A 55,351-nucleotide genomic window follows, 5' to 3' on the forward strand; every position below is an offset into this window, starting at 1 on the left:
CCAGCAGGCAGGGAATCATCAGAACGCCGAACCAACCCACATAGAGGCGATTGTCGGTGCTGGTGACCCACTCGCAGAACTGGTTCCACGCAGAAGCGCCTTGGCGCTGCTGGATGGTGGTGGTCATGAGTACGGGATACGGAGTGCTCAGCAGCCAAGCCCAATTGGACTCGTTGATGAGCGGGAAGGAAGGACAGGCCGGAAACCCGCCCTGCCACGCATCAATGTAACGGATGTTTGCGCCGTGTGACGCGCTCTTAAGGGCCAGGTGGGTTGGCTGCGCCAGCAGCGGTGCTTATCTCAAGGATCAGCTGTGCTTCTGACTCCAGTGATGGCAAGCGATCTGGTGACGTGGAGTCCCAGCGTCACCCTGGTGCCCAGCCACGGCTGCTTCAACGCGTGCGACTACTGCAGCTTCAGGATTCCGCTCGATCAGGCCGCCCCTCTGGGGGTGCCGGAGGCCGAGGCCCGCCTGATGGCCCGCCCGGGGGCGGCGGAGGTGTTGCTCCTGAGCGGTGAGGTGGCCCCCGACTCCCCCACGCGCGGGTCTTGGTTTGCCCGCCTGCTGCAGCTCAGTCGTTTGGCCCTCGCCCACGGGCGTTTGCCGCACACCAATGCCGGGCCCCTCTCGCGTCATGAGATGGCTGCCTTGGCGCGTCTCAATCCCTCGATGGGGCTGATGCTGGAAGGGGTCGGCCCCGCCTACGACGCCCTGCACCGCCGTGCCCCCAGCAAAACTCTGGCGATGCGGCTGGGGCAGTTGGAGCAGGCCGGCCGGCTGGGTGTGCCATTCACCACAGGCCTGTTGCTCGGCGTTGGCGAAACCATGGCGGATCGTGCGCGCGCCCTCGAGCTGCTGGCGGCGGTGCAGCGCCGATGGGGCCACATCCAAGAGGTGATCCTTCAGCCTTGGCGGCCCGATGGCGAGGCCGCCCGGCCCCTGAGCTCCCTCGAGCAGCGGGATCTTCTCGATGTGATCGCCATGGCGCGCGAGCTTCTGCCCGCTGAGGTGCATCTGCAAACGCCCCCCAACCTTTGGCCCCTAGCGCAGTTGCCTGTGGTGCTCGAGGCCGGCATCAACGATTTGGGCGGCATCGATTGCGTGGATGTGATCAATCCGGCCTATCCGCAGCCCACCCCTGAGGCGTTGCGCCAGCTGCTGGCTCCCCTGGGTTGGCGTCTGGAGCCCCGCACCTGTGTGCACCGCCACTGGTGGCCTCTGCTGCCGGCTGCCCTGAGGCGGCACGTGGAGCAGCGGGCGCGCTTGTTAGCGTCCAATGCGGCCTAGGCCCCCGCGCCCCACACCTCACTGCCAGTGCAACACGCCTCCCCGGAGGACCAGCGGGTGCTGTTGGTGCGCCTGCCCTGTAATCCCATTTTTCCGATCGGCCCGGTCTACTTGGCTGATCACATCCATAAGCAGTTTCCCCAGGTTGAGCAGCGGCTCCTTGATCTGGCGGCGGTGCCGCTACTGGATGTTGAAGCTGTGCTGCGCGAGCAAATCGAACGGTTTCAGCCCTCGCTGCTGGTGTTCTCCTGGCGCGATATTCAGATTTATGCGCCGGTGGATGGGCGCGGCGGCAATCCGCTGCAGAACTCCTTTGAGGTGTTCTATGCCCGCAATCCGCTGAAGCGCCTGCGCGGCGCCCTGGGTGGCTTGCGCTTGATGGGGTCGTTTTATGGCGAGCTGTGGCGCAATCTGCGCCTGGTGCGCCGCGGCCTGCGGATTGCCCGCCGCTTCCAGCCCAAGGCCCGCGCGGTGCTCGGTGGTGGTGCGGTGAGCGTCTTTTACGAGCAGTTGGGTCGCCAATTGCCCCGCGGCACGGTGGTGTCGGTGGGAGAAGGGGAGCCGCTGCTGGACAAGCTGATTCGGGGCGAGTCGCTGGAGGGTGAGCGCTGCTTCATCGCCGGCGAGGAGCCCAAGCCCGGCCTGATCCACGAGCAGCCGGCGGGCATGGAGAAAACAGCCTGCGATTACAGCTACATCGCTTCGATCTGGCCCCAGCTCGACTGGTACCTCGATGGGGGCGACTTCTACGTGGGCGTGCAGACCAAGCGCGGCTGCCCCCACAACTGCTGCTACTGCGTGTACACGGTGGTGGAAGGCAAGGCGGTGCGCGTGAACCCCGTGGAGGAGGTGATCGCCGAGATGCGCCAGCTCTACGCCAAGGGCGTGCGGGGTTTCTGGTTCACCGATGCCCAGTTCATCCCGGCGCGGCGCTACATCGACGACGCCAAGGACTTGCTGCGGGCGATTCAGGCTGAGGGTTGGAGCGACATCCGCTGGGCCGCCTACATCCGCGCCGACAACCTCGATGCCGAGCTGGCGGAGCTGATGGTGGCCACCGGCATGGACTACTTCGAGATCGGCATTACCTCCGGTTCCCAGGAGCTCGTGCGCAAGATGCGCATGGGCTACAACCTCCGCACCGTTCTGGAAAACTGCCGGCTGCTGGCCCGCGCCGGTTTCCGGGAGCACGTGTCGGTCAACTACTCGTTCAACGTGATCGACGAGCGTCCGGAGACGATTCGCCAAACCGTGGCGTACCACCGCGAGCTCGAGCGCATCTTCGGTGCCGACAAGGTGGAGCCGGCGATCTTCTTCATCGGCCTGCAGCCCCACACGCACCTGGAGCAGTACGGCTTCGACCAGGGCCTGATCAAGCCCGGCTACAACCCGATGAGCATGCTCCCCTGGACGGCTCGCCAGCTGCTCTGGAACCCCGAGCCGATGGGCAGCACCTTCGGCCGCATTTGCCTGGAGGCGTTCGAGCGCAACCCCGCTGATTTCGGCCGCACGGTGATGGATCTGCTCGAGCGCGACTACGGCTTGGCTCCTCTGGAGGAGGCGTTGCATGCCCCGGTGGAGGGGCGGCGTGCCTTGGCGACCGCCACGCGCTGATCAGCTTTGGGGCAGGTGCAGTTCGGCCTGTAATCCCCCCAGGGAGGAGCGATTCAGGGCAAGGCGCCCACCATGCAACTGGCAGCAGCGCTCCACGATGGTGAGCCCCACGCCCGACCGGTTGCGTTGCTGCCGGTCATCGGCGGGGGCGATGCGCGGCATGCCGAGCAGATTGGCGCTGCTCAAGCCGCGACCGCCGTCTTCCACCAGCAGCACCACGCTGTTGCGCTGCTGTTGCGCAGCCAGGCGGATCGGAGGGGCGCCGTAGCGAATCGCGTTGTCGATCAGGTTTTGCAGGGCTCGCTCGATCAGGGCCTGATCCAGGCGCACCAGCAGTCTGGGCACGGCGAGGTCGATCGGCTGCTGGGGATAGCTGGCTGCCACCCGTTCACACAGTTCATCGAGGGCGCTCAACCGCGGCCGGAACGGTTCTGTTTGCTCGCCGGCGGCCTCTTGCAGCAAATGGGTGAGGCTGATCAGCCGATCGATCTCCACCCGCAGCTGCGGCAGGGCGTCGTTCCAGGCGGTGGGTTCGCTCGCTTGGTCCTCCAGCCGTTCCACCCGCATCGACAGCCGGGTCAGTGGGCTGCCCAGGTCATGGGCGAGGCCCTGCAGAAAGCGGCGGCGTGATTCGTGTTGTTGGTTGAGCTGCTCGAGCACGCGGTTGATCCGAATGCTCAGCTCGCGCATCGCGCCCATACCCCCTTCGGGCACCAGCTCCAGTTCGCCGGAGGGGATGGCCGGGAGTTGTCTGAGCAGTTGTTGGATCGGCCGTTGCAGCTGCCATTGCAGAAACAGCGCCATTCCGCTGCTGCCCCCCAGCATCAGACTTCCGATCCGGATCGCCGGCCAGAGCCAGGGCAGCGCCGTGCCGGGGCTGGCGTACACCCACAGCTGCGGGTTTGCTGCCGTGGAGCGCTGTACCGCCAACCAGTAGCCCCCGAGCCAGCTGCGTTGGCTGGGGGGATCCCTGCGCAAAGGACCGGCCAGGCCGGCATCCCTAAGACTGCTGCGCAGAGCTTCGGCCTCTTGTCCTTGGGCCGGAAGGCTCTCCGGTGGGGGTTGTACGGCTGCCCAGATGCGCAGAGGGCGTTGTTGTCCGCTTCCGGCGGGGTGGCCGTGTAATTGGTTGGCCTGGCGAGCCAGGCTCAAACTGATCGCCTGGGTGGTGGTGGTTTGCAGGAGCTTGGGCATCCCCAGGCTGAGCAGGGCAAAGCTGCCTGCCCAGGCACTGGCCACACACAGGAGCAAGCGCAGGCTGTCGCCGCCGGTGAAGCCTCGAAATCGGTTGGCTCCCGCCCTCATCCGTTCAGGCCTGGGGCTCGATCTGCACCTCGGCGTTGAGGCGATAGCCCCGGCCGCGCACCGCTTCGATCATGCGGCCGCTGCCGCGCTTGCAGCTGTTGAGCAATTTGCGCAGCTTGGAGATGCGCACATCGATGCTGCGGCTGTTGGTGGCATCCACCAAGCTGCCGGTGGCCTGGCAGAGCTGTTCGCGTTCAAAGGCAATGCCGGGTGAGAGGCAGAAGAAGCTGAGCAGCGAGGCATCACCGCGGCTGAGGCTGTTCACCACACCCGTGGGGCCCTGCAGTTCCAGTCGTGCGGGATCAAACAGCAGGGTGTTGATCCGGAAGATCTGCTCGGGAGGCCGTTGCGGTGTGAGCTCACGGCGGTAGTCGAGCAGGCGCTCCAGCCGCAGCTGCAGCTCACGCCACAGGAAGGGTTTGGCCATGTAGTCGTCGGCACCGGTTTCCAGGCCCTCGATGCGTTCATCGGCGGCTCCCAGCGCGGAGAGCATCAGCACCGGGAAGCGATGGCCCTGCCCGCGCAAACGCTCCAGGAGGTGGGTGCCGCTCTGGCCAGGCAGCAGCCGATCCAGCACCAGCACATGCGGCATCTCATCGCGCAAGGCCTCATCGAGGCCGTCGCTGTTTTCAAAGCTCCGGGCCTGCCAGCCGCAGCTGTTGAAGCGTTCCTCCAACAGCGAGAGGAGATCGCGATCGTCGTCCACCACCCACACCCGGGCATCGGGATGGCTTGAGGTTGCCGGCGGTTGCGCGGTGGATGCCGTCATGGTGCGCTGGTGCTGCTGGCTGTATTCCACCAAGGTCTGCGCACAACCAGCAAAAGCGCAAGCCCTACGAGCCCTTCGATCCCGCCGATCGGGTTGTCAGGCCCGGTGAGCCAGACCGGCGCGTCGGCATCAATCAGCACCACTCCCTGCACCAACACAAACCAGCCGGCGACCAGTCCGCCGTGCAGACCAATCGCCCCCCAGATCAGGCCATGGTCGGCGCGGCGCTGGAGCCCGAGGGCGAGGCCCAGCAGCAGGAGCCCAAGCAGCAGCCCGAGCAGGAGCAGGGGCGGCAGGTTGAAGCGGGTGTGCACCAAGCTGAAGCAAGCCGCCTGCAGCCAAAGGGCCCGTTGCGCTCCGAGCAGCAGTTGCAGTTCTCCCAGCAGCCAACCGCGGAACAGCACTTCCTCGGCGAATCCCACGCCCAAACCGAGGGCTAAGCCATTCAGCAGCAAGCCGGCCGTGAGCCGGGGCTGCCAGCTGAGATCTCCAGTGAGCTGCAGGCAGACCAGCACCAGCGCCAGCAGCAGCACCGCCTTGATCACCCCCCGCAGCAGGGCCTTCAGCAGAGCCGATGGGCTGCCGCTCACGCCCAGGCAGCGCCAGGCATCCGCCACGCCCCAGGCGCGCTGGAGCCGCCAGGGCAGGCTGGCGAGCAAGGCGGCCACGCTGGGCAGGGCGGCAAGGGTGGCCCGCTGCGCGGCAGGAACACCGAGCAGCCCCAGCAGCATCTGCAGCCCCAGGAACAGAGCCACCAAACCAGCCGGGTAGAGCACGGTGCCCCACCAATGCAGCCTCGGGCGCTCTGGTGCGCTGGTGCTCACTCCTCGGGTTCGATCGTGCTGCTCAGGCCTTTGGCCTTGAGCGTTTCGCAATAGAACTCAGCGGGCTCGATATCGCACACGATCACCAGGCCCACCCCGGTGTTGTGGGCTTCCAGCATCACGGCGATGGCGTCCTGCTCGCTGAGCGAGGGCACCACCTGCCTCAGGGTGCCCACCACGTATTCCATGGTGTTCACCGGGTCGTTGTGGAGCAGCACTTTGTAGCGGGGTGAGGGCTTGCGTACCCGCTCCGGCGCTTTCTCCATCACGGCTGCGCCGCCGCTTTCACGGCCGGGCGTTTGGGTGGCGGTGAAAGCGGCTGTGCAGGGGGTGGATCGAGGCATCCTGTCCAACTCCGGCATCACGACAGCGGACTTTAGGCAGCAGCTCAGGCCGCAGCGGCTGCGGGAGCCAGCGCTGTCTGGATGCGGCGCATGGCTTCCAGCACGTTCTCGCGGCTGTTGAAGGCCGAGAGACGGAAGTAGCCCTCGCCGGCGGCGCCGAAGCCGCTGCCGGGGGTGCCCACCACGTTGGCCTGGTTGAGCAGTCGATCAAAGAAGCCCCAGGAATCCACGCCCTCAGGTGTTTTGATCCACACGTATGGAGCCTGTTCTCCTCCGTACACCTGCAGGCCGGCAGCACTCAGTTCGCGGCGGATGATCGCGGCGTTCTCCATGTAGAAGCTGATCAGCGCCTTCACCTGGGCCTGGCCTTCAGCGGAATACACCGCTTCAGCGCCGCGCTGCACGATGTAGCTCACGCCGTTGAACTTGGTGCACTGGCGGCGGTTCCACAGGGCCCAGAGCTCCACCTGCTCGCCATTGGCGGCGGTGCCCATCAGGCCGCGGGGCACCACGGTGAGGGCGCAGCGGGTGCCGGTGAAGCCGGCGTTCTTGGAGAAGGAGCGGAATTCGATCGCGCAGTCGCGGGCGCCTTCGATCTCATAGATCGAGTGGGGCAGGGAGGGGTCCTGGATGAAGGCCTCGTAGGCGGCATCAAACAGGATCAGCGAGCCGTTGGCGCGGGCGTAATCCACCCAGGCCTTGAGCTGCTCCTTGGTGGCCACCGCGCCGGTGGGGTTGTTGGGGAAGCAGAGGTAGATCAGATCCACCTTTTCGCTCGGGATCTGCGCGGTGAAGCCGTTCTCGGCGCTGATCGGCAGGTAGGTGAGGCCGCCGTATTGGCCGGCGTCATCGGCATCGCCGGTGCGGCCCGCCATCACGTTGCTGTCCACATACACCGGATACACCGGGTCGGTGACGGCGATGCGGTTGCCCTCGCCCAGGATGTCGAGGATGTTGGCGCTGTCGCACTTGGAGCCGTCGGAGACGAAGATCTCCTCGGCGGAAATCTGGCAGCCGCGGGCCTGGAAATCGTGTTGGGCGATCGCTTCGCGCAGCCACAGGTAGCCCTGCTCCGGGCCGTAGCCGTGGAAGCCTTCGCGGGTGCCCATCTCATCGATGGCGGCCTTCATGGCGGTGCGGCAGGCCTCGGGCAGCGGTTCTGTCACATCGCCGATGCCCAGGCGGATGATCGGCGCACTGGGGTTGGCCTCACTGAAGGCCTTCACCCGCCGGGCGATCTCGGGGAACAGATAACCCGCCTTGAGCTTGAGGTAATTGCCGTTGACCTGGGCCATGTCGTCGCATGCGGGCCGCGCGGGCCCCTGGGTACTGGGCGCGATTGTCCTACGCGGGGGTGGCCGGCTGGGGATGCCTTCTGCATACGATCGAGCCAGTGCTGTGCCAGCCGCCGTGACCGTTGCTCCAGCTCAGCCGGCCGGTGCTTCAGCAGATGCGCCTGTGGATTTCGCGGCCCTGGTGGACCGCAGCATCGCCAAGCCCGGCCGCTACCTCGGCAATGAGCTGGGGGTGCAGGCCCGCGACTGGGATCAGGCCTGGCCGGCCGCCGGCGTGCGCTGGGCGCTCACCTACCCCGAGATCTACGAGGTGGGCTCGAGCAACACCGGCCACATCATTCTCTATTCGATCCTCAACAGCGTTCCGGGCCAGCTGTGCGACCGCAGCTATCTGCCCGGGCCAGATCTGGCCGAGCGGCTGCGCGAGCGCGGTGAGGCGCTCTTTGCGGTGGAGAGCCGCCGGCCCCTGCCCGCCTTCGACATCCTCGGCTTCTCCCTCAGCTACGAGCTCGGTGCCACCAACATCCTTTCGATGCTGGAGCTGGCGCAGATCCCGATCCGCGCGGCCGATCGCGGCAATCTGCCTCTGGCGGATCCGGCGGCGCCACCGTTGATCTTTGCTGGGGGCCCCACCGCCACCAGCAACCCCGAGCCCTTTGCGGCCTTTTTCGATTTCGTGGTGCTGGGGGATGGCGAAGAGGTGCTGCCCGAGATCGGGCTTGTGGTGGCTGAAGCCAAGGCGGCTGGGCTGAGCCGCCGCGAGCTGCTGATCGATCTGGCTCAGGTGCCCGGGGTGTATGTGCCCTCGCTCTACGGCCCCGGCCCTGATGGCGTCACCCAGGTGCCGCTCCGACCCGGGGTGCCAGCCCGGGTGCTGCGGCGCACCGCCACGCCGATGCCCCACTACGCCATGGGGCTGGTGCCCCATATCGAAACAGTGCATGACCGGCTCACGGTGGAGATCCGCCGCGGCTGCACCCGCGGTTGCCGCTTCTGCCAGCCGGGCATGCTCACCCGCCCCGCCCGCGATGTGGAACCCGAAGCGGTGATCGAGGCGATCGAAACCGGCATGGAGCGCACCGGCTATTCCGATTTCTCGCTGCTCTCCCTCAGCTGCTCTGACTACCTCGCCCTACCTGCGGTGGGCGTGGAGCTGCGCAACCGCTTGGCCGATAAGAACGTGAGCCTCACCCTGCCCAGCCAGCGGGTGGATCGCTTCGACGAGAACATCGCCCACATCCTTGGCGGCACCCGCAAGGCGGGCCTCACCTTCGCGCCGGAGGCCGGCACCCAGCGCCTGCGCGACATCGTGAACAAGGGCCTCACCGATGCCGAGCTGCTGCGGGGCATCCGCACCGCCATGGAGAGCGGTTACCGCAAGGTGAAGCTGTATTTCATGATCGGCCTGCCGGGGGAAACCGATGCCGATGTGATCGGCATTGCCGACACCTGCCGCTCCCTCCAGCAGCAGTGCCGTGATCTGGGGCGGCTGGAGCTGAACCTCACGATCAGCAATTTCACGCCCAAACCGCATACGCCGTTTCAGTGGCACAGCGTGAGCACGGCGGAATTCCAGCGCCGCCAGCAGCTGCTGCGCGATGAGCTGCGGCGGATGCGCGGCATCAAAACCAATTACACCGATATCCGCCTCTCGGCGATGGAAGACTTCGTGGGCCGCGGCGATCGCCGCCTCGCTCCGGTGATCGAAGCGGCTTGGCGCGCAGGCGCGGGCCTCGATGCTTGGTTTGAAGCGGCGGATCGCACCTATGAGGCTTGGACCTCCGCGATCGAGGCGGCGGGGCTCGGGGGGCGCTACCGCGACCTGGAGATGGGGGAGTGGAGTGCGGCCGAAGGCATGGACCCCGACGATCTCGCCGCCTTTTGCGGCCAGCCCCTGCCCTGGGATCACATCGATTCCGGTGTGGAGAAAACCTGGCTAGCGAACGACCTACGCCAGGCCCTGGCCGCCGCTGTGGTGCCGGATTGCTCCTTTGATGGCTGCAGCAGCTGTGGGGTCTGCGGCCCCGAGCTGGGTCACAACGTGGTGGTGCCGCCGCCGCCGATCCCGGAGCAGCGGCCCCAGCGGGCGCCGGCCAGTGAGCGGGTGGAGCGGTTGCGCTTCCGCTTCAGCAAAACTGGCTCCCTGGCGCTGCTCAGCCATCTGGATCTGGTGCGACTGATGGAGCGGGCCCTGCGCCGCAGCGGTTTGCCAGTGAGCTTCACAGGCGGCTTCCATCCCCTGCCGCGGGTGCAGTTCGCCCTGGCTCTGCCCCTGGGGGCAGAGGCCGAGGGTGAATGGATGGACATTGAATTCACCCGCGGGCTTGATCCCGCCGAGGCGCTGCATCAGCTCCAGCTCCAGCTCCCCGAAGGATTTGCCCTGCTGCAGGTGGAGCCGGTGGCTGTGTCTGGCGCGAGCCTGTCGCAGGAGCTGGTGGGTGCCCACTGGCAGCTGGAGTTGCGCCCTGTAGCCGATCGCCCCGCGGTGGAGGCCTGGCAGGCGGCGGCGGCGGCGTTGCTCGCCAGCGAGAGCTGGATCTGGCACGACACCGATAAAAAAGGTCGACCGCGGCAGCGCGACTGTCGCCCCTTCCTCCAGAGCCTGGAGGTGCGCGCGGCGGCGGCGGATGGCGTCGTGCTGCGCTATGGCGCGGTGGTGGATCCGGCGGGCCGAAGTTTGCGGCCCGAGCAGCTGCAGCACTGGTTTGCCCAACAGCTCGACGCCGAGCTGGAGATGGTGAGCTTGCGCCGCGAATCCCTGCAGCTTCGGCAGAGCTGAAACCCCCTGAAAACACTCGTGCTAGCGTGTGCTTACCGGTTCAACCTGAACCAAGCGCAGCTACACCGCTCTGCTCGGTCCTCGGGTTCCGCATCAGTTTTCACGAACCTCTCTTCCTGAAAGCTGCCCAATGCGGCGCCGGCAGACGGGTTCCATTCAGATCTGGATCTCGCAAGCAACGGGCTTCGGCCCCTACCCACGAAGGCCGCAGGCCTGCCGCCGTTGATGAACCGGCGTTCTCACTGAATTTTTCAAGCACCACTCCGTGTTTCTTCCCCTGCATCGGCGATGCAGGTCCGAGTTTCTGGAGGGTTGCTCGGGCGCTGAGCGCCCCTCCCTGCTTCTGATTCTGGCCTGCTTCATGCAGGTCTTCTCCTGACCTTCCATGCCTCAGCAGATCGTCATCGCCGAGCAGCTGCGTATTGCCGCAGTGCTCACCGATGACCGGGTGGATGAACTGGTGGTGGCCCAGGGCCGCTACCAGATTGGCGATGTGTATCTCGGCACGGTGGAAAACGTGCTGCCGGGGATCGACGCCGCGTTTGTGAACATCGGCGAGGGCGAGAAGAACGGCTTCATCCACGTGACCGATCTGGGGCCGCTGCGCCTCAAGAAAGGCACCCTCGGCATCACCGAACTGCTGGAGCCGCGCCAGAAGGTGCTGGTGCAGGTGATGAAGGAGCCCACCGGCACCAAGGGCCCACGCCTCACGGGCAACCTCACCCTGCCGGGCCGCTTCTTGATCCTTCAGCCCCATGGCCAGGGCGTGAATATCTCGCGGCGGATCAATGCCGAAAGCGAACGCAATCGTCTGCGGGCTTTGGGTGTGCTGATCAAGCCGCCCGGTGCCGGCCTGCTGATCCGCACCGAGGCCGAAGGGGTGAGCGAAGAGCTGCTCATCGACGACCTCGAGGCGCTGCTGCGTCAGTGGGAAGCGATTCAGACCGCGGCGGAGAGTGCAACGCCGCCGGTGTTGCTCAACCGCGACGAAGACTTCATCCACCGCATCCTGCGCGATCACTACAGCCCCGACGTGGCGCGGATCGTGCTCGACAGCGCCGATGGTGTGAGCCGCGTGAATGCGTTCCTGGGTGCCGATCAAAGCCAGGTGCAGGTTGAGCAACATCTCGACTCCGGCGAGATCCTTGAGGCCTTCAAGGTGAACGCCGCCATCCGCGATGCCCTCAAGCCGCGGGTGGATCTCCCCTCCGGCGGCTACGTGATCATCGAGCCCACCGAGGCTCTCACGGTGATCGACGTGAACTCGGGGTCCTTCACCCGGTCGGCCAATGCTCGGGAAACCGTGCTCTGGACCAATTACGAGGCCGCCACGGAGATCGCCCGCCAGCTGAAGCTGCGCAATATCGGCGGTGTGGTGATCATCGACTTCATCGACATGGAGTCGCGGCGCGACCAGCTGCAGGTGCTGGAGCACTTCACCGCCGCCCTGCGGCCGGATTCAGCGCGTCCCCAGATCGCCCAGATCAGCGAGCTGGGTCTGGTGGAGCTCACCCGCAAGCGCCAGGGCCAGAATATTTACGAGCTCTTCGGCCGGGCCTGCCCCAGCTGCGGTGGTTTGGGCCATGTGGCCGTGCTGCCTGGAAAAGACAGCCTTCAGCCCCTGGCTGCTGCACCGGGATTGGTGCGCTCTGCGGCCTCGGCCCGCGCTGAGGTGTCCAGCCCCGCCGGCGGTGAATCCGGCAGTGGCCGCCGCCGCCGTGGTGGCCGCGGTGGCCGCGGCGGTAGCGATGCTCCAGAGCTCAGCAGCTACGACGACTCCGTCCCGGCGGGTGTCTCCAACGACGCCGCCACCGCTGCGGCTGAGCCGTCGTCTCGGCGCCCGGAGCCTGAGCTGGTGGCTGTGCCGATGGATCCCGAGCAGGAGCTCGTGTATGGCTGGTTGGGCCTCAATCCCGCCCTGTTGCTGGATCCCGTTCCCGCGGCCGACAACCTGGTGGTGCGGGTGGTGCGCCCGGGTGAAGACGCGGAGGCGGTGCTTGAGGAAGCCCGTCAGCAGTTGGCCGCTGCAGGTCCCCGCCGCCGCCGCCGTGGTCGCGGTGGCGCCAACGGTCAGGGGACTGGATCCGCTGCAGCCCCCACTGCAGTCCCCATGGAGAGCTTGCCTGTCACGGTGGAAATCACTCCGCTACCCGTGGACACCTTCCCCAGCTATCCCAGCGTTGCTGTGCTGCCGGACAGCGGCCTCGAGCTCGTGGCAGCCGCGGCAGAGCCGGAGGCCGTTAATGGTCGGCGCGTGCGCAGTCGGCGCCGCAGCGAGGCCACTGCAACTGATGCGGCGGCCGTTGCCGTGTTGCCTGTGGAGGAGGCTGCTGCGACCAGCGATGCGGCGCCAGCTGAACCCAACGACGACGCCTCAGAACCCCGCCGCCGCCGCCGCCGCTCCTCTGCGGCCGAATGAACCACCGCAGCGATCCCCTGCCCCAGCGGATCGCCGGTGTGGATGAGGTCGGCCGCGGCTGCTGGTTTGGCCCAGTGTTTGCCGGAGCTGTGATCCTCCCGGATTCGGCGCGATCCGTGCTGGCCTCAGCGGGCCTCACCGATAGCAAGAAGCTCACTGCCCGCCGCCGCGCGCAGTTGGTGCCGCTCATTCAGCAGCAGGCCGAGAGCTGGGCTCTGGGGCAGGCCTCGGCCCGTGAGGTTGATCAGGTGGGCATTCGCGCGGCCACCGAGCGGGCCATGCTGCGGGCCCTGCAGCGCCTCTGCGCACCGCCGCCGGCGCTGGTGCTGGTGGATGGGGTGTTGCCCTTAAGGCTCTGGGCGGGCCCTCAGCAGACCGTGGTGCGCGGCGATAGCGAGCACCTGGAGATCGCTGCCGCCAGCGTGCTCGCCAAGCAAGCTCGCGATGCCTTGATCACCCGACTGGCGGCGCGCTATCCGACTTATGGCCTGGAGCGGCATGCAGGGTATGGCACCGCATTGCACCGTGCTGCCGTGCTGGAGGCCGGACCCACACCCCTGCACCGCCGTTCGTTTCTGGGCAAGGTGCTGGCTGCTTAGCGGCCGGCAGGGGCCAGGCACCAAGCGTTGAAATCATCCAGCAGCTGCTGCTGCACTCTGGTTTTCATCCCGAGCAGGATCCCCGCCAGCAGGGAGCGGCCGGTGGCTTCGAGCACTTTCACCGGGATCAGACGCAACAGGCTGGGCTGGCTCACGCTCACCGCGAGGCAGGCCTCGCCGTTGAGTCCCTCTCCGCTGACCTCCAGCCACGATTCCAGCGTCAGCTGGAAGTCGTCGACGATGCCAAGCCCCTCCAGCTGGCAATCGATGGCTTCTAGCTCGATGCGCTTGGCGCTGCGGCGGGCCACCAGCTCCACCACCGGTTGGATCTGCAGTTGGAACACCTGCAGCCGGGTCACGGTGTAGCGGTAGTGGCCGTTGCCGAGGTTCTCCAGCTGCTCGGGATCCAGCAGGGCACCGATCACCCGCTCCTCGTCATTGAGGTAGTCGGGCAGCAGGTCGGCCTGGTGCGGGACCGACAACTGCAAGGCTTGGCTGGCGCTGAAGGCCAAAGGCATGGCTCGTTGGCCGGCGCGCCATGATCCTATCCAGCACGGCCGGCACAACCCGCATGCGCATTGCATTTCTTGGTCCTGTCGGCACCTACGGCGAGCAGGCCGCGATCCGGCTCTGTGCGCTTGAGGGGATTGAGGCGCCTGCGTTCATGCCGCAGGTGGGCATCCGCGCCGTGGTGAAGGCGGTGGCGGAGGGCCACTGCGATGCAGCGGTGGTGCCGGTGGAAAACTCCGTGGAGGGTGGCGTGACCGCTTGCATGGATGCCCTCTGGGAGCATCCCGAGCTGCGGGTGGCCAGGGCTCTGGTGTTGCCGATCCGCCATGCCCTGCTCGGCAGCGGACCCTTGGAGGGGGTGAGCGAAGTGCTCTCCCATCCCCAGGCCCTGGCCCAGTGCAGTCAGTGGTTGAGCGATCAGTTGCCCGCCGCGTTGCAACTGCCCACCAGCTCCACCGCCGATGCTGCGCGGATGGTGGCCGGCAGCCGCTTCCGTGCCGCCATCGCATCGCTCCAGGCAGCCCAGGAGCACGGCCTGGAGGTGTTGGCCTATCCGATCAACGATGTGGCCGGCAACTGCACACGGTTTCTGTTGCTGCGCCAGGGCGAACGCACCCTGCAGGGCCCCCTGGCCAGCCTCGCCTTTTCCTTGCACGCCAATCGCCCCGGTGCGCTGCTTGAGGCCCTGGCTTGCTTTGCTCACCGCGATCTCAACATGACGCGGATCGAATCACGCCCCTCAAAACGGGAGATGGGTGAATACATCTTCTTTGTGGATCTGGAGCTGCCCCAGGGGGAGGCGCCCCTGCTCCAGGCCCTCGCTGAGCTGAAGCCACTCTGCGAACATCTGGCGGTCTTCGGGGCTTATCCGATGACGCAGATCGACGCTGGCGAGCCGGCTTAAGCCGGCTTGCGGCCCCGGAAGACCCCGAATTGCATCATTCCGGTGTCGAAGCCCCAATGCATCAGCAGCAGCGTGGGGGTTTCGCGCAGGCCCATCAGCACGGCCCGCGGCCCCAGCCCCAGCACCGCAGCCGGACGCCGCGCGCCCTCCAGGATGGAATCAATCCAGGACGGCAGGGTTTCGCGGCTCCAATCGGCTGTCTCCACCTGGAGCTGATCGCCGGCTGCACCTGACGACCAACGGCTCTGCTCGAGGTTGCGGCGGAACCCGGGGATGCTGGCAAATTCCGGATGCGCCCATTGCACCAGCAATTGGTGCATCACCCAGCGCTCAAGCCGGTTGAGGGGCTTCACGGCGGGATCGCGGCGGTTCCAATCGGCCACAGCCAGCAGCCCACCCGGCTTGAGCACCCGCAGCAGTTCATCGGCGTAGCGCTGCTTGTCGGGCATGTGGGGCCCAGCTTCCACGCTCCACACCGCATCAAAGCTCTGATCGGGTAGCTCGAGCGCTAAGGCATCCATCACCGCAAACCGACAGCTCAGGCCCGTGGGCGTGAGGTCTGTGGCGCGCTTGATCTGTCCTGGGCTGATGCTGATGCCCAACACGTTGAGGCCGTAGTCGCGGGCGAGGATGCGGGCGCTGCCGCCGATGCCGCAGCCCACATCCAGCACGGTGCTGCCGGGGGGGAGCTGATCCAGGCCGCTCCAACGCACCAGCTCGTGCACGAAGTCTTCCTTGGCGCGGCGGAAATCGCGGCGCTTCGGTGGGCTGCCGTAGTGGCCCAGGTGCACATGCTCGCCCCAGAGCCGCTCGAGCAATTGATCGTCGGTCCAGCGGTCGTAGGCGTCAGCCACGCTGGCGGTGCTGGTGAAGGCGCGATCACGCCAGCTCCACACCAACAGCCCGATCAGCAAGAGGCCCGCCAGAACGGCGACCATCAACATCAGACCCCCCGCCAGGGGGGTGAGCACAGCAAGGATCTGCATCAGGGTTCAGCGATCGGTGGCGTCGCCGGGTTCCTGCAGGTCCCTGAAGGTGTCTTGCAGCACGGTGCGGGCCGCCAGTTGGCGGCGGGTTTCATCCAGCAGTTCAAACTCCTGCCGCAGGCGCTCTTCGGTGTCGGTGATTTCCAGCAGGGTCTGCTGCTGATCGGCCACCGGCCCCCCCAGGTGGGATCCGATCCAGAAGGAGAGCTCCCGCGGTAGATCCGGCAGATCCGTGGGCAGGCTGGTGGGTTTCCCCATCAGCTTGCCGGTGAGTTCCACCACATCTTTCAGGGCCTGCTCCACGTTGCTGGAGAGATCGCTCAGACGGTCGTGGTTCTCAGGATGTTCATCTTCAATCCAGCTCACCAGCCCCACCTTGAAGGGCGCCTCGCGCACCACCTCGAGCACGCGAAAGCGTTGTTGGCCGAGGGTCACGATGTTGCTGCGGTCGTCGGATTGGGTCTGGCACTGCAGGATTTCAGCGCAGCAGCCCACATCCGCCATGCGACCTTCCTGGGGATCCCAACGCACCACGCCGAAGCGCCGGTCGGTGTGGAGCACCGTGCGCAGCATCATCCGGTAGCGCGGCTCAAAGATGTGCAGCGGCAGCACTTCCTGCGGAAACAGAACCACGTCGGGCAACGGGAACAGTGGCAGCTCGCGCACGGCCAGTTGCGTCACGTGGCAGAGGGATCAGGGTGGAACGAATCCTAGGGAGAGCTGCTGAGCGTCGCGCGGTGGCTGGCGCCGTTGGATTGGCCCACAAAAAAAGCCCGCCATGCGGCGGGCCTGGATCTGATCCTCTCGGAGTCAGCGGGTCAGAGCTTCACCTCGATGTCCACGCCGCTGGGCAGGTCCAGCTTCATCAGAGCATCGATGGTCTTGGCCGAAGGGCTGTAGATGTCGATGATGCGGCGATGGGTGCGGGTCTCGAAGTGCTCGCGGGAATCCTTGTCCACGTGGGGCGAGCGCAGCACGCAATAGATCTTGCGCTTGGTGGGCAGGGGGATCGGACCGATCGCAGTTGCAGCGGTGTGATCGGCCGTTTCGATGATTTTTTCGCAGGAGAGATCCAGCATGCGGCGATCAAACGCCTTCAGGCGGATGCGGATCTTCTGCTGAGCGATAGCTGTGGACATGGATCAGGCGGGAGAGGTCAGCAAGGACCAGCGCTCGATGGGCACGAGGCAGCTGGGGAGGTTGAAGCTGGATTGTCGAGGTGCGGAAGGGGATGGAGAGCTGAAGCCCGGTGGGCTGACTCCCCATCCCGAAACCTAAATCACGGCCGAAGCCGGATCAGGATCACTCGATGATCTTGGAGACCACGCCGGCACCGATGGTGCGGCCGCCTTCGCGGATGGCGAAGCGCATGCCTTGCTCGATGGCCACGGGGCAGATCAGCTCGCCGGTCATCTTGATGCGGTCACCGGGCATCACCATTTCCACGTTGGAACCGTCGTCGGCGGTGAACGCGGTGATCTGACCGGTCACGTCGGTGGTACGGATGTAGAACTGCGGGCGGTAGCCAGCAAAGAAGGGGGTGTGGCGGCCGCCTTCTTCCTTCTTCAGCACGTACACCTCACCTTCGAACTTGGTGTGAGGCTTGATGGAGTTGGGCTTCACGAGCACCATGCCGCGCTCGATGTCTTCCTTCTGGATGCCGCGCAGCAGCAGACCCACGTTGTCGCCGGCCATGCCCTCGTCGAGCAGCTTGCGGAACATTTCCACGCCGGTGACGGTGGTCTCGCGGGTGTCCTTGATACCCACGATCTGCACGGTTTCACCAACCTTCACCACACCGCGCTCAATACGGCCGGTGGCCACGGTGCCACGACCGGTAATGGAGAACACGTCTTCAACAGCCATCAGGAAGGGCTTGTCGACTTCGCGCTCGGGCTCGGGGATGCCGCTGTCGACGGCTTCCATCAGCTCGGTGATCTTGCCTTCCCACTCGGCGTCGCCTTCCAGCGCCTTCAGGCCGGACACCTTCACCACGGGGATGTCGTCGCCGGGGAAGTCGTAGCTGCTGAGCAGCTCGCGCACTTCCAGTTCCACCAGCTCGAGGATCTCCTCGTCGTCCACCATGTCGCACTTGTTCAGTGCCACCACCAGAGCGGGCACGCCCACCTGCTTAGCGAGCAGGATGTGCTCCTTGGTCTGGGCCATGGGGCCGTCGGTGGCGGCCACCACGAGGATGGCGCCGTCCATCTGAGCGGCACCGGTGATCATGTTCTTCACGTAGTCCGCGTGGCCGGGGCAGTCCACGTGGGCGTAGTGACGACCGTCGGTCTCGTACTCAACGTGAGCGGTGTTGATGGTGATACCGCGCTCACGCTCTTCCGGAGCACCGTCGATCTGGTCATAAGCCTGAGCCTTGGCCTGACCCTTCTTGGCCAGCACGTTGGTGATGGCGGCGGTGAGGGTGGTCTTGCCGTGGTCAACGTGGCCGATGGTGCCGATGTTGACGTGGGGCTTATTCCTTTCGAACTTCTCGCGAGCCATGATGAAAAAGAATCGGGGGGTAAATGGGTATGGGAAAGATCAGGAATTAATTGCCCTGATTCTTGGAGATGATGGCTTCTGCCACGTTGCGAGGAACTTCCTCGTAGTGGCTGAATTCCATCGAGAAGATACCCCGACCCTGGGTCATGGATCGGAGCTGGGTGGCGTAGCCGAACATCTCGGCCAGAGGCACCTTGGCCTGGACCTTGGACTGACCATCATCGATGGACTGCCCTTCAACCTGGCCGCGACGGGAGGAGAGATCGCCGATGACGGACCCGAGGAAATCCTCAGGCACCTCTACCTCAACCTTCATCATCGGTTCAAGCAGTACAGGGCTGCACTTCTTGACGCCGTCCTTGAAGGCCATGGAGCCGGCGATCTTGAACGCCATCTCCGACGAGTCCACATCATGGTAAGACCCGTCGATCATGGTGACCTTCACATCGATCATCGGGAAGCCTGCAATCACGCCGGACTGGCAGGTTTCCTTCATGCCGGCTTCTGCCGGTCCGATGTACTCCTTGGGCACGACACCGCCAACGATCTTGTTGACGAATTCGAAGCCTGAACCCGGCTCGCCGGGCTCCATTTCGATCACCACGTGGCCGTACTGGCCCTTGCCACCGGTCTGACGGGCGAACTTGCCCTCACCCTTGGCGCTGGCGCGAATGGTTTCGCGATAAGACACCTGAGGAGCACCGATGTTGGCCTCCACCTTGAATTCGCGCAGCATGCGGTCCACGAGGATTTCCAGGTGGAGTTCGCCCATGCCGGCGATCACGGTCTGGTTGGTTTCCGGATCCGTGCGAACCCGGAAGGTGGGGTCTTCCTCGGAGAGGGATTGCAGGGCTTTGGAGAGCTTCTCCATGTCGCCCTTGGTCTTGGGCTCCACGGCCACCGAGATCACAGGCTCGGGGATGTAGAGCGATTCCAGAACGATCGGATCGGAATCCACGCACAGGGTGTCGCCGGTGGTGGTGTCCTTCAGGCCGAGCACGGCGCCGAGGTCACCCGCACGCAGCTCATCCACTTCCTCACGGTCGTCGGCCTTGAGCACGATCAGTCGGGAGATGCGCTCTTTCTTGTCCTTGGTGGAGTTGAGCACATAGCTGCCCTTCTGCAGCACACCTGAGTAGATGCGCACGAAGGTGAGCTTGCCGAAGGGATCGGCCATCACCTTGAACGCCAGGGCGCTGAAGGGAGCGCTGTCGTCTGCAGGACGCACAGCCTCTTCGCCGTTGGCCAGCACACCCTGAATCGGGGGCACGTCGACCGGTGCGGGCAGGTAATCCACAACGGCATCCAGCAGCAGCTGCACGCCCTTGTTCTTGAAGGCGGAACCACACAGCATCGGCACCAGGCCATGCTTCAGCACGCCTTCGCGGATGCCCTTGCGCAGTTCTTCTTCAGTGAGTTCGCCTTCTTCGAGGAACTTCTCGATCAGCGCCTCATCGGTTTCGGCAACCGCTTCCATCAGGTAGGCGCGCCATTCGGCGGCCTCATCAGCCATCGAAGCGGGGATCTCGGTCTCCTCGATGTCCTTGCCGAGCTCGTCCTTGTAGATGAAGGCGCGGTTCTTCACCAGGTCGACGATGCCGCTCAGTTCGCCTTCGGCGCCGATGGGCAGCTGGATCGGAGCAGCCTTGGCCTTGAGGCGATCCTTGATCTGACCGTGCACCTTGAGGAAGTCGGCGCCGGTGCGGTCCATCTTGTTGACGAACACCATGCGGGGAACGCTGTAGCGATCCGCTTGGCGCCAGACGGTTTCCGACTGGGGTTGCACACCACCCACGGCGCAGAACACCGCGATCACACCGTCGAGCACACGCATGGAGCGCTCCACCTCGATGGTGAAGTCCACGTGGCCCGGCGTATCAATGATGTTGATCCGGTGCTCTTTCCAGCTGGTGGAAATGGCGGCCGCGGTGATGGTGATGCCCCGCTCGCGCTCCTGGGCCATCCAGTCGGTCACGGCGGCGCCATCGTGCACCTCACCGATCTTGTGGACCACGCCTGAATAGAAGAGGATTCGTTCAGTTGTGGTGGTCTTACCGGCATCAATGTGTGCCGCAATACCAATATTTCGTACGCGTTCTAGGGGATAGGCGCGAGCCACGGGTTAGGTCTCCGGAAGGGGAATCGACAAAAAAGCGGGCGCCACTCTACAAGTCGGCCTCCGGCCGACCTGCGCGGGCGGCGATCAGTAGCGGTAGTGGGCGAAGGCCTTGTTGGCTTCGGCCATCTTGTGGGTCTCTTCGCGCTTGCGAACGGCGCTGCCGGCCTCGTTGGCCGCATCCATCAGTTCGCCAGCCAGCTTCTGAGCCATGCTGCGGCCATTGCGGGCACGGGAGAAGTTCACCAGCCAGCGAAGAGCCATGGCGGTGCCGCGCTCCTGACGCACTTCCATGGGCACCTGGTAAGTGGCACCACCCACGCGGCGGGCACGCACTTCCACCAGGGGAGTGGCGTTCTTGACGGCGGTCTCGAACACTTCCAGGGGGTCAGCGCCGGTGCGCTCGCCGATCAGCGTGAAGGCATCGGAAAGAATCCGCTGAGCGGTTGACTTCTTGCCGTGCTTCATCAGACGGGCCACGATCATGGTGGCCAGACGGCTGTTGAACTGCGGATCCGGAAGGATCGGACGCTTCTCGGCGGCGTTGCGGCGTGACATAGACCTGGGGAAAGGGAATCAGGAAACGACTACGGCTGACTGAAATCAGTCCTTGGGCGTCTTGGCGCCGTACTTGGAGCGCGACTGGCGGCGATCCTTCACACCAGCGGTATCCAGGGTGCCGCGAATGATGTGGTAGCGAACACCGGGCAGATCCTTCACACGACCGCCGCGGATCATCACCACGGAGTGCTCCTGAAGGTTGTGGCCGATGCCGGGGATGTAGGCCGTGACCTCGAAACCAGAGGTGAGACGCACACGAGCCACTTTGCGCAGTGCCGAGTTCGGCTTCTTCGGGGTGGAGGTGTACACGCGGGTGCACACACCACGGCGCTCGGGGCAGGCGCGCAGGGCAGGCGACTTGGTCTTGCGGGTAAGGCGCTGCCGCTCGCTGCGGATCAGCTGCTGAATCGTGGGCATCGAGGGCCGGTTACGGGAGGCCGGAAAATCCGACCATGGCGACAATCCGCCACCTTACTTTGTCGCCTGCACCCCCACCCCTGCCGGCTCCTCTGCGGGGCTGAAGGCGGCGCCACAGGCGCAAATGCGCAGCTCTCGGCCCGCCCGCACCAGAAAACCGCCGCCGCTGAGATCGCCGCGGTAGTCGAGTTCGAGGCTGCCCAGGCGCTCGCACTGATCGCCAGGGGCAAAGAGGGTGATGCCATCGGCACGGGCCACGGCAACCCCTGCCAGATGGCCAGGCCGGATCCGGATCACCCAGCGCTCACAGCTGCCGTCCACCAGATCGAGATGCATCATCCCGGGGGTGCCTGCCACGGCCGCCTGGCGCCCCAGTTCGGCGGCTGCCGCAGCAGTGAGGCGCAGGCTGTGGCCCTTGGGCATGGGTTGAAGGTTGGGGCAGTCGCCCCAGTGTGTCAGGGTTGCCGGGTTAGGGGCGCTCGGGGGTGCGGGCCTGCTCCAGCTTGGGCACCAGGCCTAGGCCGTTGTGCACAGCCGCTGCCACACCCCGGCCCTTCACGGTGTGCACATCCGCCAGCACCAGCCCTGTGGAACTGCCGCCATCGAGGTTGAGGGCATCCTTCAATCCCTCCTGCCGCATCAGCAGTGCTGTTTCCATCAGCGTTGGGCCGGGATTGTTCACCCCTTGCAGGGTGATCAGCCAGAGCTGGCGACCATCGCTGCCCACCACGGTGCGCGGGGCACCCTGGGCCATGAAGCCGGAGCTGAATCCTTCCGCGCTGCCGTTGAGCACCACCCGGCCGTTTTGCAGCAGCAATGGCCCGCCTCCCAGCACATTCGGCTGATCGCCCACCGCACTGCTGGCTCGGCTCTTCAGCGTGAGGGGCTCGCCTGTCTGCCATGGCACGTTCACACCGCCGCGCGCCACCAGCAACAGATCGCCATTGCGCAGCGGCACCCCGGGGCGCAGTTCCCCCAGTTCAAAGCGCTGCTGCACCACCCCCTGACGCACCAGCACGCCCATCTCGGTGCCTGTGATCGGTTGGTAACGGCTGCCCCAGTCGGCGGTGTAGCGGGCCAGGCCCTTCTGCACATAACCGCTGTTCACGCTGCTCACCGTCCAGCGTTGGCGGTTGCTGTCTTCGATCGTTTCCACCAGCATCAGCCGATCGAAGCGGGGGAGTTCGCCCGCCGTCCAGCCGGCGGCCCCGCGGTTCAGGATCGGGCCCGACAGCCAGCGCCCCTGCTCTCGCATCGCCCCCAGGGGCAGTCGGTTCACGCGATTGAAATAGCCACCGTTGATGGCGATCAGGGCCTGCTCCTGGCGGGCCAGTTGGCTGAGGCTGCTCAGGCCCTGCATGCCATCGCTGCGGTTCAGGGGCCGCAGCTCCAGGGGCACCTGGCGGGGATCGAGGCGCACGCTGTTGATCAGCACCTGGCGGGAGCCGATGCGGCCGATGCGCCGCTCCAGCTGCAAACCCTGCTTTTGCAGTGCCACCAGGCGTGGATCCCGCTCGGGAGCTGGTGTTGGGGTGGTGGCGATGCCCTGGCCGGCTGCTTGGGGCAGATCGAGCACCAGTCGCCAGGGGGTTCCCAGGCTGAGACGCTCCCCCTCGCGGGGCACCTGCACGCTCAACCAGCCCTGGCGCTGGTTTGGTTTGAGCCCCAGCTGCTTGAGCTGCTCCAACTGCGCCGCCGTGGCTTCCGCGCCGATCAGCAGCTGGCCATCGCCGCTGCGCACCAGTGCGGGAGCGCTGAGATCCAGCACCACCCGCTGGCCGCTGATGCTCGGCTTGCTGGTGCGAATCGCCTGCAAAGGCCGGCTGGGCAACTCCAGCTGCAGTTCACGCCCTTGGCGGCGCACCTTGACCCCTACGGCCTCCAGCAGGCTGCCGACGGGTACGGCCACCTCGTCGTCGAGGCTGCGTTGCTGGTCGGCGCTCAGCTTCAGCGTTTGCCCGAACCATTCGAGGGCCAGGCTGCCGCCCGCAGCGGCGCTGCGGCTTACCCCCAGCTGGCCTTCAAGCACTTCCAGCGGCAGCCAGAGCTCACCGGCATCGTCCAGCCAGAGGGCTTGCTGGCGCAGACCATTAATGCTGAGGCTTGTTCCCGAAACCCCTTGCCTGCCCGCAGGCTTCGCCTGGCGCTGCAGCGGCGCCTGGGGGGGCGGAGCCGGTAGGGGCGGCGGCGGTGTGAGAGGGATGCCGGGGAGTAGAGCCGCCAGCGCCGGCAGGGGGGGCATCCAACAGCGGCGGCAGGCCCAGCCACGCTAGCGAGCTCGTTTGGCTGCGCCCAGGGGATACCAGCTCTTAGGATCAGCAGTTCGCAGCGCGGCCCCAGGCCGGGCGAGCCACGGCCATGGCAGCGCTTGCGCGGTGGCAGGTTCGCTCTCGCGCTGGATCAATTCGCAACAGGTTGTCGCCGGGTTATGTCGCAGTTTTCTCGCCCCGAATGGCCCCATCGCGACAGCCCCGCCCCGGCGGCGGTGGCCGGCGAGAAGGATGCCTGCGGTGTGGGTTTTCTGGCCAGCCTGAAGGGGGAAGCCAGCCACTGGGTGCTGCGGCAGGCCCTGCGCGGTCTCGATTGCATGGAGCATCGGGGCGGCTGCGGCGGCGATGGCGATTCCGGCGATGGTGCGGGCGTGCTCTGCGGCATCCCATGGAGCTATCTCGATGCGGTGTGGCCTGAGGCCGCCGCGAGCAGCGGCCGCAGCCGCGGCCTGGGCATGTTGTTCCTGCCCGCAGACCCGGCCCGCCGCGACCAGGCCAAAGCCTTCTGCGATGAAGAGGCCGCCAAGCTCGGCCTCGCCAGCCTCGGTTGGCGTGCGGTGCCGGTGGATGCCTCGGTGCTCGGCCCCCTGGCTCGCGGCACCGCGCCGGTGATTGAGCAGTGGCTGCTCGGCGCGGCTGAGGCCGGCGATGCCCTCGAATCGCTGCTGTTCCGTCTGCGCCGCCGCTGCGGCGATCGGGCCCGGGCGGCTTGGGGCGCTGGCCCCAGCGAGCTGTATTTCGCGTCGCTGAGCAGCCGCACCGTTGTTTACAAGGGCATGGTGCGCTCGGAAGTGCTCTCGGCCTTCTACGGCGACCTGCGCGATGAACGCTTCGCCGTGAGCTTTGCGGTGTATCACCGCCGCTTCAGCACCAACACCCTGCCCCGCTGGCCCCTGGCCCAGCCGATGCGCTTGCTGGGGCACAACGGTGAGATCAACACTCTGCTGGGCAACCTCAACTGGGCCCGCGCTTCCGAGGCCGATCTCGATGCGGTGTGGGGTGAGGCCGCTTCCGATCTCAAGCCGGTGGTGAATCCGGCCTTCAGTGATTCCGCCAACCTCGACGCCACCCTGGAGCTGCTGGTGCGCAGCGGCCGGCCGATCACCGAGAGCCTGCTCACGCTGGTGCCTGAGGCTTTCCGCGATCAGCCCGAGCTGGCGGATAAGCCGGAGATCCAGGCGTTCTACGAATACTCGGCCTGCACCCAGGAACCCTGGGATGGCCCGGCCCTGCTGGTGTTCGCCGATGGCCGCAGCGTGGGCGCCACCCTGGACCGCAACGGCCTGCGCCCGGCTCGCTACTGCATCACCAACGACGGGTTCGTGGTGATGGGCTCAGAAACCGGCGTGGTGGAGCTCGAGGAGAGCCGCATCATCGAAAAGGGCCGCCTCGGCCCCGGCCAGATGCTGGCGGTGGATCTGGAGAACGGCCGCCTGCTGCACAACTGGGAGGTGAAGCAGGAGATCGCTTCGCGCCATCCCTACGGCCAGTGGCTGGCGGAACACCGCCGCGACCTTGGGGTTCAGCCCTGGGCCCAGGAGCGTCAGCTCGGCGATCTCGAGCTGCTGCAGCAGCAGACCGCCTTTGGCTTCACCGCTGAAGACTTTGATCTGGTGATCGAAGACATGGCGGGTGCCGGCAAGGAGCCCACCTACTGCATGGGCGACGACATCCCCCTGGCGGTGCTCTCCAATAAGCCCCACCTGCTCTACGACTACTTCAAACAGCGCTTCGCGCAGGTCACGAACCCGCCGATCGATCCGCTGCGCGAAAAGCTGGTGATGAGCCTGGAGATGCACCTGGGCAAGCGCGGCTCACCGCTGCAGCCCCAGGCATCCGCTGCCGCCGCACTGCATCTCGATAGCCCCATCCTCAACGAGGCCGAACTGGCGGCTGTGGCGCAGCAGGGCATTCCCTGCAGCACCCTCTCCACCCTGATGCCGATCACCGATGGCCCCGCTGGTTTGGCGGCGGCGGTCGAGCGGCTCAAGGCTGAAGCCGAGGCGGCCGTGCGCGGCGGCAGCCAGATCCTGGTGCTCAGCGACCGGGGCATCAACGCCACCACCACCTATATGCCGCCTCTGCTGGCGGTGGGTGCGGTGCACCACCACTTGCTCAACCTCGGCCTGCGTCTGCAGACCTCCCTGGTGGCCGACACAGCCCAGTGCTGGAGCACCCATCACGTGGCCTGTCTGATCGGCTTCGGTGCCAGCGCCGTGTGCCCCTGGCTCACCTGGGAAACGGCGCGCCACTGGCTGGCGCAGCCCAAGGTGCAAACCAACATCGAGCGCGGCAAGTTGCCCGCCCTCACCGTGGATCTGGTGCAAGCCAATGTGCGCAAGGCCCTGGAAGATGGCCTGCGCAAGATCCTGTCCAAGATCGGCATCTCGCTGCTGGCGAGCTATCACGGTGCTCAGATTTTCGAGGCGATCGGCATCGGCGCCGATTTGATCGAGCTGGCCTTCAAGGGCACCACCAGCCGGGTGGCTGGCCTCAGCCTCAGCGAGCTGGCCAGCGAAACCCTGAGCTTCCACGCCAAGGCCTTCCCGGAGCTCAACCGCACCAAGCTCGAGTTCATGGGCTTTGTGCAGTACCGCACCGGTGGCGAATACCACCTCAACAGCCCGGAGATGGCCAAGGCTCTCCATGCGGCTGTGGAGGCCGGCCCCGGCTACGACCACTTCTCCACCTACAAAACCCTGCTGGAGAACCGCCCGGTTACGGCGCTGCGCGATCTGCTGGAGCTCAAGCCCGCCCCGGCGGCGCTGCCGCTGGATCAGGTGGAAAGCGTGGAGAGCATCTGCGAGCGCTTCTGCACCGGTGGCATGAGCCTCGGCGCTCTCTCACGGGAAGCCCATGAGGTGCTGGCGATCGCGATGAACCGCATCGGCGGTAAGAGCAACAGCGGCGAAGGCGGCGAAGATCCGGCCCGCTTCCATGCCCTCCAGGATGTGGACGGCGAGGGGCGTTCCGCCACCCTGCCCACGATCAAAGGCCTGCGCAACGGCGACACCGCCTGCTCCGCGATCAAGCAGATCGCCTCGGGTCGCTTCGGCGTGACCCCCGAATACCTGCGCAGCGGCCGGCAGCTAGAGATCAAGGTGGCCCAGGGAGCCAAGCCCGGCGAAGGCGGTCAGCTGCCCGGTCCGAAGGTGGATCCCTACATCGCCTGGCTGCGCAACAGCAAGCCCGGCGTGGCGCTGATCTCACCGCCGCCCCACCACGACATCTATTCGATCGAGGATCTGGCGCAGCTGATCCACGACCTGCACCAGGTGCACCCCGCCGCCAAGGTGAGCGTGAAGCTGGTGGCCGAGATCGGCATCGGCACCATCGCTGCCGGTGTGGCCAAGGCCAACGCCGATGTGATTCAGATCTCCGGCCACGACGGCGGCACCGGCGCCTCACCGCTGAGCTCGATCAAGCACGCCGGCGGCCCCTGGGAGCTTGGCCTCACCGAGGTGCACCGCGCCCTGCTCGAAAACGGCCTGCGCGATCGTGTGCTGCTGCGCGCCGATGGCGGCCTCAAGACCGGCTGGGACGTGATCATCGCCGCCCTGCTCGGGGCTGAGGAATACGGCTTCGGTTCGATCGCGATGATCGCCGAGGGCTGCATCATGGCCCGCGTTTGCCACACCAATAACTGCCCGGTGGGCGTGGCCACCCAGAAGGAAGCCCTGCGCAAGCGCTTCACCGGCATCCCCGAGCACGTGGTGAACTTCTTCTTGTTTGTGGCTGAAGAGGTGCGTCAGCTTCTCAGCGTGCTCGGCGTGGCGCGCCTCGAGGATCTGATCGGCCGCACCGAGCTGCTGCAGCCCCGCGCCGTGCAGCTGGCCAAAACCAAAGCGATCGATCTCTCCTGCCTGCTCGACCCCATTCCCCAGGCCGCCGATCGCTCGTGGCTCCAGCACGACGCTGACGCCCATGGCAACGGCCCCATCCTCGAAGACCAACTGCTGGCGGATGCCGAGCTGATGGCCGCCCTCGAAGGCCATGGCCACGTGGCTCGCACCCTGCCGATCATCAACACCGATCGCAGCGTTTGCGCCCGCCTGGGCGGTGAGATCGCGGCGCGTCATGGCAACACCGGCTTCCAGGGTCAGCTCGACCTCACCTATGAGGGTGCCGCCGGCCAGAGCTTCGGGGCCTTCAACGTGCAGGGCATGAACGTGCGCCTGGTGGGTGAAGCCAACGACTACGTGGGCAAGGGCATCAATGGCGGCCGCATCACCGTGGTGCCTCCCTCCGGTGGCCGCGATCCCGGCAGTCAGGTGATCCTGGGCAACACCTGTCTCTACGGCGCCACCGGCGGCGAGCTGTTCGCCCTGGGCCGCGCTGGTGAGCGCTTCGCCGTGCGCAACAGCGGTGCCCGCACCGTGGTGGAAGGCGCCGGCGACCATTGCTGCGAATACATGACCGGTGGTGTGGTGGTAGTGCTGGGCAGCACCGGCCGCAACGTGGCCGCTGGCATGACCGGTGGCGTGGCCTTCCTGCTCGATGAGACGGGCGGCCTGAGCGAGCGGGTGAACCCCGAGATCGTGGCGATCTGCGAGCTCACCACCCCCGAGCAGGAAGCGCTGCTCAAGCCACTGCTGGAGGCCCATCTCGAGGCCACCGGCAGCAGCAAGGCTGCGGCGATCCTGGCTGATTGGAGCAGCTGGAAAGCGCGCTTCAAGCTGCTGGTCCCCCCCAGCGAAAAGGCCAACGTGGGTCTGGCTGAGCGCGAGGCGGTGGCGGCCTGATCGGTTAGCCGGCGCTTCGGTTCGGTTCACGCTCCCGCCGGTCGGTTCGCCCCACCGGCGGGTTCGGTTGGCCCGATCGGCCTGCCCGATTGGGCTGCATAGCTTGACTGCAATCGCAGCGGCAGCCATGCCTCCTGAATTTGCCCAACACATGCAGCAGCTCTTCGCCCGCCAGATGGCTGTGGCGTTTCTTGAGCACTGCGCTCAGCTGCAGGCTCCCGTGAGCCTGGTAAAAAGCCGCATCGATGAGCTCGCCGCGGGCCCTCTGGCCGTTGAGGCCTGCGCCCTGGAGGCGGAATTCCTGCTGGATCCCTAGCGCGGATACTGCGCCATCAGCCGCTGCACCTCGCCGGCGTGATAGCTGCTGCGAGTGAGCGGTGTGCTCACCACCTGCAGGAAGCCCAGCTCCTGTTCGCCATGGCTCCGGAACGCCTCAAATTGCTCCGGCGTCACGAAGCGATCCACCGGTAGATGTTTGGGCCCGGGTGAGAGGTATTGGCCGATGGTCACGATGTCGACCTGATGGCGGCGCAGATCGGCGAGCACCTCCAGCACCTCCGCATCGCTTTCCCCTAGACCCACCATCAGGCCTGATTTGCTGTAGGCCTTGGGCCAGCCCAGGCGCACCCGCTGCAGCAGCTCGAGCGAACGCTCGTAGATCCCCTGGGGCCGGGCTTTTTTGTAGAGCCGCGGCACGGTTTCGATGTTGTGGTTCAGCACATGGGGCGCCGCGTCCATCACCACGGCCAGGGCGTCCCAGTTGCCGCAGAAATCCGGGATCAGCAGCTCGATCGTGGTGAGCGGTGAGCGCTGCTTCACCTGCTCGATGCAGGCCACGAACTGGCTGGCACCGCCATCGGCCAAGTCGTCGCGGTTCACCGAGGTGATCACCACGTGCTTGAGCCCGAGGCGGGCCACGGCTTCACCCAGCCGCACCGGTTCCGTGGGATCGAGCTCGCGAACGCTCTTGTCGAAGTCGATGTCGCAGTAGGGGCAGGCGCGGGTGCAGCCCGGCCCCATGATCAAAAACGTGGCGGTGCCGCCGGCGAAGCACTCGCCGATGTTGGGGCAGCTGGCTTCCTGACACACCGTGTTGAGCTTGAGATCCAGCAGCAGATCGGCCACCTCGCCGATCCGCTCCCGCTGGGGAGCCTTCACACGCAGCCAGTCGGGTTTGAGCACAGCGCCACTTCCGCCCGCAGGCGCAGATCAGGTGCCAACTCTAGAAACTGGCCCCATCGCCCAAGGCTGCTGCGTGAAGTGGGTCAGAGCCTTTGCTGGAGGGCCATCTCCTACACTCCAGGCATCGGGATGTAGCGCAGCTTGGTAGCGCACTTCGTTCGGGACGAAGGGGCCGCAGGTTCGAATCCTGTCATCCCGACTTTCAGCTGAGCTCGGCGCCTGGATACCCCCTGGGGGTCACCATGCGACCGCCCTCCACGCGGCTGCTGCTGTTGCCGATCAGCACCAGGGTGAGCATGTCGATCTGCTCGATCGGCAGTGCCCCCAGGCTGTGTAACTGCACCGCTTCCTCGGGGCGGCCCAGTTGCCGTGCCACCACCACGGGCGTGGATGGCGGCCGTTGCGCCAGCAGCAGCTCCTGAGCCCGGCCGAGTTGCCAATCGCGCCCCTTGGAGCGCGGGTTGTAGAGCGCCACCACGAAGTCGCCCTCGGCCGCGGCCTTGAGGCGTTGCTCGATCACGGTCCAGGGGGTGAGCCGATCGCTGAGGCTCACGGTGCAGAAATCGTGCATCAGCGGAGCGCCGGCCCGGGCAGCCGCCAGTTGCAGGGCCGAGAGGCCTGGATGCACTTGAAAGGCTGGTCGATCGTGTTCGGCCAGGGCCATCCATTGCTCCAGGGCAAGCCCCGCCATGCCGTAGATGCCGCTATCCCCCGACGACACCAGGGCCACCGTGAGGCCCTGGCAGGCCAGCTCCAGAGCTTCGCGGCAGCGTTCCCGCTCCAAAGTGAGTTGGCCGTCGCTGCGCAGTTGGTCGGGCCGGCGCAGCGGCTCCAGCAGATCCAGATACAGGCCGTAGCCCACCCACACGCAGCTCTCCGCCAGGGCGGCTCGGGCATCGGGGGTGAGCAGCGCGAGATTGCCCGGCCCGCTGCCGATCAGGTGCAGGCAGCCCCGCTGGGGTGCCCACTGCTGGGCGGCCTGGGCGATGGCCGCCGTGGCGGCGCCTTGCTCATCGGTCGTGGCGCGCTCGATCCGTTTGGGGGTGCGCAGCTGGGCTCCCGGGCCGGCGGCCAGCAGCGCGGCCGCCTCCGCCACGCTGGCGGTGCCGAGCTCGGCCTCCACCACCGCGGAGGGATTCGGCACGGGCACGGCGCTCAAGGCGGTGCTGCTGAAGCAGCGCAGGGGCCAGCCGTGCTGTTCAGCCAGTTGCAGCAGGGCGGGTTCATCGGCTTTGCGATCGGCACTCGCGAGCCCGGCGATGGCTTCCAGCGCCAGCCCCTCAGCGGCGAGGCTCTGCTTCAGGCAGCGCTGCAGCAGCGAGAGGCTGGTGCCCCGCTCGCAGCCCATGCCAACCCACAGGGCAGGGGGGTGCCAGCGGCAGTGCGCACTGCGCTCCACCCCCACACTCAGGGGCATGCCTGCGCTGCGCTGGGGCGGCAGACCAGGCAGCTGCAACCAGCGTGGGTTGCCGCTCTGGTGCTCCAGGGCCACGGCGTCGCCGCGGGCGGCCGCTTTCATCAGCGCGTCCCAGTCGCCGGATCCGCGGCGCCAGCCCCAGCGTTGGCCAAAGGCATCGAGGGCCACGTGTTGCTGGCTGGCGCTGCTGCCCGTCAGCACCGCTTCGCCCCCCAGCAACGCCGCCACGCTTTGGGCCAGCGCTTCAGCCCCGGCGCCATGCCCTCCCAGCAGCGGAATCGCATACCGCCCCTGGGCGTCAGCCACCACCACGGCGGGGTCGCGTTCTTTGCCGTGCAGCAATGGTGCAATCAGCCGGGTGATCGCGCCGCAGGCGCCGATGGCCACAAAGGCCCGGCTGCGAGGCCATTCGCTCTCAAGCAGCCGCTGCAGGTCGCCGGGTTGCCAGGCATCGCCATCGGCGGGGCTGGCGATGCGGTCGATCAGGCCCCGCTCCAGCAGCTGACGCAACAGGGGAAGGGCTTGACTGTTGAGGGCAAAACCCCAGCTCAGGCGTTCACTCATCCACCCAGCTTCTCCCGCAGCCCGGCCAACGGGCCGCGCGGGGTGGGCTGTTGCAGCGACCCGTCGGCATTCACCTGGTCGCGGGCGGAGCCACTCAGGCTTGTTTGTGGCGCGATGCGCTCCGGCGCGGGAGCAGCTGCAGGCTCTTGGGTGACTGGTGTTGCCGGTGCCTGCTCGGGTTCAGGTTCGGGTTCTGGCTCGAGCTTCGGCTCCGGTTCTGGCTGTGATGTGGCGGGGGGGGTGTCGTCTGTTTGTGCGGGCGCTGGCGCCAGAGCAGGAGGCTCTGCTGCAGCTTCCGCTGGGGGAGCTTCGACCTGCTCAGCTGAGGGGGGAGTGGCCTCGGCTGGGGCTGCTGGGCCGGGTTGGGGTTCCGGCTCTGGCTCAAGTGCCGGCTCCGGCTCGGCGGGTGCCGCTGGCGTGACTTCAGGGGCGCGTGTGTCGCCGGCCAATAGGGCCAGATCGTTGGCCGAGAGGTTGGGGCGCAGCCAAGCGGGTTGGCTGCCTGAACCGATCACCACCTCGCGCACCACGCTGTTAAAGGGTGGATTCAGGGGATCGCCGCGGCCATCGAGCAACTCCAGTTGCACCGCATTGCTGCCGCGCTTGAAGCCCTTCAGCCACAGCGGGGTTTGGCGATCCACCAGGAAGCTGTCGCCGTTCACGCTGATGCGCAGGCGCCAGCGGGCATCGTCGTCGCGCAGGTTCTGCAGGGGGGCATCGATCAGCAGCCAATCGATCAGCACCGGCTCCATCGCCTGCGGCGCCTCCGGGCTAGCCGCAATCAGCTGGGGGCTGCCGCTGGCGGGCAGTTCGGCGGCATTGCGGGCCACGCGGTGGACCCGGATCTGGGCACTCGCGCCCGGGGCCTTCACCGCTTCTCCCCAGGGCCGGGCGGCATACACCGTCACGCGATGGCTTCCGGGCCTGAGATCCGGCATCGCCACAGCGGCTGCAGCGTCGCTGCTGGTGATCCGAATCGGTGCTTGATCATCGAGCTGCACCACGAGATGGGGCCCCAGTCCCAGCGGACTGGCATCGCTCAGGGGCCAGTCCCTCACCTCGAGCTTCAGGGTCCAAGGGCCAGCGGGCAGCAGGGCGTTGTCCTGTGGAGCCAGCACCCGCACCTGGGGCGCCCGCTCATTGAGCCGCTCACTGAGTTGTTGCACCGCTCGGGGGGGCGCCACTTCCTGCAGCGCACCTGAGGGGGCGCTGGCACTGAGGTTGCTTGGGCTTGCCGCTGATGCAGCCGGGCCGGCCTTGCTTCCGCAACCCCCGCTCACCAATGTGAGCACCACCAGCACCAGGGCTAAGAGCGCCCGCCGCGGTGCCGCCAGCATGGTGAATCCTCCCGTTGCTCGTTTTGAGCTTGTTCAGCACAGTCTGCAGCGTTGCGGACAACAAGCCGCTGCGCAAGTGGCGTTTGCTAACAAAAAGGGCCCTTTATTTGTTCGCCTCGGCCTACATCAAGTGCTGAAACACGCGTTTTTTCGCTGATGTTTTGCTTCCGCAAGAGCTCAGTCCCTGACTGGCCCGGCTCCGGATTGAACCTTTGTAACTGCCGGGCCAAAGGGCTCGGAATTCACTTTTATACTTCCGCCAGCGGTCCCCTTTCTGGGGCCCAAGCGCCAGTCATGAAAAGGGGTTTCGGCTTCGGCCTTGCCTCCCGTTCGTGTCGGCGCCCATAGGCGCACGCGGTTTTCCGCTGTGCCTGTGGCTCCACTGGTCCGTGGCCTCCGGCTTGCCGGTGCCCCTGGCCGGAAGGGTGGACCTCCACCTCGACCCCGTCCCTCGAGGAACGTCTCGATGACCATCAGCCCACCAGAGCGTGGGAAAACGGCGAAGGCCCAGGTCGACCGGGTGAACAACCCGGCCACCTTCGAACTGTTCGGCAAGCCCGGCCATTTCGATCGCAGCCTTGCCAAAGGTCCCAAAACCACCACGTGGGTTTGGAACCTCCACGCCAACGCTCACGACTTCGACAGCCACACCAGTGATCTCGAAGAGGTCAGCCGGAAGATCTTTTCGGCCCACTTCGGTCACCTGGCCGTCATCTTCATCTGGCTGAGCGGCGCCTTCTTCCACGGCGCGCGCTTCTCCAACTACTCCGGCTGGCTGGCCGACCCCACGCACGTGAAACCCAGTGCGCAGGTGGTTTGGCCCGTGTTCGGCCAGGAAATCCTTAATGGCGATGTGGGTGCCGGCTTCCACGGCATTCAGATCACCTCCGGCCTCTTCCATGTATGGCGGGCCTGGGGCATCACCAACGAAACGCAACTGATGGCGCTGGCTATTGGTGCTCTGGTGATGGCCGGCTTGATGCTCAATGCCGGCGTTTTCCACTACCACAAGGCAGCTCCCAAGCTCGAGTGGTTCCAGAACGTTGAGTCGATGCTCAACCACCATCTGGCCGGTCTGCTTGGTCTGGGCTCCCTCTCCTGGGCTGGACACCTGATTCATGTGTCCCTGCCCACCACCGCGCTGATGGATGCCATCGACGCCGGCAAGCCGCTGGCGCTCAACGGCAAGACCATCGCCACCTATGCAGACATCCCTCTGCCCCACGAGTTCCTGAATCAGGACCTCATCGCCCAGTTGTTCCCCGGTTTCGGTGCAGGCATCAATGCCTTCTTCACCGGCAACTGGGCCGCTTACAGCGATTTCCTCACCTTTAAAGGTGGTCTGAATCCTGTGACCGGCAGCCTGTGGATGAGCGACATCGCTCACCACCACCTGGCGATTGCGGTGCTGTTCATCGTGGCCGGTCACATGTACCGGACCAACTGGGGCATCGGTCACAGCATCAAGGAGATCCTCGAGGGCCAGAAGGGCGACCCCCTGCTGTTCCCCGCCTCCAACGGTCATGACGGTCTCTACGAGTTCATGACCACCAGCTGGCACGCCCAGCTGGCTGTGAACCTGGCTCTGCTGGGCTCGCTGAGCATCATCGTTGCTCAGCACATGTATGCGATGCCTCCGTATCCCTACATCGGCATCGACTACCCCACCCAGCTGTCGATCTTCACCCACCACACCTGGATCGGTGGTTTCCTGATCGTTGGTGCCGGCGCCCACGCCGCTATCGCGATGATCCGCGACTACGACCCCGCCAAGCACGTGGACAACGTGCTCGACCGGGTGCTCAAGGCGCGTGATGCCCTGATCTCACACCTCAACTGGGTGTGCATCTGGCTGGGCTTCCACAGCTTCGGCCTCTACATCCACAACGACACCATGCGTGCCCTGGGCCGTCCCCAGGACATGTTCAGCGACTCCGCCATTGCCCTGAAGCCCGTCTTCGCGCAGTGGATTCAGGGTCTGCACGCTGCTGCTGCCGGTAGCACCGCTCCCAACGCCCTCGCCGGCGTGAGCGAAGTGTTCAACGGCACCGTGGTTGCCGTGGGCGGCAAGGTGGCCGCCGGTCCGATCCCCCTGGGAACGGCCGACTTCATGGTCCACCACATTCACGCCTTCACGATTCACGTGACGGTGCTGATCCTGCTGAAGGGTGTTCTGTATGCCCGCAGCAGCCGCCTGGTTCCCGACAAGGCGAACCTCGGCTTCCGCTTCCCCTGCGACGGCCCCGGCCGTGGCGGTACCTGCCAGGTGTCGGCTTGGGACCACGTGTTCCTGGGCCTGTTCTGGATGTACAACTCCCTGTCAATCGTCATCTTCCACTTCTCCTGGAAGATGCAGAGCGACGTGTGGGGCACCGTCAACGCTGACGGAACCGTGTCTCACATCACCAACGGCAACTTCGCCAACAGCGCCATCACGATCAACGGCTGGCTGCGTGACTTCCTGTGGGCCCAGGCCGCACAGGTGATCAACAGCTATGGCTCCGCCACCAGTGCCTACGGTCTGATGTTCCTGGGTGCCCACTTCGTCTGGGCGTTCAGCCTGATGTTCCTGTTCAGTGGCCGCGGCTACTGGCAAGAGCTGATTGAGTCCATCGTGTGGGCTCACAACAAGCTGAAGGTTGCTCCCGCCATTCAGCCGCGGGCGCTCTCCATCACCCAGGGTCGTGCCGTCGGTGTTGCCCACTATCTGCTGGGCGGCATCGCGACCACCTGGTCGTTCTTCCTGGCCCGCATCATTGCGGTCGGCTGACCTCTCCTGACCTTTCCCAATGGCAACGAAATTTCCTTCGTTCAGCCAGGGCCTGGCACAGGACCCGACAACCCGTCGTATTTGGTACGGGATCGCCACGGCTCACGACTTCGAGAGCCATGACGGAATGACGGAGGAAAAGCTTTACCAAAAGCTTTTCTCCACTCACTTCGGTCACCTCGCGATCATCGGCCTCTGGGTTTCGGGCAACCTGTTCCACGTCGCCTGGCAGGGCAACTTCGAGCAGTGGGTCGCCGATCCTCTGCATGTCCGTCCCATCGCTCACGCGATCTGGGATCCCCACTTCGGCCAGGGCGCCATCACAGCCTTCACCCAGGCTGGCGCCTCCTCCCCGGTGAACATTGCGTACTCCGGCGTGTACCACTGGTGGTACACCATCGGCATGCGCACCAACGCCGAGCTGTATCAGGGTTCCATCTTCATGATGATCCTGTCGGCCTGGGCTCTGTTCGCTGGCTGGCTGCACCTGCAGCCCAAGTTCCGGCCCTCCCTGGCCTGGTTCAAGAACGCTGAATCCCGCCTGAACCACCACCTCGCGGTGCTGTTCGGCTTCAGCTCCATCGCTTGGGCCGGTCACCTCGTGCACGTGGCGATTCCTGAATCGCGCGGTCAGCACGTGGGTTGGGACAACTTCCTCAACGTGCTGCCTCACCCCGCCGGTCTGGCTCCGTTCTTCACCGGTAACTGGGGCGTTTACGCCGCGAACCCCGACACCGCCTATCAGGTGTTTGGTACTTCAGAAGGCGCAGGCACCGCGATCCTCACCTTCCTGGGTGGTTTCCACCCCCAGAGCGAGGCCCTCTGGCTCACCGACATTGCCCATCACCACCTGGCGATTGGCTGTCTGTTTGTGATTGCCGGCCACATGTACCGGACCAACTTCGGTATCGGCCACTCGATCCGCGAGATCCTCGAAGCCCACAACCCGCCCAAAGGCACCCCTGGTGACCTCGGCGCTGGCCACAAGGGTCTCTACGACACCATCAACAACTCGCTCCACTTCCAGCTCGGTCTGGCCCTGGCTTCCCTGGGCGTTGTGACCAGCCTGGTGGCGCAGCACATGTACTCGATGCCGTCCTACGCGTTCATCGCGAAGGACTACACGACACAAGCTGCCCTCTACACCCACCACCAGTACATCGCCATCTTCCTGATGTGCGGTGCCTTCGCTCACGGTGCGATCTTCTTCATCCGTGACTACGACCCCGAAGCCAACAAGGACAACGTCCTGGCTCGGATGCTCGAGCACAAAGAAGCGATCATCAGCCACCTGAGCTGGGTGTCCCTGTTCCTCGGTTTCCACACCCTGGGCCTCTACGTCCACAACGACGTGGTGGTTGCCTTCGGTACCCCCGAGAAGCAGATCCTGGTGGAGCCCGTGTTCGCCCAGTTCGTGCAGGCTGCCTCCGGTAAGGCCATGTACGGCTTCGATGTGCTCCTCTCCAATGGCGCTAGCGCCGCTAGCAATGCCAGCGCTGCCTACATGGGCGGTTGGATGGATGCCATCAACGATGGCGGCAACGATCTGTTCCTGCAGATCGGCCCTGGTGACTTCCTGGTGCACCACGCCATCGCTCTGGGTCTGCACACCACCACCTTGATCCTGGTGAAGGGTGCTCTGGATGCCCGTGGCTCCAAGCTGATGCCCGACAAGAAGGACTTCGGCTACTCCTTCCCCTGCGACGGCCCTGGCCGTGGTGGCACCTGCGACATCAGTGCCTGGGACGCCTTCTATCTGGCTGTCTTCTGGGCCCTGAACACCGTGGGCTGGCTCACCTTCTACTGGCACTGGAAGCACCTCGCCATCTGGCAGGGCAACGTGGCTCAGTTCAACGAATCCAGCACCTATCTGATGGGCTGGTTCCGCGACTACCTGTGGCTCAACTCCTCTCAGCTGATCAACGGTTACAACCCGTATGGCAGCAACAACCTCGCCGTCTGGGCCTGGATGTTCCTGTTCGGTCACCTGATCTGGGCCACCGGCTTCATGTTCCTGATCTCCTGGCGCGGTTACTGGCAGGAACTGATCGAGACCATCGTCTGGGCTCACCAGCGCACTCCGCTCGCCAACCTGGTGGGCTGGCGCGACAAGCCCGTGGCTCTCTCGATCGTTCAGGCCCGTGTGGTTGGTCTGGCTCACTTCACCGTGGGCTACTTCGTGACCTACGCCGCCTTCCTGATCGCCTCCACATCCGGCAAGTTCGGTTGATCCCAAGCGGCTGCTTGCAGCCGCTTTCTCTCACCTCTTGCCCCCTTCGAGGGACGACTGCAGCCTCCGGCCTCGGCCGGGGGCTTTTTCGTGTGGTGTTGCCCCCTGTTGTCCCTCAGCCGTCGCTAGGCCTGCCGGCCAGCAGCCAGGCGGCAGCGCCCAGCGCCAGCCAGGGCACCAGTTTCAGCTCGAGCAGATCACTGCTCGCCTGTACAGCTGGCTCGAGCAGCCAATGGTTGAGCCCCAGTAGCGCTGCGATTAGCAGAATCAGGGCTGTCATCGGGGTCCGCCTTGGTTGATCAGCCCTGGCGGCATCACAGCACCGGCCCGTAGCAGTTTCCAGCCACCTTCCGGCAGCCACTCGATCACGGTGCTGCCTTGCCCAGAGGGTGCGGGCCAGGGCACAGGGCCCAGCTGAGCCACCTCCGGAAAGCGTTCAGCGGCTTCGTGGTGATCGAGGCAGGCCGGCTCGCCCGAGCGGTTAGCGCTGGTAGTAGCCAGCGGACCGCTTAGGGCGAGCAGCTCCAGGGCAGCTGCGCACGCCGGCAGCCGTAAGCCGAGGGTGGAGCCGCCTGGGTTGAGCTGCTCCAGCCAGGCGCCCTGCGCCGGCAGCACCAGGGTGAGGGCCCCTGGCCAGTAGCGCTCGGCCATGCTCTGCCAGGCCGGTTCGATCGGGCGTTCGAGGCAGTGGAGCAGTGCTTCGGCCGTTGCCGCCATCAGGATCACGGGCTTGTGGCGTGGCCGCTGCTTGAGCTCCCAGAGCAGGTTGGCTGCTTCCGGCCGGCTGGCCAGGGCTGGCAGGGTGTCGGTTGGAAAGATGGCGGCCTTGCCGTCCTGGAGCCTTGCGGCAAGCGCGCTGGGGCTGCAGCTCAGGCTGGGCATGGCGGTGTGACGTGTTGGTTCAGGGTGTAGCGCCTGGGCGGCGGCCGCTGGCGAACCGCCAGATGCCTTCGAGATCGCGGTGCGCCTGCACCTGCTCCAGCCCAGCCGCCCTCAGCAGGGCAAGAACGGCGCTGCTTTGATCGTGGTGGTGCTCCAGCAGCAGCCAACCGCCCGGGGCGAGATGGCTGGCGGCACCCGCTGCGATCGCGCGGATCGCTTCGAGACCATCCCCACCACCATCGAGAGCCAGGGCGGGCTCGTGATCACGCACGCAGGCCTCGAGGTTTTGCCACACCGCCGTGGGGATGTACGGCGGATTCGAGATCACGAGATCCAGCCGACCAGCCATGTCGGCCAGGGGGGCCCACCAGCTGCCCTGGCGCAACTCCACGCGCTCAAGCAGCTGGTAGCGGCTGAGATTGCGCTGCGCCAGCGCCAAGGCTTCACGGGATTGATCCACCGCCACTCCGCGGCTGCCTGGCCAGCTGCGGCCTAGGCCCACCGCCAGGCAACCCGAGCCCGTGCCCAGGTCGGCCCAGCGCAGGCTGGGGCGTTGGTCTGTGCTCCAGACGCCCCCGCTACTGCCGAGCTGTTGCTCGGCCAGCTCGATCAGCAGTTCGGTTTCCTGGCGGGGGATCAGCGCGCCTGGCCTTACCTCCAGCTCCAGATCCCGCCAAGGGCAGCGTCCCACCAGGTATTGCAGCGGTACGCCGCTGCTCAGGTGTTGCTGCCAGAGCGCCTCCAGCCGCTGCAGTGGCGCCTCCAGCTCCACCGGCTGCTCTGGATACAGGCGCAGTTGCTGGAGCGTTTGCCAGCGGATGCCGCCTCCGAGGTCTAAAAGCCAATCGAGATGGCTGGCTTCGCCGCCGGCCTCCAGTTGCCGGCGCCGCCACTGCAAAACTTCAGCTGCGGCAACCGTGTTGGCCATCCACTAACCCTAGGCAGGGCTGCGTTCAGCAGGGCCGCCACCACAGCCCCGGTTCACTGCGCAGCACCCCCGCCAGCTCGAGCCGCAGGAGCCGTTCACTGATCACCCCGGGGGCCAGTCGAAGGCGATCACACAGCTGATCCAGGGAGGCCCCAGCACCAAGGGCGGCCAACAGGGCTGCCTCCCGCTGCAGCAAGGGTGCATCCGCTGCCGCAACGCTGTTGCTGCGGGTTGGCCTAAGTGGCCCTGCGCCGAGGCTGGTGGTGAGATCGGTGGGGTTCAGCAATGGCGTGGCGCCTTGCGTGAGCCAGCGGTTGCTGCCGGCGGCGCTGATGCGGCCTGCGTCAGCGGGCACCACCCAGATCGGCATGCCCAGCTCCCAGGCCAGCTCAGCGGAGTGCAGTGCTCCGCTGTTGGCGGGGCATTCCACCAGCACCAGCGCCTGTGCGAGCCCTACCTGCAGCCGATTGCGCAGGGCGAAATGGCCGGCGCGGCCCGGGGTGTCCTCCGGCAACTCGCTCACGAGTAAGCCCTGCTCCGCCACGGTGGCCTGGAGCTGACCGTGATGACGGGGATAAACGCGGTTGAGTGGTGTGCCCAGCACCCCCACGGGGCAGCCTCCCGCTTCCAGGCAGCCCTGGTGGGCGGCTGCATCGATGCCCTCCGCCAGGCCGCTCACCACCGGCCAGCCGGCTTCGGCCAGAGCTCGCCCGATCAGCCGAGCCATGGTGAGGCCATGGCGGGAGGGGCGGCGGGTGCCCACCACGGCCACCGCCTGGCTTGGGCCCAGGGCAGCCCACCGCGACCCTTGGCCTCGCCAGAACAGCTGCAGCGGAGGCCGCTCCAGCTGCAGTAGGGCTTCTGGGTAGGTGAGATCGGAGGGGAGCAGGCAAGCGGACTTCCTCCAGCGCTGCCGCTGCTCCGCGCTCGGTGGCGCACTGATGGGGGCCGGTCCGTGGCTGCTGCGGTAGTGCTCCAGTGCCTCGAGCTCCCGCTGGTGCAGGCGTGTATGGCCGCTGAGCCCATGGATCAGGTCGGTTGCGCTGGCCCCCCAGGCCACCTCGAGGCTGCCAAACATCCCCTCGAGCCGCTCCAGCCGCTGCCAGCCGATGCCAGGGCAGCCCGCCCAGAGCATCTGCCACAGGCGTTCGCGTTCAACACGGGGATCGTGCCCCCGGTTCTGTCGCCGGTGCGCCCGGCGCTCTAGGTGTTTCGGGGAGGCCTTGAGGCCCTTCCCGGCCGCAGCAAACGGGGCCCGTAGCAGCTCTCCCATGCACCCACTCCCGCCAGTACGCCAGTACTATAGCGAGAGTGGTGGGTCTCAGGTTGGGCCGCTCTCCAGCCGCTTGAGGGCTTGGTTTAGGGCTGGAGGCAGCCGGCGCATCAGCTTGCGCTGGGCTGGCCCAGCGGAGAGATCCACCAGCACCAGCTCCACCGCGGCCTCGGCGGCCACGCTGCCATCGGCCTTGAGGAAGGCGCTGCGCCAGGGCAGCTTCACCCCTTGGCGCGGCAGCACCCAACTGCTCACGCACACCTCCTCGCCATGGAGCAGGGCCTGGCGGTATTGGATCGAGAGGCTCACCACCGGCAATTCCAGCCCCTCGGCCGAGAGATCGGCGTAGGCCAGTCCGGCGGCGCTGAGGGCTTCCACGCGGGCTTCCTCCAGCCAGCTCAGATAGGCCCCGTGCCACATCACCCCGGCGTGGTCGGTGTGTTGTGGCAGCACGCGCCGAATCAGGCGCCAGGGATGCGGTTGTTGTTGCTCCGTCACGGTGTTCGCTGCGCTTGGTCCGCGGTGGCGGATCAGCCATAGGCTGCCCGAGCGCGTTGCAACGGCTGTGTTCCGCAACCTTCTGATCGCCGATTCCGGCAAGGGCCACGTTGAAGAGATGGTGCGCATGCTGCGCGACATCCCAGCCGTGAAGCAGGCGCGCATCAACCTGCTTCACGTGGTATCAGAGCAGGCGGGTGAGAACTACGCCGAGCACTCGCAGAAGGCGGCCGGCATCGTGGCCGAAGCGGTGCAGCGCCTCGGGCTGAACCCCGCTGAGGTGAACACGATCATTCGCCAGGGCGACACCAAGCAGACCGTGCTCAAGGTGGCCGATGAGCTCGATGCCGACCTGATCGTGATGGGCTCCCGGGGCTTGGGGCGCCTGCAGTCGATCTTGAGCAACAGCGCTAGCCAGTACGTGTTTCAGCTGTCCACGCGGCCGATGCTGCTGGTGCGCGACGACCTCTACGTGCGCCATATCAACCGCGTGATGGTGGCGGTTGATGGCACCGGCGTGGGCGATGACGCCCTGCGCCTGGCCTGTGAGCTCGTGCGCGATACCCCTGGCGCCAGCCTCACCGGCATCCACATCAGCCGGCAAGACATCACCCCCTCCCGCGGCGGCAAATCTCCGGCCGACGAGCTGCTCGAGAAAGCCGTGCAGCGGGCTCGCGGCTATGGGGTGGAGATGAAGGCCATCCACCGCACCGGCGATATCGGTCGTGGGGTGTGTGACGCGGCGGCGGATGACAAATCGGATTTGCTGGTGATTGCGTCGCAGGATCGGCGCCCCCTGGTGGCGCGCGGTTTGGTGGATATCGATCGCCTGCTCGGCTCATCGGTGAGTGATTACATCCGGGTGCATGCACCGGCGCCGGTGCTGTTGGTGCGTGAGCCGGAAGGCCGCCGCTGAACGGCCACGGCCCTGAGGCCCCAGCGGTCAGGTCATGCCCTGGCCGCAAAAATCCCCGGAGCGGCCATCAGCTGCTCCGGGGATTCGTTGGATGAGGGCTTTCGCTCGGGGAGTGCCTGTTTGTTGCTGTGGGTCGGCCAGGGGCCGAATCAAAGGGCCGAAGGGCCAAGACGCGTTCCGGTGATCAACCCTGGCGGCTGCTGGTCTGGATGTACAGAACCAGCAGGAACACGGTTGGAACCAGCACGAACATCAGACTGGCGACAAAGCCGAGATCGTTGGTTTCCATTGCAAGAGCCTTCAGCGCGATGACGGTATCACCGCTGCACGGCGCCGATCAGGCCTCTTCATCGCTCGTAGTGGTTTGGCCGGAGGCCTCCTCGTCTTCGTCGCTCTCCTGCACCGGCCAGGCCGTTGGACCGGCCGGTAGGGGCTCGGCCTTGGCTTGATTCACCTTTTGATCGAGATCGCCTAGGCCGGTCTGCGGCTTGGTGAGCACCAGCACCGATTGATTCACCAGGGTTTGGCAGGCCAGGCGCCAGGTTTGCGGCCGGCGGCGCAGCTTTTGCTCTTCCACCGCAGTGCGGCCGCTGAGGCTGCCGGGGCTGCTTTCGCCCACCACATCCACAAAACAGGTGATGCATTGGCCGCAGCCGCCGCAATTGCCCAGCTGGCCCTTCAGGCCATAGAGGGCAATGCCCTCGCGCAGGGCCACCTCCCGCAGGTTCTCACCCGGGTAGCACTCCACGTCGCGACCTTCGCGAACAAACCGAATCACGGGCATGGCAATCCCTGGGCAACCGCAGCATTCTGAGGCCGAGGGTTGCGTTTTGTAACCGCCCGCTGGGGCGCAAGCCGCTGTGAGCGGCCTGCTCGTCATCACGGCACGTTTCAGCTGTGCTGCGATCGAATCAGTGGGCCACGCGAACCCCTTACCATCGCCAGCACGGATCAAGTGTCTGCTGGTTTCGACTGGTTGGGCTTGATCGTGTTGCCAACCGCCTACCGGTTCACCGGTGCGGGCGGCTGATTGTTTCCCCGGACCTAACCCCCATGGGATTGCCCTGGTATCGGGTGCACACGGTCGTGATCAACGACCCGGGCCGTCTGTTGGCCGTGCACCTCATGCACACCGCTCTGGTCGCCGGCTGGGCCGGCTCCATGGCGCTTTATGAGCTGGCCATCTTCGATCCCTCCGACCCGGTGCTCAACCCGATGTGGCGCCAGGGCATGTTCGTGATGCCGTTCATGGCCCGTCTGGGCGTGACCGGCAGCTGGGGCGGCTGGAGCATCACCGGTGAAACCGGTGTTGACCCCGGCTTCTGGAGCTTCGAAGGTGTGGCAGCTGCTCACATCATTCTCAGCGGCCTGCTCTTCCTGGCCGCCATCTGGCACTGGACCTACTGGGATCTGGAGATCTGGCAGGACCCTCGCACCGGCGAGCCCGCCCTCGACCTCCCCAAGATCTTCGGGATCCACCTGCTGCTCGCTGGTCTGGCCTGCTTCGGCTTCGGCGCCTTCCACCTCACCGGTGTGTTCGGCCCAGGTATGTGGGTGTCAGACCCCTACGGGATCACCGGACACCTCGAGCCTGTTCAGCCTTCCTGGGGCCCTGAAGGGTTTAACCCCTTCAACCCGGGCGGCATCGTGGCTCACCACATCGCTGCAGGCATCGTCGGCATCATCGCCGGCATCTTCCACATCACCACCCGCCCGCCGGAGCGCCTCTACAAGGCTCTGCGCATGGGCAACATCGAAACGGTGCTCTCCAGCGCCATCGCTGCGGTGTTCTTCGCTGCCTTCGTGGTGGCCGGCACCATGTGGTACGGCGCAGCGGCCACCCCGGTTGAGCTGTTCGGCCCCACCCGCTACCAGTGGGATCAGGGCTACTTCAAGACGGAAATCAACCGCCGCGTGCAGACGGCGCTCGACAACGGTGCCACCAAGGAACAGGCCTACGCCTCCATCCCTGAGAAGCTCGCCTTCTACGACTACGTGGGTAACAGCCCTGCCAAGGGCGGCCTGTTCCGCGTGGGCCCGATGGTGAACGGTGATGGCCTGCCCACCGGTTGGCTGGGTCACATCGCCTTCACCGATAAGGATGGTCGCGATCTGGAAGTGCGTCGTCTGCCCAACTTCTTCGAGAACTTCCCTGTGGTTCTGGAAGACAACCAGGGCATCGTGCGCGCTGACATCCCCTTCCGCCGCGCTGAAGCGAAGTACTCCTTCGAGCAGACCGGCGTGACCGCCACCGTGTACGGCGGCGCCCTCAACGGTCAGACCTTCACCGATCCCGCTGATGTGAAGCGCCTGGCCCGCAAGGCTCAGCTGGGTGAAGCGTTCGAATTCGATCGCGAGACTTATCACTCCGACGGCACCTTCCGCAGCTCACCCCGCGGCTGGTTCACCTTCGGCCACGCCTGCTTCGCGCTGCTGTTCTTCTTCGGCCACATCTGGCACGGTGCTCGCACCCTGTACCGCGATGTGTTCGCCGGTATCGACCCCGATCTGGGCGAACAGGTGGAGTTCGGTCTGTTCCAGAAGCTGGGCGACCGTTCCACCCGCCGTCTGCCGGAGGGCTACGTGCCCCCTGCCGGCACCACCCTCAGCTGATCGCTAGGAGGTTCATCCATGGAAAGCTTCGCTTACATCCTGATCCTGGCGCTCGGGATTTCCACCCTGTTCTTCGCCATCGCCTTCCGCGATCCCCCGAAGATCGGCAAGTGATCATCAGCCGCTTAGGCCCCACCAACCCCTGCTCCGGCAGGGGTTTTTTGTTGCTTGGGCCCCGTGTGGGCGGCCAGTCTCACGCTGTGGCGATGCTTTGCGCCGATCACAGATCAAAACCCCAGGCGGCAACTCCCTTCTCAATTGGACGAAGACTGTCTACACTTGCTTCACATTTCCGGCGGACTTTCGGGCCATGCAGTGCCCTTCGTGCCAGCACACCGACAGCCGCGTTCTGGAATCGCGTTCCGCTGATTCCGGCCGCAGTGTGCGCCGCCGCCGTGAATGTCTGCACTGCGAGTTTCGTTTCACCACCTATGAACGGGTGGAAACGGTGCCGATCACCGTGGTGAAGCGCAATGGCAGCCGTGAAGCCTTCAATCGCAACAAGCTGCTGCACGGATTGCTGCGGGCTTGTGAAAAAACCGGCCTGGAGCCCAGCCGCCTCGAATCCGTGGTGGATGAGCTGGAGCTGCAGCTGCAGGGCCGCAGTGGCCGCGAGGTGAGCAGCGGTGATATCGGGGAACTGGTGCTGGTGCAACTGGCTGAGATGAGCGATGTCGCCTATGTGCGCTTCGCTTCGGTGTACCGCCAGTTCCAGAGCGTGGGTGATTTCGTGGCCACCCTCGAGGGGCTCCAAGGCGCTTCAGCCCGGCGCAGCAGCGCCAAGCGCCTGGCAGCCGTGGGCTGAGAGCCCTGTGCTGCGGTTTGTATAGTGTGAGATTCCTCTGCGCCCGTTGGCGGGCGGCGACAGAGGCTCTCTCGTACTGCCCCAGGCAGGCCGCCGACTCTCCATGACCGTGACCCCTTCCGATCTCACCACCAGCGAGCAGGAGCTCGCCGTGGATCAGGACTTCGCCGCTGAAGCGGCTGCCGATCTCGAGCTCGGCATTCCGGAAGAGGTGCCCAGTGCCGACGACTCCAGCAGCCGCAACGCCGGCCGCGATCTCGATGGTGTGGGCTTCACCCTGGATGAGTTCGCGTCGCTGCTGAGCAAGTACGACTACAACTTCAAGCCTGGCGACGTGGTGAAGGGCACCGTGTTCGCCATCGAGCCCAAGGGCTCCATGATCGACATCGGCGCGAAGACCGCCGCCTTCATGCCCATGCAGGAGGTGTCGATCAACCGGGTGGAGAGCATCAGCGATGTGCTCGAGCCCGGGGAAGAGCGCGAGTTCTTCATCCTCAGCGAAGAAAACGAAGACGGTCAGCTCACCCTTTCGATCCGCCGGATTGAGTACCAGCGTGCCTGGGAGCGGGTGCGTCAGCTGCAGAAGGAAGACGCCACCATCTACAGCGAAGTGTTTGCCACCAACCGCGGTGGTGCCCTCGTGCGGGTGGAAGGTCTGCGCGGCTTCATCCCCGGCAGCCACATCAGCACCCGCAAGCCCAAGGAAGAGCTCGTTGCCGACTTCCTTCCCCTCAAGTTCCTCGAGGTGGATGAAGAGCGCAACCGCCTGGTGCTCAGCCATCGCCGCGCTCTGGTGGAGCGCAAGATGAACCGCCTCGAGGTGGGCGAAGTGGTGATCGGTACCGTTCGCGGCATCAAGCCCTACGGCGCCTTCATCGACATCGGGGGTGTGAGCGGCCTGCTGCACATCTCTGAGATCAGCCACGAGCACATCGAGACACCGCACACGGTGCTCAACGTGAATGATCAGATGAAGGTGATGATCATCGACCTCGACGCCGAGCGCGGTCGCATCTCCCTCTCCACCAAGGCCCTCGAGCCCGAACCCGGCGACATGCTCACCGATCCCCAGAAGGTGTTCGAAAAGGCCGAGGAGATGGCTGCCCGCTACAAGCAAATGCTGCTCGAGCAAGCCGAAGACAACGAGCCCATGGGCGTCACCCTCGACTGATCACGCCATGGTGTGCCTGCACTTACGCGGCACAGCCCTGGGTTCTGTGGATGCGGTGCTGTTCGACAAGGACGGCACCCTCAGCATCAGCGAGCCTCAGCTCCTCACCCTGGCTTCGGCCAGGGTTTTTCTTTGCCTGGAGCTGGCTGCCCCGGCCTTGCCCGCTGCTGTGTTGCCTGATCTTCAGCACCTGCTGGAGCGGGCCTACGGCCTCAGCCCTGCCGCAATCTGCCCAGCCGGAATCACGGCCGTGGCCAGCCGCGATCACAACCTGATCGCCACGGCTACGGCCCTCGTGCAGGTGGGGATGGGCTGGCCGGAGGCCCTCGCCCTCAGCGAAAGCGTGTTTGCCCTGGCGGATCAGCAGGATGCGCGTCGCAGTCAGGGTTCCGGGGGGCATACCAGCACCACCACCGAGGGGTTGCGCCCCTGGCTCCAGCAGCTGCAGGCCGCCGGCGTGGTGTGCGCGGTGATCAGCAACGACGACATGGCCGGCATTAAGCACTTTCTCGCCAGCCATGGCTTGGACCCCTTTTTTGCTGGCCTGTGGAGTGCCGAACACCGGCCTCGAAAGCCCGATCCCGCTGCCGTGCATGGCTTGTGCGAGCAGCTGGGGGTGGCGGCGTCGCGCTGCGCCCTGATCGGCGATGCCAACAGCGATCTACGCATGGCTGTGGCGGCTGGGATCCCCCATCAGTTGGCTCTTGGCTACACCGCCGCCTGGAGCAGCCCGCCGCCGCTGGCTGAACCCCATCCGCGCATCCATCACTGGACGGAGCTCAGCCTGACCGGCTCCTAGGGTGGTGAGCTATTTGCCATCCAGCTGAGCGAATGAGCAGCACCGCCGGGGCGCCGTCGCGCTACGTGTTCACCTCGGAATCGGTGACCGAGGGTCACCCCGACAAGATCTGTGATCAGGTGAGCGATGCGGTGCTGGATGCGCTGCTCGCCCAGGATCCCGCCTCGCGCGTGGCCTGCGAAACCGTGGTGAACACCGGCCTTTGCCTGATCACCGGCGAGGTGACCACCACGGCTCGGGTTGATTTCAACACCCTGGTGCGGGGTGTGATCCAGCAGATCGGTTACAGCGGCGCCCGCGCCGGTGGCTTCGATTCCAACAGCTGCGCGGTGCTGGTGGCACTGGATCAGCAGTCGCCCGATATCGCTCAGGGTGTGGATGAGGCCGACGACCACGCCGGCGATCCCCTCGATCTGGTGGGTGCCGGCGATCAGGGGATCATGTTTGGCTATGCCTGCGATGAAACGCCAGAGCTGATGCCGCTGCCGATCAGCCTGGCTCACCGCCTGGCTCGGCGTTTGGCGGAAGTGCGCCACAACGGCACCTTGGGTTACCTGCTCCCTGACGGCAAAACCCAGGTGAGCGTGGTGTACGAAAACGATCAGCCCGTGGCGATCGACACCATCTTGATCTCCACCCAGCACACCGCGGAGATTGACGGGATCTCTGAAGAGAAAGCCCTGCGTGAGCGCATCGCTGCCGATTTGTGGAGCCATGTGGTAGAGCCCGCCACCTCCGATCTCAGCCTCAAGCCCTCGAAAGAGAGCACCCGCTTTCTGGTGAACCCCACGGGCAAATTTGTGGTGGGTGGTCCCCAGGGCGATGCCGGCCTCACTGGTCGCAAGATCATCGTCGACACCTATGGCGGCTATGCCCGCCATGGCGGTGGCGCCTTCTCCGGCAAGGACCCCACCAAGGTGGACCGCTCCGCTGCTTATGCCGCCCGTTATGTGGCCAAGGCCCTGGTGGCCGCCGGTCTGGCGCGCAAGGCTGAAGTGCAGCTCAGCTACGCCATCGGCGTGGCCAAGCCGGTGAGCATCCTGGTGGAGAGCTTCGGCACCGGTGCCATCAGCAACGCCGACCTCACGGCCCTAGTGCAGGAGCACTTCGATCTGCGCCCCGGCGCCATCATCGAAACCTTCGGCCTGCGGGAACTGCCCCAACAGCGCGGCGGCCGCTTTTATCAAGACGTGGCCGCCTACGGCCACTTCGGCCGCAGCGACCTCAACCTCCCCTGGGAGGACGTGGCCACCATCGTCGCCAGCTTGAAACAGGCCACTGCCAGCCGCGTTGCCGCCTGAACGCCTGGGCCTGGGCGTTGACCTGGGCACTAGTGGCTTAAGGCTGGCGCTGGTGAACCCAGCTGGCCAGCTGGTGGCGGAGCACCAATCGCCCTATCCCGCCCCCTTTGCTGATCCCCTGGGGTGGCGGGAGGGCCTGCAGGCGCTGTGCCTGGAGCTCCCTTCCGATCTGCGCGGTGCGGTGGTGGCCATCGCTGTGGATGGCACCTCCGGCACGCTGCTGCTCTGCCGCCCCGACGGCAGCCTGGGCCCCAGCCCCCTGGATCAGGCCCTGACGTATCACCTGGCTTGCCCGGAGCAGGTTGAGGCGGCTGCGGCGCTGGTGGGCCCCGCCGGCACAGGCGTGCCCGCCGCCAGCGCCAGCGGCAGCCTGGCCCGCGCCCTGCGCCTGCTCGCCCAAGCACCGGAGCCCGGCCCCTGGCTGCTGCGCCATCAGGCCGATTGGCTGTTGGGTTGGCTCCTGGGCGATTGGCGTTGGGGCGAAGAAGGCAATAACCTGCGCCTGGGCTGGGATCAGCAGCGGGGCCGCTGGTGGGGGCGGATCGCCGAGCAGCCCTGGAGTAGCGCGTTGCCTGAGATCTGCCGATCGGGCCAGCTCCTGGGGCCCATCGGTGCTGCGGCCGCCTGTGCCTTGGGCCTGCCGCCAGAGTGCGCGGTGGTGGCCGGTAGCACCGATGCCAGTGCGGCGGTGCTGGCGGCTGATCTGCAACCGGGCGATGGTGTGGCAGTGCTCGGCACCACGCTGGTGCTCAAGCAATTCAGTGATCAGCCCCTGGAGGGGCCTGGGATCAGCTGCCAGCGGGTGTTAGGCCGCTGGTTGGTGGGCGGGGCCTCCAACGCTGGCGCCGGTGTGTTGCGCCGCTTTTTTACCGATGCCCAGTTGGTGGAGCTCAGCCGCCAGATCGATCCGCGCCGCAGCAGCGGGCTGGCACTGCGGCCCCTGCCGCGCCCCGGGGAACGCTTCCCGGTGGATGACCCCCGGCTCGAGCCCGTGCTCGAGCCCAGGCCGGTGAGTGATGCGCTCTACCTGCATGGGTTGCTGGAGGGCCTAGCGGCCATCGAGCGGGCCGGTTGGCAGCGGCTCGAGCAGTTGGGGGCGCCGGCGGTGCAGCGGGTGATCAGCCTCGGCGGCGGTGCCCGCAATCCCCAGTGGCGGGCCCTGCGCCAGCGCCTGCTGCAGCGCCCGGTGCTCAATCGCCCCCAGTGCACGGCGGCGCTGGGTATGGCCAGACTGGCGCTCTCCGCTCTGCCCGCTCCATGAACACCCGCCTGCGTGATTGGTTGGCCATGGGGCTGTTTGTGGTGCTGGCCGGCTACGTGAGCTTTTCGGGCGTGCGCTTGGCCTGGCTGCTTTGGCAGCGCTTCGGCGTGGCCTGAGCCCCCAGAATCGGGCGCATTAGTCACCCCGCTGCCCATGGCCGCCGATCCCCTCACCAGCGCCGTTAGCGATCGCATCTGCAAGCACATGAACGACGACCACGCCGAAGCGGTGCTGGCTTACGCGCGCCATTACGGCGGTGTTGCTGCCCCGCAGCAGGCGCGCATGCTGGCTGTGCGGCCTGAAGCGATGGAGCTGGAGGTGGATGGGGAGCGCCTGGCTGTGGCCTTTGATCACACCCTCAGCGACAGCGAAGACGCCCACCGCACCCTGGTGGCGATGCTGCGGGCGATGCCCCAGGCCTGAACCAGCGCCGGCGGGGAATGCTCCCTGTAATCGCATCGCCGCTGGATGGGCTTCCATTTCTGGCAGCACGCCCTGGATCTGATCAGCACAGCCCCCTGCCGCAGCTGCGGTGGTGCCTGTGAGCCGGCCAGCCCCAGCCCCCTTTGCGGGCGGTGCCTGGATGCACTGGCCCTGCCGGAAGGCGGGCTCCAGGGGGATCAGCCCCTGCTGTGGTGTGCCCTGGCCCCCTATGCCGCTGAGCTGCGCGGCTTGCTGCTGCGCCAGCGGCCCAAACCGGATCGGGCTGTGGTGAGCCTGTTGGCCGCGCGGTTGCATCACTGTTGCGCCTCGGTGCTGCCGGGCGCCTGGTTGGTGCCGCTACCCAGCTGGAAGCGCTCCGGCAATCCGTTGCCAGCGCTGGTGGCCCTGGCCTTGGCCGAGGCCAGCGGCGGCAGGGCGGCGCTGGCGCCAGCGCAGCTGCTGTGGCGAAGCCGCCCCACCCTGGGGCAGCACCACTTGGGCCGCAGCCTTCGCGCCCGCAATCTGCGCGACGCCTTTGGCGCAGCTCCGGCCGGCGCTGGCCTGAACCGGCCCCTTTGGCTGGTGGACGACATCCTCACCACGGGGGCGACGGCCTGTAGCGCCGCCCACGCGCTGCAGGCCGCTGGGCATGCGGTGCAGGGCCTGCTGGCCCTGGCGCGAACACCGGCGAGCGCCCCTCGGTGATCTACTATCCGCAGGTCGCCACGGCGACGGGCCGGGATAGCTCAGTTGGTAGAGCAGGCGATTGAAAATCGCCGTGTCCCCAGTTCAAATCTGGGTCCTGGCATTGCAAAGCATGAGGCATCCACGCCTCATTGAGCCGATGCCCATTTCGATTCCGGACAAGCCGGGCCAGCTGTTCGACAACGCCGACAGCTTCGCGATGGTGTTCGATGCTGCTTGGCGCAAGCTCCTGGGGAGCCCTGAGGCGGCCGTGATGAGCAACGACGACAAGAAGCGCGTGGCGCTTGAGGCCTGCGCTGATCACCCCTTCATGCTCAGCAATCCCGCCATGGCGGATCAGGTGGCTGATTTCCGCATCCGTCTGCTGGGGCTCTGAGCGGTTCCCCATAGGATCCGGCCCATTCCCCGCCATCAGCGATGTCCAGCCCCCTTGCTCGTCTGCTGCGCCAGCTGAGCGCTGGTTTCAGCAATCAGCAGCAGGCCTTCGACAATCCCCCCCTCTACGCTCACATCCTGGTGAAATTCCGGCCGCTGCCGCAGCTGGAACCGGGGTCGCTGCTGCTCGATCAGTCGTACGCCATCAATCCGGCTGCCCCTTACCGCCTGCGGGTGTTGCGGGCGGAGCAGCGCGGTTCGGAGCTGATCATCACCAACCAGGCCATTGCCGATGAGCAGCGCTTCTGGGGCGCCGTTGATGACGCCGGTAAGCGGGCTCAGATCCGTGCGGCCGACCTCAAGCCCCTGGAGGGTTGCGCCTATGTGGTGCGCGAAACCGCTGATGGCTTCATCGGTGAGGTGGAGCCGGGCTGCCGCTGCATGGTGGAGCGCAAGGGGGCGCTCTCCTATCTGGTGAGCAGCTTTGAACTCAGTGGCCGCGGCATGCGCACCATCGATCGTGGCCACGATCCGGCCACCCATGAGCAGCTGTGGGGATCGCTGGCGGGGCCGTTTGAATTCGAGCGCACCGACGATTACAGCCACGAATTACCGGCTGATTGGCTGACGGCCTGAGGAGCGGCGAGGTAAAGCTGTGTAAGGGGCTGTGAGGTTTAGCGGCGCACCATCGATAGCTTCGCCGCTGGTTTTCTCTCCCGCTATGGCCCTCCCGCTGCTGGCCACCAAGCCGATCACCCAGAACGCACGGGTGAACAACTTCTGCATCGGCACGGATGAAGCGCCGCGCACCCAAGTGGATGTGGATGAGCAGATCGAGCGTGCCTATCGCCAGATCTTTTTCCACGCGTTCAAGGTGGATCGCGAGCCGATGCTCGAGATGCAGTTCCGCAATGGCGATCTCACGGCCCGTGATTTCGTGCGCGGTTTGCTGCTCTCCCGCAAATTCCGCGATGGCTTCTACCGCTGCAACAGCAACTACCGGGTGGTGGAGCAGATCGTGGGCCGTGTGCTCGGCCGCGAGGTGCATGGGGATCAAGAGCGCATCGCTTGGTCGATCGTGATTGCCAATCAGGGGCTGGAAGGCTTCGTGGATACCCTGCTGAACTCCCAGGAGTATCTCGAGGCCTTCGGCTTGGAAACCGTGCCCTATCAACGCTCCCGCGTGTTGGCCGGCCATGCCAAGCCGCAGCTGCCCTTCAATCAGCAAGCGCCTCGTTACAACGCCTACTGGCGTGATGCCAGCGCTCGCCGCGCCCCGGCCAACCCCTTCGGCGGTGGCGGTGCCCAGTTCAGCGGCGGTCAGATGTCGGCGGCTTGGGTGGGCGGCCAACCTCCGAAATTGGCGCAAACCATCTGGCTGGCCCTCGCCGCCATCGGTGGCCTGGAGGTGCTGCGGGTGCTGCTCACCTCGGCCGGCGCCATGCTCGGCACCGGCTCTGCCGGTTGAGCCTCAGGCGCTCAGTTCATCCATGAAGGGCTGTTCCTCGTCCTCCTCGGGGAAGGGGTTCAGCTCCAGTTCAGGTTCGTTGAAGCCAGCGTCTTGAGCGCTGGCTTCTGGTTGGGGCCTCTGCAGCGGATGCACGCTGGCGCGCTGGGGTGCGCTTTGCTCGGTGAGCAGATCCTCCAGCCGCGCAATCCGCTCCTCGGTGGCGGTGAGCAAGTCGGCTGAATCGTGGCTGAGGGTGTTGCTTTGCAGGTGCTGCAATCCCTCCAGTTGTCCCTCCAGAGCGCTCAGCCGCTCCTCCAGTTCCAACAGGCGCAGGGTGAGGGTTTCACTCACCAGGCTGAGGGCCTGCATCTGTTCGCTGAGCCGCAGTTGCAACGCTCCAGCACTGAGGGATGCACTCGCTGACATGCCTTGGGCCGAAAAGGATCTGGCCGGATGGTACCGATGCTGGCCCAAGCTGCCAGGCCTGCGTTTTGTAACGATTCTGAAAGCGTCCTGAGGATGTCATTCGGCACCCATAGGATCCGGCTCTGGCGCCAACTGTGCTGGCAGCCGATTCGGTGCGTCTTCTCCCCCAGGCACGCCCTCCCAAGCAAGCCGTCCAAGCCCGCTTCCCGTAGCCCCATGACCCTCGCCAACGCTGCCTATCTGGGCATCGAGCGTTACGCCAACAATCGCGTCAATGAGAACTGGATGACCGGTTCCGCCGACGACAAGGCTGCGCTCATCCGTGCCGTGTACCAGCAGGTGCTCGGTAATCAATATGTGATGTCCAGCGAGCGGCTGGAGGGCCCTGAGTCGCTGTTCAAGCGCGGCTACCTGAGCGTGCGTGAGTTTGTGCGCCAGGTGGCCAAGAGCGGTCTCTACCGCAAGAAGTTCTTCGAGAGCACCAACCCCTACCGCTTCATCGAGCTCAACTTCAAGCACCTGCTCGGCCGCGCTCCCCAGAACAAGGCGGAGATGCTGCACCACTTCACGATCCTGCAGGAGCAGGGCTTCGACGCCGAGATCGACTCCTACCTCGACAGCGCTGAGTATCAAGAGCGCTTTGGTGAGGAGGGTGTTCCTTACCTGCACGGCTGGAACTACTCCACCGGGCAGCAGGGTCTGCAGTTCTCCTACATGCTGCAGCTGGCTCGCGGTGCTGCCGCTTCTGTGAAAGGCGACATCACCAAGAATCAGTCGCGTCTCAACCCCTCCGTGCACGCGGAGATGCCGGTGCCGGTGGTGAGCCCCAACGCCAAGGGCAATGTGTTCCGCAAGGTGGCCACCGATGGCGTGACCCGCCAGGGCGTGGGTTCCGGCGAAGAGGGCCGCACCTTCCGCGTGGAGATCACCGGTTTCAATAACTACCGCCTGCACAAGCGCAGCAACCGCGTGCGCTTCATCCCCTTCAACAAGCTGCTCGAGTATCAGCAGCAGATCCACCGCGAAGGCGGCCGGATCGCCAGCATCACGCCGGTCAACTGATCGGTTCCTTCGCTCCCTGTTACCCCGTAGCTCCGATGAAGGTTTCTGCAGGCAACCGCGGCACCAGCTTCAGCAACGATCGCCAGGTGTCTTTGACCGTGACCGGTCTGGCCAACAACGACTACTCCCGCACCGCGGATGTGGTGATGAACGTGCCCTATACCCGCATGAACGAGACCATGCGTCTCGTGCAGCGCATGGGCGGCAAAATCACCGCTGTGAACGTGACGGGTGGCATCGACGCCGAGTGATCCAGCTTCATCGAGCGTCTCCCTGGCGGAATCGCTCGAAGGCTGGTCTCCCGAATCCCCCTCCAAAGAGGGGGATTTTTTTGTGCGCTCCGGCGGAGTGTGCCGTCGGCGTGGTCACGGTGGCGGCGGCTCGTGCCGGCTGGCGGCGCTGCAGGCCGGCTTCAGCGGGTCTTCTCATCTGGCAAAAAGCCTGCGGTACAGCGGCTTTGCCTCTTGGAATGACCGTTTGTTAAGCGCTGCTGATGTGGGTGATCAGCTTGTCCAACAATGGCCAGGCCAAGCGATGAGGCGGTTTCGGCCAGCTCCTCGGTTTGGCCCCTCATCCCCCTCCCCGACTCACGTCGAGAACAGGAGCTCTTCAATGTTCGACGCCTTCACCAAGGTCGTTGCCCAGGCTGATGCCCGCGGCGAATTCCTGAACGCTGGTCAAATTGATGCTCTCTCCGCCATGGTGGCCGAGAGCAACAA

51 protein-coding genes, 2 tRNA genes and 2 pseudogenes are annotated in these 55,351 nt (G+C 65.8%); 28 read left to right on the top strand and 27 right to left on the bottom strand.

The window, feature by feature from the left end; genetic code table 11:
* Window positions 1–127, bottom strand: a pseudogene (locus KUL97_RS13375) (photosystem II q(b) protein); the annotation flags it as partial.
* Window positions 128–331: 204 nt separating this feature from the next.
* On the opposite strand from KUL97_RS13375, the gene cofG reads away from it, so the two are divergent.
* Both cofG and KUL97_RS13385 read left to right on the top strand, forming a co-directional pair.
* Window positions 332–1,288 (top strand): 7,8-didemethyl-8-hydroxy-5-deazariboflavin synthase subunit CofG, encoded by a 957-nt coding sequence (gene cofG, locus KUL97_RS13380; RefSeq protein ID WP_254896560.1) that lies wholly within the window; start codon window positions 332–334, stop codon window positions 1,286–1,288.
* A 27-nt stretch (window positions 1,289–1,315) separates the two neighbouring features.
* Window positions 1,316–2,902, top strand: a complete 1,587-nt coding sequence (locus KUL97_RS13385) for a photosystem II high light acclimation radical SAM protein (RefSeq protein ID WP_217797495.1) — start codon at window positions 1,316–1,318, stop codon at window positions 2,900–2,902.
* Here the strand turns inward: KUL97_RS13385 and KUL97_RS13390 are convergent, their stop codons facing one another.
* From KUL97_RS13390 to KUL97_RS13410, 5 genes are read right to left on the bottom strand one after another with little or no spacing between them, the layout of a single operon-like run.
* On the bottom strand, window positions 2,903–4,207 hold the full coding sequence (locus KUL97_RS13390) for a sensor histidine kinase KdpD (RefSeq protein WP_217797496.1): 1,305 nt from the start codon (window positions 4,205–4,207) through the stop codon (window positions 2,903–2,905).
* Window positions 4,208–4,211: 4 nt separating this feature from the next.
* Complete coding sequence (locus tag KUL97_RS13395) at window positions 4,212–4,976, bottom strand: response regulator transcription factor (RefSeq protein WP_217797497.1); 765 nt, start codon at window positions 4,974–4,976, stop codon at window positions 4,212–4,214.
* Window positions 4,973–5,800: a CPBP family glutamic-type intramembrane protease gene (locus KUL97_RS13400; RefSeq protein ID WP_368656174.1), complete on the bottom strand. Its 828-nt coding sequence runs from the start codon at window positions 5,798–5,800 to the stop codon at window positions 4,973–4,975. Before KUL97_RS13400 ends, KUL97_RS13395 begins: the two co-directional genes overlap by 4 nt.
* Complete coding sequence (gene clpS, locus KUL97_RS13405; RefSeq protein ID WP_254896561.1) at window positions 5,797–6,144, bottom strand: ATP-dependent Clp protease adapter ClpS; 348 nt, start codon at window positions 6,142–6,144, stop codon at window positions 5,797–5,799. Before clpS ends, KUL97_RS13400 begins: the two co-directional genes overlap by 4 nt.
* A gap of 44 nt (window positions 6,145–6,188) precedes the next feature.
* Window positions 6,189–7,439 (bottom strand): LL-diaminopimelate aminotransferase, encoded by a 1,251-nt coding sequence (locus KUL97_RS13410; protein WP_217797499.1) that lies wholly within the window; start codon window positions 7,437–7,439, stop codon window positions 6,189–6,191.
* 115 nt (window positions 7,440–7,554) lie between these two features.
* Between KUL97_RS13410 and KUL97_RS13415 the strand changes: the two genes are divergently transcribed.
* The 3 genes from KUL97_RS13415 to KUL97_RS13425 all read left to right on the top strand — a co-directional run bounded on the left by KUL97_RS13415 (window position 7,555) and on the right by KUL97_RS13425 (window position 13,236).
* On the top strand, window positions 7,555–10,218 hold the full coding sequence (locus KUL97_RS13415) for a TIGR03960 family B12-binding radical SAM protein (RefSeq protein ID WP_217797500.1): 2,664 nt from the start codon (window positions 7,555–7,557) through the stop codon (window positions 10,216–10,218).
* Between the two features lie 385 nt (window positions 10,219–10,603).
* A complete protein-coding gene (locus KUL97_RS13420; protein WP_217797501.1) occupies window positions 10,604–12,637 on the top strand; it encodes an Rne/Rng family ribonuclease in 2,034 nt (677 codons plus the stop codon).
* Window positions 12,634–13,236, top strand: coding sequence for a ribonuclease HII (locus KUL97_RS13425; protein ID WP_217797502.1), 603 nt, complete (start codon window positions 12,634–12,636; stop codon window positions 13,234–13,236). Before KUL97_RS13420 ends, KUL97_RS13425 begins: the two co-directional genes overlap by 4 nt.
* Here KUL97_RS13425 and KUL97_RS13430 read toward each other — a convergent pair.
* Window positions 13,233–13,754 (bottom strand): DUF1997 domain-containing protein, encoded by a 522-nt coding sequence (locus tag KUL97_RS13430; RefSeq protein ID WP_217797503.1) that lies wholly within the window; start codon window positions 13,752–13,754, stop codon window positions 13,233–13,235. The two genes, KUL97_RS13425 and KUL97_RS13430, sit on opposite strands and share 4 nt — an antisense overlap.
* A gap of 53 nt (window positions 13,755–13,807) precedes the next feature.
* On the opposite strand from KUL97_RS13430, the gene pheA reads away from it, so the two are divergent.
* Window positions 13,808–14,650: a prephenate dehydratase gene (gene pheA / locus KUL97_RS13435; RefSeq protein ID WP_217797504.1), complete on the top strand. Its 843-nt coding sequence runs from the start codon at window positions 13,808–13,810 to the stop codon at window positions 14,648–14,650.
* On the opposite strand, the gene KUL97_RS13440 is transcribed toward pheA, so the two are convergent.
* From KUL97_RS13440 to KUL97_RS13480, 9 genes are all read right to left on the bottom strand, one after another.
* Window positions 14,647–15,636, bottom strand: a complete 990-nt coding sequence (locus tag KUL97_RS13440; RefSeq protein ID WP_217797505.1) for a methyltransferase domain-containing protein — start codon at window positions 15,634–15,636, stop codon at window positions 14,647–14,649. The genes pheA and KUL97_RS13440 overlap by 4 nt on opposite strands.
* Window positions 15,637–15,642: 6 nt before the next feature.
* On the bottom strand, window positions 15,643–16,317 hold the full coding sequence (locus KUL97_RS13445; RefSeq protein ID WP_217797506.1) for an LON peptidase substrate-binding domain-containing protein: 675 nt from the start codon (window positions 16,315–16,317) through the stop codon (window positions 15,643–15,645).
* Between the two features lie 137 nt (window positions 16,318–16,454).
* Complete coding sequence (gene rpsJ / locus KUL97_RS13450; protein ID WP_006910513.1) at window positions 16,455–16,775, bottom strand: 30S ribosomal protein S10; 321 nt, start codon at window positions 16,773–16,775, stop codon at window positions 16,455–16,457.
* Window positions 16,776–16,938: 163 nt separating this feature from the next.
* Entirely contained in the window at window positions 16,939–18,138 is a 1,200-nt protein-coding gene (gene tuf / locus KUL97_RS13455) for an elongation factor Tu (RefSeq protein WP_010311881.1), read from the bottom strand.
* Between the two features lie 46 nt (window positions 18,139–18,184).
* The gene (gene fusA / locus KUL97_RS13460; RefSeq protein WP_217797507.1) at window positions 18,185–20,257 is read right to left on the bottom strand and encodes an elongation factor G; all 2,073 of its coding nucleotides are present in this window, start codon (window positions 20,255–20,257) and stop codon (window positions 18,185–18,187) included.
* Between the two features lie 84 nt (window positions 20,258–20,341).
* A complete protein-coding gene (rpsG, locus tag KUL97_RS13465; RefSeq protein ID WP_010311876.1) occupies window positions 20,342–20,812 on the bottom strand; it encodes a 30S ribosomal protein S7 in 471 nt (156 codons plus the stop codon).
* A gap of 45 nt (window positions 20,813–20,857) precedes the next feature.
* Entirely contained in the window at window positions 20,858–21,232 is a 375-nt protein-coding gene (gene rpsL, locus KUL97_RS13470) for a 30S ribosomal protein S12 (RefSeq protein ID WP_010311874.1), read from the bottom strand.
* Between the two features lie 54 nt (window positions 21,233–21,286).
* On the bottom strand, window positions 21,287–21,655 hold the full coding sequence (locus KUL97_RS13475; protein ID WP_217797508.1) for an AIR synthase: 369 nt from the start codon (window positions 21,653–21,655) through the stop codon (window positions 21,287–21,289).
* Window positions 21,656–21,701: 46 nt separating this feature from the next.
* The gene (locus tag KUL97_RS13480; RefSeq protein WP_217797509.1) at window positions 21,702–23,474 is read right to left on the bottom strand and encodes a phosphodiester glycosidase family protein; all 1,773 of its coding nucleotides are present in this window, start codon (window positions 23,472–23,474) and stop codon (window positions 21,702–21,704) included.
* Window positions 23,475–23,660: 186 nt separating this feature from the next.
* On the opposite strand from KUL97_RS13480, the gene gltB reads away from it, so the two are divergent.
* Together gltB and KUL97_RS13490 are read left to right on the top strand one after the other, a co-directional pair.
* Window positions 23,661–28,244: a glutamate synthase large subunit gene (gene gltB / locus KUL97_RS13485; RefSeq protein WP_217797510.1), complete on the top strand. Its 4,584-nt coding sequence runs from the start codon at window positions 23,661–23,663 to the stop codon at window positions 28,242–28,244.
* A 127-nt stretch (window positions 28,245–28,371) separates the two neighbouring features.
* Window positions 28,372–28,560, top strand: a complete 189-nt coding sequence (locus tag KUL97_RS13490; RefSeq protein ID WP_217797511.1) for a hypothetical protein — start codon at window positions 28,372–28,374, stop codon at window positions 28,558–28,560.
* Here the strand turns inward: KUL97_RS13490 and lipA are convergent.
* Entirely contained in the window at window positions 28,557–29,426 is an 870-nt protein-coding gene (lipA, locus tag KUL97_RS13495; protein WP_217797512.1) for a lipoyl synthase, read from the bottom strand. The two genes, KUL97_RS13490 and lipA, sit on opposite strands and share 4 nt — an antisense overlap.
* Window positions 29,427–29,551: 125 nt before the next feature.
* Between lipA and KUL97_RS13500 the strand changes: the two genes are divergently transcribed.
* Window positions 29,552–29,625 (top strand) — tRNA-Pro (locus KUL97_RS13500).
* 3 nt (window positions 29,626–29,628) lie between these two features.
* Here the strand turns inward: KUL97_RS13500 and cobJ are convergent.
* Entirely contained in the window at window positions 29,629–31,407 is a 1,779-nt protein-coding gene (gene cobJ, locus KUL97_RS13505) for a precorrin-3B C(17)-methyltransferase (protein WP_217797513.1), read from the bottom strand.
* Window positions 31,404–32,744, bottom strand: a complete 1,341-nt coding sequence (locus tag KUL97_RS13510) for a hypothetical protein (protein WP_217797514.1) — start codon at window positions 32,742–32,744, stop codon at window positions 31,404–31,406. The genes cobJ and KUL97_RS13510 overlap by 4 nt, the downstream gene beginning before the upstream one ends.
* A gap of 466 nt (window positions 32,745–33,210) precedes the next feature.
* On the opposite strand from KUL97_RS13510, the gene psaA reads away from it, so the two are divergent.
* The gene (psaA, locus tag KUL97_RS13515) at window positions 33,211–35,514 is read left to right on the top strand and encodes a photosystem I core protein PsaA (protein ID WP_010311856.1); all 2,304 of its coding nucleotides are present in this window, start codon (window positions 33,211–33,213) and stop codon (window positions 35,512–35,514) included.
* Between the two features lie 19 nt (window positions 35,515–35,533).
* Window positions 35,534–37,744: a photosystem I core protein PsaB gene (gene psaB, locus KUL97_RS13520; protein WP_217797515.1), complete on the top strand. Its 2,211-nt coding sequence runs from the start codon at window positions 35,534–35,536 to the stop codon at window positions 37,742–37,744.
* Between the two features lie 115 nt (window positions 37,745–37,859).
* On the opposite strand, the gene KUL97_RS13525 is transcribed toward psaB, so the two are convergent.
* The 5 genes from KUL97_RS13525 to KUL97_RS13545 form a co-directional block, all read right to left on the bottom strand.
* Window positions 37,860–38,024, bottom strand: coding sequence for a hypothetical protein (locus KUL97_RS13525; protein ID WP_217797537.1), 165 nt, complete (start codon window positions 38,022–38,024; stop codon window positions 37,860–37,862).
* Window positions 38,021–38,626: a Sua5/YciO/YrdC/YwlC family protein gene (locus KUL97_RS13530; protein ID WP_217797516.1), complete on the bottom strand. Its 606-nt coding sequence runs from the start codon at window positions 38,624–38,626 to the stop codon at window positions 38,021–38,023. Before KUL97_RS13530 ends, KUL97_RS13525 begins: the two co-directional genes overlap by 4 nt.
* Before the next feature lie 19 nt (window positions 38,627–38,645).
* Window positions 38,646–39,554 carry a peptide chain release factor N(5)-glutamine methyltransferase gene (prmC, locus tag KUL97_RS13535; protein ID WP_217797517.1) on the bottom strand — a complete coding sequence of 303 codons (909 nt, stop codon included), beginning with the start codon at window positions 39,552–39,554 and terminating at the stop codon, window positions 38,646–38,648.
* Window positions 39,555–39,579: 25 nt separating this feature from the next.
* Window positions 39,580–40,689: a DNA-processing protein DprA gene (locus KUL97_RS13540; protein WP_254896562.1), complete on the bottom strand. Its 1,110-nt coding sequence runs from the start codon at window positions 40,687–40,689 to the stop codon at window positions 39,580–39,582.
* A 186-nt stretch (window positions 40,690–40,875) separates the two neighbouring features.
* Window positions 40,876–41,325, bottom strand: coding sequence for an acyl-CoA thioesterase (locus KUL97_RS13545; RefSeq protein WP_217797519.1), 450 nt, complete (start codon window positions 41,323–41,325; stop codon window positions 40,876–40,878).
* Between the two features lie 67 nt (window positions 41,326–41,392).
* Here KUL97_RS13545 and KUL97_RS13550 point away from each other — a divergent pair, with 67 nt between their 5' ends.
* Window positions 41,393–42,241 (top strand): universal stress protein, encoded by an 849-nt coding sequence (locus KUL97_RS13550; RefSeq protein ID WP_217797520.1) that lies wholly within the window; start codon window positions 41,393–41,395, stop codon window positions 42,239–42,241.
* Between the two features lie 184 nt (window positions 42,242–42,425).
* Here KUL97_RS13550 and psbM read toward each other — a convergent pair whose 3' ends face one another.
* Both psbM and KUL97_RS13560 read right to left on the bottom strand, forming a co-directional pair.
* Window positions 42,426–42,530, bottom strand: coding sequence for a photosystem II reaction center protein PsbM (psbM, locus tag KUL97_RS13555; protein WP_010311839.1), 105 nt, complete (start codon window positions 42,528–42,530; stop codon window positions 42,426–42,428).
* Between the two features lie 48 nt (window positions 42,531–42,578).
* The gene (locus KUL97_RS13560; protein ID WP_217797521.1) at window positions 42,579–43,025 is read right to left on the bottom strand and encodes a 2Fe-2S iron-sulfur cluster-binding protein; all 447 of its coding nucleotides are present in this window, start codon (window positions 43,023–43,025) and stop codon (window positions 42,579–42,581) included.
* Between the two features lie 269 nt (window positions 43,026–43,294).
* Between KUL97_RS13560 and psbB the strand changes: the two genes are divergently transcribed.
* From psbB to KUL97_RS13625, 13 genes are all read left to right on the top strand, one after another.
* A complete protein-coding gene (gene psbB, locus KUL97_RS13565; protein WP_010311832.1) occupies window positions 43,295–44,854 on the top strand; it encodes a photosystem II chlorophyll-binding protein CP47 in 1,560 nt (519 codons plus the stop codon).
* A gap of 18 nt (window positions 44,855–44,872) precedes the next feature.
* Complete coding sequence (locus KUL97_RS13570; RefSeq protein ID WP_010311829.1) at window positions 44,873–44,968, top strand: photosystem II reaction center protein T; 96 nt, start codon at window positions 44,873–44,875, stop codon at window positions 44,966–44,968.
* A 196-nt stretch (window positions 44,969–45,164) separates the two neighbouring features.
* The gene (nrdR, locus tag KUL97_RS13575; RefSeq protein WP_217797522.1) at window positions 45,165–45,659 is read left to right on the top strand and encodes a transcriptional regulator NrdR; all 495 of its coding nucleotides are present in this window, start codon (window positions 45,165–45,167) and stop codon (window positions 45,657–45,659) included.
* Window positions 45,660–45,762: 103 nt separating this feature from the next.
* Entirely contained in the window at window positions 45,763–46,830 is a 1,068-nt protein-coding gene (locus tag KUL97_RS13580) for a 30S ribosomal protein S1 (RefSeq protein WP_217797523.1), read from the top strand.
* A gap of 7 nt (window positions 46,831–46,837) precedes the next feature.
* Window positions 46,838–47,629, top strand: coding sequence for an HAD family hydrolase (locus tag KUL97_RS13585; RefSeq protein WP_217797524.1), 792 nt, complete (start codon window positions 46,838–46,840; stop codon window positions 47,627–47,629).
* Between the two features lie 32 nt (window positions 47,630–47,661).
* The gene (gene metK / locus KUL97_RS13590) at window positions 47,662–48,930 is read left to right on the top strand and encodes a methionine adenosyltransferase (protein ID WP_217797525.1); all 1,269 of its coding nucleotides are present in this window, start codon (window positions 47,662–47,664) and stop codon (window positions 48,928–48,930) included.
* Window positions 48,920–50,191 (top strand): FGGY-family carbohydrate kinase, encoded by a 1,272-nt coding sequence (locus KUL97_RS13595; protein WP_217797526.1) that lies wholly within the window; start codon window positions 48,920–48,922, stop codon window positions 50,189–50,191. Before metK ends, KUL97_RS13595 begins: the two co-directional genes overlap by 11 nt.
* 153 nt (window positions 50,192–50,344) lie before the next feature.
* Entirely contained in the window at window positions 50,345–50,614 is a 270-nt protein-coding gene (locus tag KUL97_RS13600) for a DUF2470 domain-containing protein (RefSeq protein ID WP_217797527.1), read from the top strand.
* 45 nt (window positions 50,615–50,659) lie between these two features.
* Window positions 50,660–51,319, top strand: coding sequence for a ComF family protein (locus KUL97_RS13605; RefSeq protein WP_217797528.1), 660 nt, complete (start codon window positions 50,660–50,662; stop codon window positions 51,317–51,319).
* Window positions 51,320–51,349: 30 nt separating this feature from the next.
* Window positions 51,350–51,422: transfer RNA gene (locus KUL97_RS13610), tRNA-Phe, on the top strand.
* Between the two features lie 36 nt (window positions 51,423–51,458).
* Complete coding sequence (locus KUL97_RS13615) at window positions 51,459–51,695, top strand: hypothetical protein (RefSeq protein ID WP_217797529.1); 237 nt, start codon at window positions 51,459–51,461, stop codon at window positions 51,693–51,695.
* 41 nt (window positions 51,696–51,736) lie between these two features.
* Window positions 51,737–52,330 (top strand): chromophore lyase CpcT/CpeT, encoded by a 594-nt coding sequence (locus KUL97_RS13620; RefSeq protein ID WP_217797530.1) that lies wholly within the window; start codon window positions 51,737–51,739, stop codon window positions 52,328–52,330.
* 85 nt (window positions 52,331–52,415) lie between these two features.
* A complete protein-coding gene (locus KUL97_RS13625) occupies window positions 52,416–53,162 on the top strand; it encodes a phycobilisome rod-core linker polypeptide (RefSeq protein ID WP_217797531.1) in 747 nt (248 codons plus the stop codon).
* A 3-nt stretch (window positions 53,163–53,165) separates the two neighbouring features.
* On the opposite strand, the gene KUL97_RS13630 is transcribed toward KUL97_RS13625, so the two are convergent.
* Window positions 53,166–53,570 (bottom strand): hypothetical protein, encoded by a 405-nt coding sequence (locus KUL97_RS13630; RefSeq protein ID WP_217797532.1) that lies wholly within the window; start codon window positions 53,568–53,570, stop codon window positions 53,166–53,168.
* Between the two features lie 216 nt (window positions 53,571–53,786).
* Here KUL97_RS13630 and KUL97_RS13635 point away from each other — a divergent pair, with 216 nt between their 5' ends.
* The 3 genes and pseudogenes from KUL97_RS13635 to KUL97_RS13645 form a co-directional block, all read left to right on the top strand.
* Complete coding sequence (locus tag KUL97_RS13635; RefSeq protein WP_217797533.1) at window positions 53,787–54,632, top strand: phycobilisome rod-core linker polypeptide; 846 nt, start codon at window positions 53,787–53,789, stop codon at window positions 54,630–54,632.
* Between the two features lie 35 nt (window positions 54,633–54,667).
* Window positions 54,668–54,883, top strand: a complete 216-nt coding sequence (locus KUL97_RS13640) for a phycobilisome linker polypeptide (RefSeq protein ID WP_217797534.1) — start codon at window positions 54,668–54,670, stop codon at window positions 54,881–54,883.
* 361 nt (window positions 54,884–55,244) lie between these two features.
* A pseudogene (locus tag KUL97_RS13645) lies at window positions 55,245–55,351 on the top strand (phycocyanin subunit beta); the annotation flags it as partial.

This window comes from Synechococcus sp. HK05 (genome assembly GCF_019104765.1).
In the GTDB taxonomy this organism is placed as follows: domain Bacteria; phylum Cyanobacteriota; class Cyanobacteriia; order PCC-6307; family Cyanobiaceae; genus Vulcanococcus.

What these genes read in the sequence shown, in the direction of transcription:
- KUL97_RS13585 (WP_217797524.1), top strand. Translation starts at nt 46,838, where the DNA reads ATGGTGTGCCTGCACTTACGCGGCACAGCCCTGGGTTCTGTGGATGCG.
- nrdR (WP_217797522.1), top strand. Translation starts at nt 45,165, where the DNA reads ATGCAGTGCCCTTCGTGCCAGCACACCGACAGCCGCGTTCTGGAATCG.
- KUL97_RS13475 (WP_217797508.1), bottom strand. Translation starts at nt 21,655, where the DNA reads ATGCCCAAGGGCCACAGCCTGCGCCTCACTGCTGCGGCAGCCGCCGAA.
- psbM (WP_010311839.1), bottom strand. Translation starts at nt 42,530, where the DNA reads ATGGAAACCAACGATCTCGGCTTTGTCGCCAGTCTGATGTTCGTGCTG.
- KUL97_RS13600 (WP_217797527.1), top strand. Translation starts at nt 50,345, where the DNA reads ATGGCCGCCGATCCCCTCACCAGCGCCGTTAGCGATCGCATCTGCAAG.
- KUL97_RS13620 (WP_217797530.1), top strand. Translation starts at nt 51,737, where the DNA reads ATGTCCAGCCCCCTTGCTCGTCTGCTGCGCCAGCTGAGCGCTGGTTTC.
- metK (WP_217797525.1), top strand. Translation starts at nt 47,662, where the DNA reads ATGAGCAGCACCGCCGGGGCGCCGTCGCGCTACGTGTTCACCTCGGAA.
- KUL97_RS13425 (WP_217797502.1), top strand. Translation starts at nt 12,634, where the DNA reads ATGAACCACCGCAGCGATCCCCTGCCCCAGCGGATCGCCGGTGTGGAT.
- KUL97_RS13410 (WP_217797499.1), bottom strand. Translation starts at nt 7,439, where the DNA reads ATGGCCCAGGTCAACGGCAATTACCTCAAGCTCAAGGCGGGTTATCTG.
- psaA (WP_010311856.1), top strand. Translation starts at nt 33,211, where the DNA reads ATGACCATCAGCCCACCAGAGCGTGGGAAAACGGCGAAGGCCCAGGTC.
- KUL97_RS13580 (WP_217797523.1), top strand. Translation starts at nt 45,763, where the DNA reads ATGACCGTGACCCCTTCCGATCTCACCACCAGCGAGCAGGAGCTCGCC.
- KUL97_RS13615 (WP_217797529.1), top strand. Translation starts at nt 51,459, where the DNA reads ATGCCCATTTCGATTCCGGACAAGCCGGGCCAGCTGTTCGACAACGCC.
- cofG (WP_254896560.1), top strand. Translation starts at nt 332, where the DNA reads ATGGCAAGCGATCTGGTGACGTGGAGTCCCAGCGTCACCCTGGTGCCC.
- KUL97_RS13420 (WP_217797501.1), top strand. Translation starts at nt 10,604, where the DNA reads ATGCCTCAGCAGATCGTCATCGCCGAGCAGCTGCGTATTGCCGCAGTG.
- KUL97_RS13525 (WP_217797537.1), bottom strand. Translation starts at nt 38,024, where the DNA reads ATGACAGCCCTGATTCTGCTAATCGCAGCGCTACTGGGGCTCAACCAT.
- KUL97_RS13630 (WP_217797532.1), bottom strand. Translation starts at nt 53,570, where the DNA reads ATGTCAGCGAGTGCATCCCTCAGTGCTGGAGCGTTGCAACTGCGGCTC.
- KUL97_RS13440 (WP_217797505.1), bottom strand. Translation starts at nt 15,636, where the DNA reads ATGCAGATCCTTGCTGTGCTCACCCCCCTGGCGGGGGGTCTGATGTTG.
- KUL97_RS13625 (WP_217797531.1), top strand. Translation starts at nt 52,416, where the DNA reads ATGGCCCTCCCGCTGCTGGCCACCAAGCCGATCACCCAGAACGCACGG.
- KUL97_RS13390 (WP_217797496.1), bottom strand. Translation starts at nt 4,207, where the DNA reads ATGAGGGCGGGAGCCAACCGATTTCGAGGCTTCACCGGCGGCGACAGC.
- clpS (WP_254896561.1), bottom strand. Translation starts at nt 6,144, where the DNA reads ATGCCTCGATCCACCCCCTGCACAGCCGCTTTCACCGCCACCCAAACG.
- KUL97_RS13635 (WP_217797533.1), top strand. Translation starts at nt 53,787, where the DNA reads ATGACCCTCGCCAACGCTGCCTATCTGGGCATCGAGCGTTACGCCAAC.
- KUL97_RS13640 (WP_217797534.1), top strand. Translation starts at nt 54,668, where the DNA reads ATGAAGGTTTCTGCAGGCAACCGCGGCACCAGCTTCAGCAACGATCGC.
- KUL97_RS13430 (WP_217797503.1), bottom strand. Translation starts at nt 13,754, where the DNA reads ATGCCTTTGGCCTTCAGCGCCAGCCAAGCCTTGCAGTTGTCGGTCCCG.
- KUL97_RS13560 (WP_217797521.1), bottom strand. Translation starts at nt 43,025, where the DNA reads ATGCCCGTGATTCGGTTTGTTCGCGAAGGTCGCGACGTGGAGTGCTAC.
- KUL97_RS13540 (WP_254896562.1), bottom strand. Translation starts at nt 40,689, where the DNA reads ATGCTCTGGGCGGGCTGCCCTGGCATCGGCTGGCAGCGGCTGGAGCGG.
- pheA (WP_217797504.1), top strand. Translation starts at nt 13,808, where the DNA reads ATGCGCATTGCATTTCTTGGTCCTGTCGGCACCTACGGCGAGCAGGCC.
- rpsG (WP_010311876.1), bottom strand. Translation starts at nt 20,812, where the DNA reads ATGTCACGCCGCAACGCCGCCGAGAAGCGTCCGATCCTTCCGGATCCG.
- KUL97_RS13490 (WP_217797511.1), top strand. Translation starts at nt 28,372, where the DNA reads ATGCCTCCTGAATTTGCCCAACACATGCAGCAGCTCTTCGCCCGCCAG.
- rpsJ (WP_006910513.1), bottom strand. Translation starts at nt 16,775, where the DNA reads ATGTCCACAGCTATCGCTCAGCAGAAGATCCGCATCCGCCTGAAGGCG.
- cobJ (WP_217797513.1), bottom strand. Translation starts at nt 31,407, where the DNA reads ATGAGTGAACGCCTGAGCTGGGGTTTTGCCCTCAACAGTCAAGCCCTT.
- tuf (WP_010311881.1), bottom strand. Translation starts at nt 18,138, where the DNA reads ATGGCTCGCGAGAAGTTCGAAAGGAATAAGCCCCACGTCAACATCGGC.
- KUL97_RS13510 (WP_217797514.1), bottom strand. Translation starts at nt 32,744, where the DNA reads ATGCTGGCGGCACCGCGGCGGGCGCTCTTAGCCCTGGTGCTGGTGGTG.
- psbB (WP_010311832.1), top strand. Translation starts at nt 43,295, where the DNA reads ATGGGATTGCCCTGGTATCGGGTGCACACGGTCGTGATCAACGACCCG.
- KUL97_RS13395 (WP_217797497.1), bottom strand. Translation starts at nt 4,976, where the DNA reads ATGACGGCATCCACCGCGCAACCGCCGGCAACCTCAAGCCATCCCGAT.
- rpsL (WP_010311874.1), bottom strand. Translation starts at nt 21,232, where the DNA reads ATGCCCACGATTCAGCAGCTGATCCGCAGCGAGCGGCAGCGCCTTACC.
- KUL97_RS13480 (WP_217797509.1), bottom strand. Translation starts at nt 23,474, where the DNA reads ATGCCCCCCCTGCCGGCGCTGGCGGCTCTACTCCCCGGCATCCCTCTC.
- gltB (WP_217797510.1), top strand. Translation starts at nt 23,661, where the DNA reads ATGTCGCAGTTTTCTCGCCCCGAATGGCCCCATCGCGACAGCCCCGCC.
- KUL97_RS13570 (WP_010311829.1), top strand. Translation starts at nt 44,873, where the DNA reads ATGGAAAGCTTCGCTTACATCCTGATCCTGGCGCTCGGGATTTCCACC.
- KUL97_RS13530 (WP_217797516.1), bottom strand. Translation starts at nt 38,626, where the DNA reads ATGCCCAGCCTGAGCTGCAGCCCCAGCGCGCTTGCCGCAAGGCTCCAG.
- KUL97_RS13605 (WP_217797528.1), top strand. Translation starts at nt 50,660, where the DNA reads ATGGGCTTCCATTTCTGGCAGCACGCCCTGGATCTGATCAGCACAGCC.
- prmC (WP_217797517.1), bottom strand. Translation starts at nt 39,554, where the DNA reads ATGGCCAACACGGTTGCCGCAGCTGAAGTTTTGCAGTGGCGGCGCCGG.
- psaB (WP_217797515.1), top strand. Translation starts at nt 35,534, where the DNA reads ATGGCAACGAAATTTCCTTCGTTCAGCCAGGGCCTGGCACAGGACCCG.